Below are 56603 nucleotides of genomic sequence, written 5' to 3' on the forward strand. Positions count from 1 at the left end.
AGCCTATATCAAGAAGGAAACCGATGGCGGCGCGCAAGGCGTGCTGGTGACAGCGGTTTCGCCTATCGCATTCGAACAGGCGCTTGGCATGGTGGCGCGCGGCGGCACGGTGGCGCTGAACGGCTTGCCGCCGGGCGATTTCCCGCTGTCAATCTTCAACATGGTGCTGAACGGCGTCACCGTGCGCGGTTCCATCGTCGGCACCCGGCTTGATTTGCAGGAATCGCTCGATTTTGCTGCCGACGGCAAGGTCAAGGCGACCATCCGCACCGAGAAACTGGAAAATGTTAATTCCATCTTCGATGATATGCGCAAGGGCAACATCGAAGGCCGCGTCGTGATGGATCTGACGCAGTAAAGCGTGCAGGATAGACGTTACATGTTCTGAACGGGCGGACCTGTTTCGCCCGTTCTCATGCGAGGGAGGAGAGAATGTTGCAAGAAAACCCGCAAAAGGGTTCTGCGAGGAATCCTGAAACGAACGCTGGCGACGACGGCAAGGGCCAGGTCAGCGCCACGCCTGCCGCGCTTGATCTCATTGCCGAATTGCAGGCGGAATATGGGCCGATCATGTTCCATCAGTCGGGCGGCTGTTGCGACGGTTCTTCACCGATGTGCTATCCGCAGGGCGAGTTTGTCGTCGGAGACAATGATGTCAAACTGGGCGAAATTGGCGGCGCGCCGGTCTATATCAGCGGCCCGCAATATGAAGTCTGGAAGCACACTGAACTCATCATCGATGTCGTTCCGGGGCGCGGGGGCATGTTTTCGCTCGATAACGGGCGCGAAGTGCGTTTTTTGACGCGATCCCGCATATGTTCCATTCCCTGAAGCGTTTGGCCTTTTCGTTATCCGACGAACAGGTTAGAGCATTTCCAACAAAAGCGTGTAGCGGTTTTGTGTTTGGGACTGCGCAAGAATAGCGAACGCTTCGAGGAGGAAGACGATCCCATATGGCTGCAACAGGCAAAAGAGCGACGATACACGATGTGGCGCGTCTGGCAGGCGTGTCGATCAAGACCGTTTCGCGTGTTTATAACGACGAACCGAATGTGCGCGAGGCAATCCGCGAAAAGGTGCGCGAAGTGGGGCAGGAGCTGCGCTATCGGCCCAATGCGGCGGCGCGCAATCTGGTGGAACGACGTTCGCATCTGATCGGTCTTTTCTTCGAAAACCCCAGTTCCAGCTATGTGACGGAATTGCAGATGGGCGCGCTGGAGCGCCTGCGCGGCACGCGCTATCGCCTGCTGATCTTTCCGGTCGAGAACCGCGCCGATATTCGTGGGGCGCTGATCGAAACCGCCCATGCGTCAGGCCTCGACGGCATCATCGTGACGCCGCCCATGTCGGACGATCCGGAAATTTTGCAGGAGCTTTCAGCCTCGGCCATGCCGTTTGCGCGCGTGGCGGGCGACGTCAATGTGCATCCGACCGATAGTGTTTCCATCGACGACGAAGCAGCAACCGTCGACCTGATGGAGTATCTTCTGAAGCTCGGCCACAGGAAGATTGCCATCATCATTGGCGACCCGACCCACCGCTCTGCTGAATTGCGACTGGCCGGTTATCGCCGGGCGCTGGAAGCGGCTGGGATCGAGCGCAATCCCGATTACGAAGCGCAAGGCGGCTTCAGCTTTGCCAGCGGTCTTGTGGCGGGAAAGAAACTTCTGTCACTCGAAAATCGTCCGACGGCGATCTTCGCCTCCAATGACGATATGGCGGCGGCAGTGGTGCAAATGGCGCATGACCACAAACTGTCGGTTCCGGGCGATCTCACCGTGGTCGGTTTCGATGACAGCTCGATTGCCAGCATGGTGTCACCGCAGATCACCACCGTGCGCCAGCCGATCTTCGAAATGACGCGTGGTGCAGCCGATATGCTGTTGAACCATATCGAGAATGGCCAGACCTCACCGGCCCGAAAGATCGACTACAAGCTGATTATTCGCCAGTCTGCCGGCAAAGCGCCGGCATAAACACCGCGATCAGCTTTGTGACGGGGCCGGGAAGAACCGGTCTCGCGAATAGCTGCTGCCGAAGATCATGTCATATTGCAGCATCTGATAGTCGCGCAGGAGCGGCGCAAAAGGCGGGCGCTGCTGCCAGCCTTCATCGGCGTTTTCGTCGCCATCGAACACGGCATGCGCATCAACAACGCGATACTGGTCGTGCAACTGACGCAGGAAGCCGGTGTAATAGGGATGCTGCATCCCGGCCATTTCGAGTATCTGCATCGGCAGGAAAGCCGGGCTGATCGTGCCGGTGCCGCGTTCCGCGCCGCGCTTGTTCGACCATAGCACCAGCGGTGTTTCATGCTGGAGAAGCATGTCGGCGGCAGGCGCGATGCGGCTTGCGACCCGATCCTGCATGAAACCGGTTTCGGTATAGACCGGGCCGAGCGGTGGCAGATGATCGCCGAAGAACACCAGAATGGTCTCGCGTTCGCGCTTCGACGCCCATTCCATCAGACGGGCGAGGCTTGCATCGGCATCCATTGCGCCTTGCGAATAGGTGCGGATCGACTGGCGCACAGCTTCGCTGGCGTCGGTCTGCACATCGAGCTTGGAATCCGGATAGCGGTTGGCCTCATAGGGGCCATGGCCTTGCAGCGAAACAGCAAAGAAGAAAAACGGATCTTGCTGCTCGTCCGCCTCGCGAATGATCTCGGTGGTCAGCGCATCGTCCGAGGCAAGCGTGCCGCGCTTTTCGAGCGGCGGCATGCTTTCTTCCGACATGAACTTGTCGAAGCCCATGTTTTCATAGACAGGACCGCGGTTCCAGAACCACTGGCGATAGGGATGGATCGCCCGCGTTGCATAGCCCTGTTCCTTGAAGAAGCTTGCGAGCGAAGGCAGCGGACGGCGAATATATTGCTGATAAGGAATGCTGCCCGAAGGCAGGAATGCTTTGGAAAAGCCTGTCAGCGCTTCAAACTCGACATTGGCGGTCATGCCGCCGAATTCCGGCGAGAACACATAGCCGGATTGTTCAGCGCGCACAGTCGGGATCGGATCGGCGCTGAAGGCGACGCCCGGCAGGCGGGTCGGATCCCAGAAAGACTCGCTCATGATCATGATGACGTCGGGCTTGCCGGTATCAAGTGCTGCCGGAATGAGCTGCGCTGGCGGTTCAATCGACGCGATGGTTTCCGGTGAATAACCTTCCGGCGCGAAGACGGTTGCCATTGGCACGTTCAAAATGAAGGCCATGGTGAAACCGTTATGCGCGTAATTTTCCTTCTGGTCCCACATGATGGGCAGAACGCGCAGGCGGTCGCGCGCCAGTGAAAAACTGGAATAGTCGGAAATGAAGGCGAACCAGGCGAGCAGCGGCAGCGCGAAGGCCAGACGAAGCGCGCGACCTTTCCAGGGAATGCGGTCGAAACGACGCCACCAGAAAAGGCTTGCGGCAATCAGCAGCGCAGCGCTGGCAATCAGGAGAAGGGCGATGCCGACAGCGCTCCACGGGCGCTCACGCACCAGAAGCGGCAGTAAATCGACGATCTGGCGCGCATAGAGAAAATCGCTCGGATAGAGCGGATCGCCGAGATAGAGGCTTTTTTCACGCGCCGTCGTGGCGGCGATCAGCGCCAGCGGCCCAACCACGAAAAGCCCGTAATGGATGCGCCCGAAAAGCGCGTCGCTGGCGGTCAGCACCACGACGAAGAAGGCAACCGTTGTCCATGCCGGCTTGTGCGGGGTGCGGAAAAACTCGATGGCTTCGGCAAAAGAACCGCGGAAAATCCACTCGACGGAGAAGACGAGCAGAACGGACAGGACGATGGAAGCAAGCGCAACCCAGACGAAGCGCACTGGCCACGAGACATGCGAAGCGCCGAAAATGGCCGCATCGCTCCAGCGACGTTCGCCCGCGTTTTCCACTACTCCAGACATGTCTTACCCGCTACCATTTCTAAATATGAGAAATTTCGTGTCACATTTCTGTCATGGAAATGTCAAGCCACGGTTGAGCGGCGGGTGATACCGGACGTGATCTGAACGCACAATGAATAGAAAAAGCCCAATAAAAATAGGGCCGGAAGTGATTCCGGCCCTATTCTTTAAGTGCTGACGATATTCGTCGGTTAAATGACGTCTTCGAGACCCTTGGTCAGCTCCAGCGCCTGCCGTTCGAACAGACGGCGGTAGATGCCGCCCGGCTTGCGGATCAGCGCGTCATGGTCGCCTTCCTCGATGATCTGACCCTTGTCGAAGACAAGCAGCCGGTCGAGTGCGCGCACCGTCGAAAGCCGGTGAGCGATGACGAGCGTGGTGCGCCCGACCATCAGGCGTTCCATCGCCTGCTGGATCAGCACTTCCGATTCCGAGTCGAGGCTGGACGTCGCCTCGTCGAGGATCAGAACCGGCGCATTGGCCAGAAACGCCCGGGCAATGGCCACGCGCTGGCGCTCACCACCCGACAGCTTCACGCCGCGTTCACCCACCAGTGTCGCATAGCCCTTCGGCAGCCGGGTGATGAAGTCATGCGCGCTGGCAAGGCGTGCCGCTTCCTCAATCTCGGCCTGTGTCGCGCCGGGGCGGGCATAGGCGATGTTCTCGGCCAGTGTGCGGTGAAACAGGATAGGCTCCTGCTGCACGATGGCAATCTGCGACCGCAGCGACGCCTGGGTGACCTCAGCAATGTTCTGGCCGTCAATGCGGATGGCGCCGTCCGTGACGTCGTAAAGCCGCTGGATCAGCTTCACGAAGGTGGTCTTGCCAGAGCCGGAATGGCCGACAAGGCCAACCCGCTCGCCCGCATCGATCTTAACCGAGAAGTCGCGGTAAAGCGGGTCTTCATGGTTGCCATAATGGAACGTGACGTGATCGAAGGTGATCTCGCCCGCACCGATCTTGATCGCGGTAGCGCCAGACCTGTCGGCAATGCCGTAGGGCTGTGCCTCGATATCGACCAGTTCTTCCATGTCGTTGACCGACCGTTGCAGGTTGCGGATATGCATGCCGACATCGCGCAGATAGCCCTGCAGCATGAAGAAGGCCGTCAGAACGAAGGTGATGTCACCGGCAGTTGCTTGCCCCTGGCTCCAGAGATAGAGCGCAAAGGCAATAATAACGCCGCGCATGACCAAAAGGTTTGCGCCCTGAATGAAGCCGTTCAGCGTGCCGATCAGCCATGTACGCCGGGTGCGGTTCTGCCACTTGGCCACCACCTTGGCGAGCCGCGCATCCTCGCGCGCTTCGGCACCGAATGCCTTCACGACAGCGTTGCACGACATGGCGTCGGCCAGCGAGCCGCCCATGCGCGTGTCCCAGCTATTGGCCAATGTTGCAGCAGGCGCAACAAAGCCAAGCGAAATCACAATCGTGCAGACGATGTAGAGCACAGAGCCGATGGCGACCAGCAGGCCGAGCAAAGGCCAGTACCACGCCAGCAGCAAGACTGAACCGACGAGCATCAGAAGCGAAGGCAATAGCGCGATGATGAGCGTATCGTTCAACAGATCGAGCGCCCACATGCCGCGCGTGACCTTGCGCACAGTCGATCCCGCAAAGGCATTGGCGTGCCAGTCGGTCGAGAAGCGTTGCAGCTTGCGGAAGGCGCTGGCCGCCATGTCGCTCATGATCTTCAGTGTGAAGTCTGTGAGGACATAGAAGGTCAGCTGACGGGCGATTAGTGCCAGCGCGCCCAGTGCCAGCAGCACGACAAGCGCCTGAATGGCGGCATCCCATGCACCATTATTGCCAAGCGAAAGCGCATCGACCAGCCGCCCTGAATAGAGCGGGGTCAAAACATCTGCGGCTGTTGCAAGCAGCATGCCGATTATCATCAGCGCCAGCCGCAAGGGCTGACTTCGCCAATGGCTGAAAGTGTAGCCGAGGACATTGCGGAACGCAGGTCCCCGGAAATCTAAACGAAACCGAGTCATATCCATATTACCAGCCTGTGCTCGCGCGCAGAACTGGCCCTTGATTGAGAAAACAAAACGATCGGCTCCGGGAGGAGCCGCGAAAAGCGGTGGTTTTGGAAAGGTGCTCCGAAGGAGCGATACTTAGCCCGCGAGGCGGGCCGCGGACCTAGCGATTAGAGGCGCCCGCAGAAACACAGGGCACCATTGGGAATGGATAATCGACGCGCATCTCATACCTCCTGCCAGTGTTTCAGATGCGTGCACAATAAATGAGCAAGATTGTTTGCCAAGGCCCTAAATGCAATTTCTGGTTCGCAAGGTGTCGGGTGTGGCAATTTTGCAAGAACGTCGATTTTGGGATTTTAAAAGTAATACTTTTCACATTTTCTGCTAAAAGCCCGTTGCAACCTTGCATTCGCTGGTTCGATGCGCGAATGAAAGTGAGATATATCAGGGCCGCACGGCTGATATCGGGAGAGAGAGTTCATATGACAATTCATCAGAATCTGATCGCTGGCGAGTGGGTTGGCGGTGACGGCACTGCCAACATCAATCCGTCCGACACCAATGATGTGGTGGGCACCTATGCCCGCGCGACGGCTGAAGACACGAAAGCGGCGATTGCAGCTGCCAAGGCCGCTTTCCCAGCCTGGTCACGTTCCGGCATTCTGGAGCGCCATGCGATCCTGCGTAAGGCAGCCGACGAGATTCTGGCGCGCAAGGACGAGCTTGGGCGTCTCCTGTCGCGCGAAGAAGGCAAGACGCTTGCCGAAGGCATCGGCGAAACCATCCGCGCCAGCCAGATTTTCGATTTCTTCGCAGGCGAGTGCCTGCGCCTTGCCGGTGAAACGCTGCCTTCGGCGCGTCCGGGCATCGGTGTCGAGGTCACCCGTGAAGCTGTTGGTGTCGTCGGTATTATCACGCCGTGGAATTTCCCGATCGCCATCCCGACCTGGAAGATTGCGCCCGCGCTCTGCTACGGCAACACCATCGTCTTCAAGCCAGCCGACCTCGTGCCGGGCTGCTCCTGGGCTATTGTCGATATCCTGCACCGCGCTGGACTGCCGAAGGGCGTTCTCAACCTCGTCATGGGCAGAGGTTCGGTCGTCGGCCAGACCATTCTGGACAGCGCCGATGTTCAGGCTGTGACCTTCACCGGCTCGACCGGTACGGGCAAGCGCGTTGCCGCTGCCTCCATCGAGCACAATCGTCGCTTCCAGCTTGAAATGGGCGGCAAGAACCCGGTCGTCGTTCTGGATGATGCCGATCTCAATGTTGCGGTCGAATCCGTGGTCAATTCGGCCTTCTTCTCGACCGGTCAGCGCTGCACCGCGTCCTCGCGTATCATCGTGACGGAAGGCATCCACGACAAGTTCGTTGCCGCTGCCATCGAAAGGCTGAAGGGCGTCGTGGTCGACAATGCGTTGAAGCAGGGCACGCATATCGGTCCGGTCGTTGACGAAAGCCAACTTCAGCAGGACATGGATTATATCGAGCTTGGCCGCAAGGAAGGCGCGAAGCTTGCCTTTGGCGGCGAGCGCCTGAACCGCGAAACGCCGGGCTTCTATCTCCAGCCAGCACTCTTCACTGAAGCCACCAACCAGATGCGCATCAGCCGTGAGGAAATCTTCGGCCCGGTCGCTTCGGTCATCCGCGTCAAGGATTACGAAGAAGCGCTCGCCACTGCCAACGATACGAACTTCGGCCTGTCGTCGGGCATCTGCACGACGAGCCTGAAATACGCCACGCATTTCAAGCGCAATTCGGAAGCGGGCATGGTGATGGTCAATCTGCCGACCGCCGGTGTCGATTTCCACGTGCCGTTCGGCGGGCGCAAGGGTTCGAGCTACGGACCGCGCGAGCAGGGACGCTACGCCGCCGAGTTCTACACGACGGTCAAGACGGCCTATACGCTGGCCTGATAGCAGTCTGAAGGAATGTGAAAACCGGCGGTTTACCCGCCGGTTTTTTTATGCGGCTTTTTTCGGCCAGGCAGCAAGCTTGCGGGCGAAATGCGACACCGTGCCGTGCAGCAGCATGGTGAAGGCCGCCAGCACGAACAGGCAGGCGAACATCAGATCAACCTTGGCGCGTCCATTGGCGAGCAGCATCAGATAGCCGAGGCCCTTCGATGCGCCGACCCATTCGCCCACCACTGCGCCGATGGGCGCATAGACGGCGGCAAGGCTCAGGCCCGATGCCAGTGAGGGAAAGGCAGACGGAATGCGGATACGAAACAGGATCGCCATGCGTCCCGCGCCCAGAATTTCCGCTGCGTCGATCAGGCTGCTATCGGTGCGTCGCATGCCGTCGAAGAAGGTGGAAACGATGGGGAAGAAGATCATCAGCACCGTAACCGCGATCTTCGATGCAGGACCGTAGCCGAGCCACAAGGTTAAAATCGGGGCGAGCGCAAAGATCGGGATCGCCTGACTGAACACCATGGCAGGCATGACAAGCCGCTGCGCCAGCGGCGACATCATCAGGCAGATGGCGGTCGCGATGCCGACCGCACTGCCAAGGACGAGACCGCCCAGAACTTCGCCGATGGTGGCGGCGGCGTTTTCTGCAATCAGCCCGGCATTGGCGATCAGTGCCTGCACCACATCCAGCGGGCCGGGCAGAATGAAGCGCGGCATCTGGCCGATGCTCACCACCGCCTGCCAGATGGCCAGCGCCACCGCCGCCGACAGCAAGCCGTCGGCGATGCGCCTTGTGCGGGAACGATTTGAAATCGTAGCGTCCAACTAAGCCACTTTTCCTGAAACTGCTTTCAACCCCATCGACCAGAACTCGGCCTCGAGTCTGCTTGCGGTGGCGAAAATCTGGCAGAGCCTTGGCCAGCGCGGGCTTTTCTCGAAGTCGTCGCCGATGCGGTCTTTGGCAGCCTGATCAAACAGCTTGCCGACCGTGTGGCACATGTCCTGATATTCGGCCCCCGCATAGGTATCGATCCACTCCTGATAGGGCGTGCCGGGCAGGGCGGTCACGGCGAGATTGAGGCCGATCTCGCCATAGCCATGCGCGCAGGGCACAAGCGCGGTCAGCAGGTCGAGGAAATCGCCCGCCTGTCCGCAATCGAGCACATAGCGCGTATAGGCTAGATTTTCCGGCTCTTCCTTCGTCGCGTAAAGCTCGTCTTCGCTGATCCCCTCGCGGGCGCAGATGCTGACATGCAGCGGCAGTTCCATATGGGCAAGACCGTGCATGATATCGGCGCAGAGCCGGGTTTCCTGCAGCGTATTGGCCTTGACGACACCCAGCGCAAAGGCGCGCGCATAGTGGTGCAGATAGACATAATCCTGACGGAGATAATGCAGGAAGGCAGCTTTCGGCAGGGTGCCATCGCCCAATCCGCGCACGAATTCATGCTCGATATAGGGCTTCCAGTCGCCAGGCGTCGCGGCGCGAAGGCGCGTGAACAGTTCGGATGAATAATGCGGCTGCGGCTGGCTCATGACTTGCTCCCTTCCGCGTTGACGTCGATGGCGAATTTTTCGACCGGCAGGATGGAGGGCACCAGATTGTGCTCTTTGAGATAGGCCTCATAACGCTGCCAGCGACCATAATCGAGGCTTGCGGGTGCGCGTGAGAAGCGCGCGACGGTGTCTTTCCAGGCGCGCTGGTTCAACTCGTCCTTGAGCTCGGTGCTGTAGGATGAAAACAGCTCGTAACCCTTGTCCGGGTGATTGACGATATATTGCGCGGCCTTCTCCGTGGCCGAGAGGAAGCGCGAAATCTTGTTCTTTTCCGCCGCGTCCAGTTTGTCGGAAGCGGCGACATAGACCAGCTCGTCATAAACCGGCACGCCTTCTTCCTCGACGAAGAAGCATTTGCCGGGCACGCCTTCGACGGCCATCTGGTTCAGTTCGACATTGCGGTAAGCGCCCATCACGGCGTCGACCTGCTTCGACATCAGCGATGGCGCCAGCGAGAAATTCACATTGATCAGTTCGACATCCGAGAGTTTGACACCGTGCTGACCGAGGATGGTGCCGAGCAAAGTTTCCTCGGTTCCGGCGACCGAATAGCCGATCTTTTTGCCCTTGAGATCGGCGATGGAATTCACCGATCCGTCGTCGCGGGTCATCAGGCAGTTGAGCGGTGAGTCGATCAGCGTGCCGACGCGGATCAGCGGCAGACCTTCATGCACCTGAAGATGCACCTGCTGCTGATAGGAAATGGCGAGGTCGGCCTGTCCCGCCGCCACCATCTTGGTGGGCGTCGAGGCATCGGCAGGCGCGACGATATCCACGTCCAGCCCGGCATCCTTGAAGTAGCCGAGCTTGTCGGCAACGATGATGGGGCCGTGATCCGGGTTCACATACCAGTCGAGGATGAGCTTCAGCTTGTCGTCAGCGTGAGCCGAAGTGGCAACCGTGAAAGCGAGGCCGAACAGGGCGGCGAAGACGGTCTTTTTCATTTGCGTTGCCTTTCCATGGGGGTCTGCTCCAGAGTGTGGCCTGCATAAGCGCGGGTGGTCTCGATCCATTGGCGCAGGCGGCTTTCGGGGGCGGCATTGAGGGTAATGTCGGTGACGACGGAAACGATATCGGCGCCTGCTTCGAAAACGCCCGGTGCGCGTTCGACGCTCATACCGCCGATCCCGACCAGCGGAATGTCGCCAATCCGCGCCTTCCATTGGCCAAGGCGGGGCAGGCCCTGTTCGTGCCATTTCATCTTTTTCAAAATGGTCGGGTAGATGGGGCCGAGCGCGATATAGTCTGGCTTTACCGACAGCGCGCGGTCCAGTTCCGCCTCGTCATGGCTCGAAACACCCAGTTTCAAACCACCGGCGCGAATGGCATCCAGATCGGCATCGTCGAGGTCTTCTTGTCCGAGATGGATGAAGTCGCAACCTTCCTCCAGCGCGAGCTTCCAATAGTCGTTGACGATCAGCTGGCAGTCATGGGCAAGGCAAATTTCGCGTGCGGCGCGGATTTCGCTGCGCAGCTCCGGCTCGGTCTTGTCCTTTGCGCGCAACTGCACCAGCCTGACGCCGAGCGGCACCATGCGCTCCAGCCATTTTGCGCTGTCGAAGATCGGGTAGAACGGATCGAGGGCCATTACAAAAACGCCTTTCCGAGAAGAGGGGTGGATGGCGCGGCCATGTCGCGCGCTTCAATGGCGTCCGCTTCGAAAGCGAGCCGTCCGGCTTCAACCGCCAGTGCGAAGCCGCGCGCCATGGCGACGGGATCGCCAGCCTTGGCGACAGCGGTGTTGATGAGCACGGCGTCATAGCCCAGTTCCATCGCAGCAGCCGCATGGGACGGCACGCCGATGCCGGCATCGACAACAAGCGGAATATCGGGGAAATGCGCCCGCATGGTCTTCAGCGCATAAGGATTGTTGAGGCCACGGCCTGAGCCGATGGGCGCCCCCCAGGGCATCAGCACCTTGCAACCGGCTTCGATGAGCTTTTCCGCGACGACCAGATCGTCATTCATATAGGGAAAGACCTCGAAACTATCGTCGCAGAGTATGCGCGCTGCTTCGACCAGACCGAACGGGTCGGGCTGCAACGTGTCGTGGTCGCCGATCACTTCCAGCTTGATCCAGTTGGTGCCGAAGATTTCACGCGCCATTTTGGCGGTGGTTACCGCTTCACGCGGCGTGTGGCAGCCTGCCGTATTGGGCAGAACGGCGACGCCCAGCTCGCGGATCAGCGCCCAGAAGTCCTGTCCGGCGCGCGCATCGCCGCTTTCGCGGCGCAGCGACACGGTGACGATATCGCTTTGCGAAGCACGCACCGCATCGGCCAGGATGGCGGGCGATGGATATTGCGCCGTGCCGAGCAGCAGGCGGCTTTCAAATTGTTGGCCGTAGAATTCCAGCATCTCAGCCTCCCTGCATCGGGGCCAGAACTTCGATGCGGTCACCAGCCGACAAGGTCGCGGCTGCGCGCTCGTCGCTGGCCACGAATTCACCGTTCAGCGCGGTTGCAACAACCGCTTCGTCCAGTTCGATCTCGGTCAGCAGCGCCGCCAGATTGGCAGCTGCCGTGGTGATGACTTCACCGTTGAGCACGATCGTCATGCATAGTCCTCCACAAATTCGGGCATAGTTTCGGGCGTGGTCGCGGCCGCAACGGCCATGCGTGCCACGGCTGGCGAAAGCAGGAAGCCGTGACGGTAAAGCCCGTTGACATAGATGGTTTTGCCACGCCGTCTCACGTGGGGAAGGTTGTCTGGAAAGGCGGGGCGCGCATCGACGCCGGTTTCGAGAATTTCAGCCTCGCCGAAGGCCGGATGCAGGGCGTAAGCCGCGCTCAAAAGCTCCAATGTCGAGCGCACGCTGATGCCACTGCGCTGATCGCTTTCGATCATCGTCGCGCCGATCATGTGCACGCCGTCGCCGCGCGGCACGATGTAGAGCGGAATGCGCGGATGCAGGAGGCGCACAGGCCGCGAAAGGTTGATGTCGCGCGAGCGGACAACCAGCATCTCACCCTTGACACCGCGCAGATCGGGCAGCGCATCGCGGGCGCTAAGACCGCGGGCATCGACAGTGATATCCGCGTCAATCTTCGCTTCATGCGCTTCCGTATTGAGGTGAAAGACGACGCCTTTTCTTTGCAGGTTTTCGGCCAGCTCAACCAATGTCTTGCGCGGATCGAGATGGCCTTCACGTGCGAAGAACAGGCCCTGCCGGAAACGCCCGGCCAGATCGGGTTCCAGTGCATCGATGCGGTCATGGTCGATTGTGTCGAAGGCTTCCGTCCGGCGGGCGAAACGGCGCAACTCGCTGGCGTCGCGGTTGTGCGACAGAACCAGCGTGCCTTCGCGCTTGACGCCGGAGACGTGCTTTTCCCACCAGCCAATCGCTTCCTGACCGAGCCGCACCACAGGTTCTTCGGCGCTTTCGCCCTCGCACCATGGCGCCAGCATGCCGCCCGCAAGCCAGGAGCAGCAGTCGGAACCGATCTGCGGGCTGCGGGCAATCACCGTGACGGCATGGCCCTGATCGGTGAACTCGGCGGCGGTGGCTAGACCGGCGACACCCGCTCCGACGATGGTGACGCGCATCAAGCAATCTCCTCCACTCGGGTTTTCCAGAGGTCATGGAAATGGTGCACCGGCCCGTGGCCGTGTCCGATCTTCAATGTGTCGGCAGCGCGGATTGCCCCCTGCAGATAGGTGTGGGCTGCAAGCATGGCCTTTTCGAGCGGCAGGCTCTTGGCAAGCTCTGCCGCAATGGCCGAGGAGAGCGTACAACCTGTGCCATGGGTGTTGCCGGTCAAGATGCGCGGCGCCTCGACACGCAGCGTCGGTTGATCGCGGCGAACGAGCAGGTCGACGCAGATTTCGCCTTCCGCATGGCCGCCTTTCATCAGAACGGTTTTCGCGCCGAGTTCGAGCAATGCGCGGCCTTGTTGTTCGGCGTCTTCATCATCAAGCGCCAGACCACAGCCGAGCAGGCAGGCCGCTTCTGGCCGGTTTGGGGTCAAAAGCGTTGCGAGCGGAACCAGTTTCTGGCGCAAAAGCGCAATGGCGCTTTCGCTCAAAAGCCGGTCGCCGGACTTGGCCACCATCACCGGATCGAGCACGATAGGGCCGGAAAAATGCGCGAGCCCCCGCGCAATGGCCTCGATGGTTTCGGGCACGGACACCATGCCGATCTTCACCGCAGCAACGTCGAGATCGCTGAAAACGGCGTCGATCTGCCCTGCGACAATGGCGGGCGGGATATCGTGCACTGCGCTCACCGTGCAGGTGTTTTGCACGGTCACGGCCGCAATGACGCTCGCGCCATAAACGCCGAGCGCCGAAAATGTCTTGAGGTCGGCCTGAATGCCAGCGCCGCCGCCGCTGTCGGAACCGGCAATTGTCACACAGATGGGCACAGACCGTGTCTGGCCATTGTTGGATTTGGTTCGGGAGAAACTATGTTTCTGGTTCATCGTGTCGTCTCTCATTCCGAACGGAAAGATGAGACGTCTTGAACCTGTAGGGAGCATAAGCTCCGAGTGGGATGAACCCTGTCCGCGACGCGTCAAACTCCGTTCCCTACGCAGGTATTACCCGGATCAGGTTCAATGGGTTAACGCGTGAACGCGCCTCTCAGCCTCTTGCAAGGCACCCCAACGAATTTTGCATCCATAGGCATAGGCCGGAAGTTTTGAGCGGTCAAGCGATCTCAAGCGAGGTCTGACGCTATAAAAAACAAGATCATCAGAAAAAACTAAATGAGTACCTCCTTCATATATGGTTTGTTAAAACCATTGGTCGTATTCTCCCAGCGGGGAAGTGCGTCCTGGTGACGGTCCTCGCCTGTTGGTTCGTGAGCTTGTCTGGTCATGAACTCATGCGGAATATGATGTTCCAGTGAGAGGTTTTGTTGGCTAATTTAGACTGACGACATGTGTCGGCTTGGGGCAAGGGGTATATGATGGCGAAGCGGAAAGCCGGTCCGACAGAGGCGGGAGGCTCCATGGCGAGCACGTCCCAGCAGGATTTCCGTATCCTTTTCACCACCCATCCGACGCCAATGTGGGTCTATGACCCGCAGACCCTCGGCTTCATCATCATGAATGACGCGGCCTATGCGCTTTACGGCTATACGCCTGATGAGCTGCCGGGCATGACTGTTCTCGATATTCGTCCGCAGGCCGAGCGCGAGCGCATGCTGAGCGCTGTCCGTGATCGCAGCGATCTGGAGCGCCCCGAACGCTGGCAGCATCGGCGCGCCACCGGCGAAATCATCGAAGTTCTGACCTACGGACGGGAAGTGCAGTTCGACGGTAAGGACGCCATCCTCGCCATCGTGCAGGATCGGACCGAAATTGCCGAAGCCAACCGGCAGGCGATCCATGCGCAGTCACTGCTCGATAGCCTTGTGAGCAATCTGCCGCTCGGCGTGTTCATCAAGGACATGCAGGACGAGGGGCGTTACGTACTCTACAATCAGGCGGCATCGCAGGCGAGCGGCAAGGCGGTCGAGGCAGTGGTCGGCTTCACCGATGCGCAGCTGATGACGGATCTGGAGCGCCGCCAATATGCGCAGCAGGATCGTCAGGTGATGAGCAAAGGCGAAGCGCTGAGCGTCGAATATAAAACCCATCACGACGACGGAACGCAGCGCATTCTGCGTGTCATCAAGAGTTCCATACCGCCGGTCAACGACGGCACGCCGCGCTATCTGATCGGCTTGATCGAAGACATTACCGAACGGCGCGAAATCGAGGAGCGCATGGCCCATATCGCCATGCATGACAGCCTCACGCGGCTGCCCAACCGCGCCTATTTCTCCCATCATGTCGAGGACTTGCTGAAAAAGGGCGGCGATGCGGAGCCGTTTGCGCTTTTCTATATCGACATCGATCACTTCAAGAGCATCAACGACAATATCGGCCATCAGGCAGGCGACCAGCTCTTGCAGCAGGTGGCCGAGCGGTTGCGCCAGATCACCACGAGCGACCAGTTCATCGCGCGGCTCGGGGGCGATGAGTTCGCCGTCATCTATCGCAGCGGGACCGTTGGCCAGATCGCCATGTTTGCGGATCGGGTGCTTTCGGCATTTCAGGAACCGTTCAAGCTCGGCGACAATTCCGAATTCGTCACATGCAGCATGGGCATCGCGCAGGCGCCGCTGCATGGCGACAATTCTGACGTGCTGATGCGCAATGCCGATCTGGCGCTCCACGCGTCGAAATCGAGCGGCAGGCGCACCTTCCATTTCTACCAGCACGCGTTGCGCCTGGCTGCTGAAAAGCGCCACATCATGACGAGCGAGCTGCGTCAGGCCCTGCTGTCCCAACAGTTCGAACTGCATTACCAGCCGATCTTCAATCTGGAGAGCGGGCGGATTTCCGGCTTTGAAGCGCTGATCCGCTGGCGTCATCCCGAGCGCGGCATGATTTCACCGGCGGAGTTCATTCCGCTCGCGGAAGAGACCGGATTGATCGGCCCTATCGGTGACTGGGTGCTGCTGGCGGCCTGCCGCGAAGCGGTTTCCTGGCCAGAGGATATCAAGGTTTCGGTCAATCTGTCGCCGGTGCAGTTCAGCCAAAGCTCGCTTTTGCGCTCTGTCACTGATGCGCTGGATGCGGCCCGCCTGTCCCCGAACCGGCTGGAACTGGAAATCACTGAATCGGTGTTTCTGTCCAACAGCAAACACAATATCGAATTGCTGTTCGAGCTGCGCCGTCTTGGCGCTCGCATTGCCATGGACGATTTTGGTACGGGCTATTCCTCGCTCAGCTATCTGCGCTCCTTTCCGTTCGACAAGATCAAGATCGACCGCAGCTTCGTCTCCGGTATCGAAGCGGATACGCGCGATCTCGCCATCATCCAGGCGGTGGCAACGCTGGGCGCTGGCTTCAACATTGTCACCACCGCCGAAGGCGTGGAAACGGCGCAGCAGCTTGAACGTCTGAGAACCGAACGTTTCGGCGAGGTGCAAGGCTATCTGACCGGACGCCCGATGCCGGCCAGCGATGTGCAGGCCTTTATCCAGAGCAATAACGGTACCGGCCTCGCCATGCCCCCGGCGCATAACCGGCTGCCGGTCTGATCGGAAAATCCGGAAAAACAATTCCGCATTTCTGCTTTCAAAAAAGCGCTTGACCTTCCAACGGTGGGAAGGACTACTTATATGGCAATTCAGAAATCTAGCCTCTCCGGAGGCGTGAAAAGGGACTGCTAAAGGTCTCGAAGAGGATTGCCATGAACAAGCCCGTCGATCACGAATCCATCAGCTTTCCCGTTCCCGTGGAAGGCATGAGCTGCGCATCCTGTGTTTCCTCGGTCGAAAAGGCTGTGTCGAAGGTTGCAGGCGTCGACAAGGTTTCCGTTAATCTCGCCACCGAACGCGCCGATGTTACCTTCAAGGGCGCGCCGGATCTGCCTGCCGTCATCGATGCTATTCGCAAGGCAGGCTACGATGTTCCATCAGGCAGCGTTGATCTCGCCATTGAAGGCATGAGCTGCGCCTCCTGCGTCAGCAAGGTCGAGAAGGCGCTGAACGCAGTGCCGGGCGTGACGCGCGCCAGCGTCAATCTGGCGACCGAGCGTGCGCATGTGGAACTGGCCGGACAGGTCGAGACCGCCGAACTCGTCAAGGCCGTCGGGAAAGCCGGTTACGAGGCGCGGTCGCTGAATGATCGTAGCGAAGAGGCTCAAGCCGAAACCGGGCAAAAGACCCAAAGCGAAAAGCGCGATGCTGAAGCTGCGGAGCTAAAAAAGAGTGTTCTGCTGGCTGCAGTTTTGACCCTTCCGGTCTTCGTGCTGGAAATGGGATCGCATCTTATTCCTGCCGTCCATATGTTCGTGATGGACCGGGTCGGCATGCAGAACAGCTGGTATCTGCAATTTGTACTGACCACGCTTGTCCTGTTCGGGCCGGGGCTGCGCTTCTTCAAGAAGGGCATCCCGGCTCTGCTGCGCGCAACACCGGATATGAATTCGCTGGTCGTCGTCGGCACGCTTGCAGCATGGGGCTTCTCGCTTGTCGCAACCTTTCTGCCGGGCGTTTTGCCTGCGGGCACGGTCAACGTTTATTTCGAGGCGGCGGCGGTTATCGTCACGCTGATCCTGATCGGGCGCTATCTTGAAGCGCGCGCCAAGGGGCGCACCAGTGCGGCCATCAGCCGTCTGGTAGGCTTGCAGGCCAAGTCGGCCCGCGTGGTGCGCGATGGCGAGCCGGTCGATGTGCCGCTCGAGGACGTGCGCGCAGGCGATATCGTGCAGGTGCGCCCCGGCGAGAAAGTGCCGGTCGATGGCGAAGTGATCGAAGGTTCGTCCTATGTCGATGAATCGATGATCACCGGCGAGCCGGTGCCGGTCGCCAAAGACAAGGGTGCGGAAGTGGTTGGCGGCACCATCAACAAGACGGGCGCTTTCACTTTCCACGCCACCAAGGTTGGCCGCGACATGGTGATCTCGCAGATCATCCGCATGGTGGAGGATGCACAGGCCGACAAGCTGCCCATTCAGGCCAAGGTTGACAAGGTGACAGGCTGGTTCGTGCCCGCCGTCATGGCTGCCGCCGCGCTGACCTTCGTGCTCTGGCTTGCCATTGGCGGCACGGCAATGCTCGGCTATGCGCTGGTCAATGCGATTGCCGTTCTCATCATTGCCTGCCCATGCGCAATGGGGCTGGCAACCCCGACGTCGATCATGGTCGGCACTGGTCGTGCGGCAGAGTTCGGTGTTCTGTTTCGCCGTGGTGATGCGCTGCAAACCTTGCGTGATGCAACGATCATCGCTGTCGACAAGACCGGCACGCTGACCCAGGGCAAGCCTGCTCTGGCGCATTTTGCAACGGTCGACGGTTTCGACAGGCAAGAACTTCTGGCGCTGGTGGCAGCTGTTGAAGCCCGTTCTGAACATCCGATTGCCGACGCCATCGTGACGGCTGCAAAGGAAGAGGGCCTGAAGCTCGCTGACGTCTCGGCTTTCGAAGCAGTGCCGGGTTTCGGTCTGAAGGCGACGGTATCAGGGCATGAAGTCGCCATCGGCGCCGACCGCTATATGGCGACGCTTGGCCATGATGTGGCGGCATTTGCCGAGGATGCGAAGCGTCTGGGTGATGAAGGCCAGTCGCCGCTTTATGCCGCCGTTGACGGCAAGCTTGCGGCCATTGTGACCGTCGCCGACCCGATGAAGGAAACCACGCCTGCGGCCATTGCTGCCCTGCACGAGCAGGGGCTTACCGTGGCGATGATCACCGGCGACAATCGCCGCACCGCGCAGGCCATCGCCAAGCGGCTCGGCATTGATGAAGTGGTGGCGGAAGTGCTGCCGGACGGCAAGGTTGAAGCGCTGAAGCGGCTTTCGGCTGGCGGCAAGCGTATCGCTTTCGTCGGTGATGGCATCAACGACGCTCCGGCGCTTGCGGCGGCAGATGTTGGCATTGCCATTGGCACCGGAACGGATATTGCGATTGAAAGCGCGGATGTGGTGCTGATGTCGGGCGACCTGCGCGGTGTTGCAAACGCCATCGCGATATCGAAAGCGACAATCCGCAATATCAGCGAAAACCTCTTCTGGGCCTTCGCTTATAATGTGGCGCTCATTCCGGTCGCTGCCGGTATTCTCTACCCCTTCACCGGCACTTTGCTGTCGCCGGTTCTGGCGGCGGGCGCGATGGCGCTGTCGAGCATCTTCGTGCTCAGCAATGCGTTGAGGTTGCGCCGGTTCAAAAGCCCTCTTGGTTGATGAGTGCGGTAACGCTCAATTAGAAAAATCGAAAACGGCGGCTCTCTTGGGCCGCCGTTTTTGTTTCCTCTGGTCTTTTTAGATTTCTGCCTAGTTTTATTTGAAGGCAGAGAGTGTTGCTGCGTTTGAAATGCAACGGCACTCCCACCCATCAGGACTTCTCGCATTCGATGTTTTCCGTGCATTCGGGTTCAGGCACGGCGGTCTGCAGTCACACTTGAAGGGGTAATATTTTGCTTATTTCCTTGACCTCTATCGTCCTTGTGCTGGTCGGGCTGGCGCTCGGCTGGGGCGGTTTCCAGCTCGTTACCCTGGGGGGCAGCTGGTACTATATCATTGCGGCTGTCGGCTTTTTGCTGACAGCGGCTCTCCTCTTGAAAAGAAGCGCTGCGGCCCTGTGGCTCTATGCGCTGATCGTGCTCGGCTCGCTGGGCTGGGCCGTTTATGAAGTCGGTTTCGATTGGTGGCAGCTTGGCGCGCGCGGCGGCATTATCGTGCTGCTCGGCCTCTGGCTTCTGACCCCGTGGATCCGCAAGCCGCTGAATGGCGGGCAGGGCGGCGGTGGCCTGCCGCTGACGGTCGCGAGCGTGGTTGCGCTTGCAATCGCCGGCTATTCCATGACGCAGGACCCCTACAATATTGCGGGCAGTCTCCCGACAGACAAGGTTGCGGCGACACCCGATCTGGGCGGCAATGTGCCGGACGGTGAATGGCATCAATATGGCCGCACGCCCTATGGCCAGCGTTATTCGCCGCTGTCACAGATCACGCCGGACAATGTCTCCAAATTGCAGGTTGCCTGGCAGTATCAGACCGGTGACGTGAAGCAGCCGCAGGATGTCGGTGAGACCACCTATCAGGTGACGCCGCTCAAGATCGGCGACTCGCTCTATCTCTGCACGCCGCATAATTGGGCGATTGCGCTCGACGCCGCGACCGGCAAGGAAAAGTGGAAGTTCGATCCCAAAGTCGGCTTCAACACCGACCGCCAGCACCAGACCTGCCGTGGCGTGAGCTACTGGAAGGACGCCAATGCAACGGCAGGCGCGAAATGCGCCGAGCGAGTCTATCTGCCGACCTCGGATGCGCGCCTGATCGCGCTTGATACGGCGACCGGTGAAATCTGCACCGATTTTGCCAATGGCGGCACGCTCGATCTCAGCCATGGCATGAAGTTTAATCCGGCCGGTTATTATTACTCGACCTCGCCTCCGGCTGTGGTCGGCGACAAGATCATTGTCGGCGGTGCCGTCAACGATAACTACTCGACGGAAGAACAGTCGGGCGTCATCCGCGCTTTTGACATCCGTACCGGCCAGCTTATCTGGAACTGGGATTCGGGTAATCCGGATGTCACGACGCCGCTGCCGGAAGGCCAGTTCTACACGACGAATTCGCCTAATAGCTGGTCGGTCTCCAGCGTGGACGAAAAGCTCGGCCTGATCTTCGTGCCGCTTGGCAATCAGGTGCCTGACCAGCTCGGCATGGGACGCAGCGAAAATGTGGAGAAATATTCCTCCTCCATCGTCGCGCTCGATGTGAATACCGGTCAGGTGAAGTGGGTACGCCAGACGGTCCACCACGATCTGTGGGATATGGACGTTCCGGCGCAGCCGGTTCTGCTTGATATCAACGGCACGCCAGCGCTGGTCGGTCCGACCAAGCAGGGCGACCTTTATGTGCTCGACCGTCGCACCGGTGAGCCGATCATTCCGATCAAGGAAATCCCGGCCCCGACCGGCACCATCCCGGAAGATCATTCGTCGCCAACGCAGCCGATCTCCGACCTGACCTTCAGCCCGCCCGCACTGCGCGAAAGCGATATGTGGGGCGTGACGATGTTCGATCAGCTCGCCTGCCGCATCAAGTTCCACCAACTGGCCTATGAAGGCCGTTACACGCCGCCGTCGCTGAAGGGCACCATTGTCTATCCGGGCAATTTCGGCGTCTTCAACTGGGGCAGCGTGGCCGTCGATCCGGTGCGTCAGGTGATGTTCGGCATGCCGACCTATCTGGCCTTCATGTCACGCCTTGTTCCGCGTTCGGAAATTCCGCCGAAGGGACAGGATGAGAAGGGCAGCGAACAGGGCCTGAACCGCAATGATGGTGCGCCTTATGGCGTCTTCATGGGACCGTTCCTCGGCCCGCTCGGCATTCCGTGCCAGACCCCGCCATGGGGCTATGTTGCGGGCGTCGATCTGCGAACCGGCAAGACCGTCTACAAGCATCGCAATGGCACCATTCGCGATATGGCGCCGGTTCCGCTACCGCTGAAAGTTGGCGTGCCGGGCATCGGTGGTCCGATGATCACGGCGGGCGGCGTTGCCTTCCTTGGCGCGGCTGTCGACGATTATCTGCGCGCCTATGACCTGACCAGCGGCAAGGTGCTCTGGGAAGCGCGTCTGCCCGCAGGCGGACAGGCGACGCCGATGTCCTATACGGTTGGCGATCAGCAATTCGTGCTGATGGTTGCCGGTGGGCACGGTTCTATCGGCACCAAGCCGGGCGATTATGTCATCGCCTATACGCTTCCAAAAAGCTAACTCCCAAAAGGAGTCGCAATAAAAACGCCGGGAGAAATCCCGGCGTTTTTTCATCTGAAGATGTGGATCGGTCAAACCTTGCTGTGCAGCAATTCGCCCTTGCGCGCGGCGGGGCGCTTGCGCGGCTCGGCGGCATTTTCCGCAAGCTGGTGAATGATCGGACAGTCGGGGCGGTTGTCGCCATGGCAGTTCTTTGCCAGATGGCGCAGCGTGTCGGCCATTTCCTGAAGCTGGAGCATCTTGGCCTCCAGCTCCTCGACATGGACAAGCGCGACCTTCTTCACATCAGCGGATGCGCGGTTGCGATCACGCCAGAGTGCCAGCAGTTCCTTGATCTGCTCGACCTGAAAACCGAGATCGCGGCTGCGGCGGATAAAGCGCAGGGTCTCGACATCTTTTTGCGTGTAGACGCGATAGCCGGAATCCGTGCGATCGGCAGCCTCGATAAGCTCGATGGTTTCATAATGGCGGATCATCTTCGCCGATATGCCTGATGCTGTGGCTGCCTGCCCGATATTCATTCCGTTCCTCACCCAATGTTGGTTTAACAGGATATAGGAGCGCAATATGGCTATTCAAAGGGGTACGGGCCGGTTCAGGCGTCTCTTCCGGCCTGTTTCATGAGATAATGTTCGAGGGTTTGAAAGCCGTCGAAGATCAGAATGGCCAGCGCCGCGACGACGAGGCCGCCTTGCAGCACGAAAGCGAGGTTGTTGGAGATGAGACCGGCAATGATCACTTCGCCAAGCGTGCTGGCCGCGACCGTCGAACCGATGGTGGCGGTGGCAAGGCCGATCACCGCCGACAGCCTTATTCCGGCAAGGATGACCGGCATGGCAAGCGGCATCTCAACTTTGACCAGACGCTGCATTCCCGTCATGCCCATGCCGCGCGCCGCCTCCACGACCGGCGCGGGAAGGGTAGTCAGGCCGGTCAGTGTGTTTTCGAAAATCGGCAGAAGCCCATAGAGAAACAGCGCTATCAGTGTCGGCTTGTCGCCGAAACCGAAAACCGGCACGGCAAGCGCCAGAACCGCGACGGGCGGAAATGTCTGGCCGATATTCACCAGACTGCGCGAAAGCGGCAAAAACTCCGCACCTTGCCGTCTGGTTACGAAGATCGCCATGGCAACCGCCACCAGTGTCGATATCAGGGTGGCCAGCGCTACAAGCCCCAGATGCTGCAAGGTCAGCGTCATCAGATTGGCGCGGTCATAGATGACGGGTGCGCCATCGCTGACCAGCGGGCGGAAGACGGGTTCGAACAGATGCGGCTGCATCAGAAACAGAACGAGCACCGCCAGAAGCGCCAGCCGTGGAATGATGGAAACGAACAGCCTCATGCCGGGCGTTCCGCTTTCCGCAACAGTCTTTCCAGCGTCACGCGACCAAGCGGCCTGCCGTCGCCATCGAGAACCGGCAATGCATTGCGACCCGACCATAAAAGCTCGGCCAGCGCATCGCGTTGCGAGGCGGAGACGGGCATGGCGTCGCCGCTGGCGTCACCCGGTTGCAGGACCGTTTTGAGATCGGTCAGCGAGAGCAGACGGAACGGGCGCTCACCGGTGCCGACCAGCCTTTCGACAAACTCTGTTGCAGGCCGCGCCAGAATTTCCGCAGGCGGGCCATATTGCAAAAGCTTTCCGTCATCCATGACCGCAATATGGTCGCCGAGCGAAATCGCTTCCTCCATATCATGCGTAACCAGCAGGATCGTGGTGCCGAAACGGCGCTGGATGGCCTTCAGGTCTTCCTGCGCCTTGGCACGGATGACCGGGTCGAGCGCGCCGAAAGGTTCGTCCATCAGCAATATGTTCGGTTCCGCCGCCAGCGCTCGTGCGACACCGACACGCTGCTGCTGCCCGCCCGACAGTTCCTGCGGATAACGGTCGCGATAGTCCGCCGGTTCAAGCTGAAACAGATCAAGCAATTCATCGACGCGGGCATTGATCCGCTGTTTCGTCCAGCCGAGCAGAACCGGCACGGTGGCTATGTTTTCCGCAACTGTGCGATGTGGAAAAAGCCCGTGCTGCTGGATGACGTAACCGATCCGCCGCCGCAAGGCGTGACCCGGCTCGTCCATATTGCTGTGCCCGTCGATGCGGATTTCGCCCTCGGTCGGCTCGACGAGACGGCTGACCATGCGCAGCAAGGTGGTCTTGCCCGAACCGGACGTGCCCACGATGGCCGCAATACTATGCGGCTTGACAGAAAAGCTGACCGCATCCACCGCAGCCCGGCCATTATAGCGCTTGGTAATCCGGTCGAACTCGATCATTGCGCGGTTCCTTTCCCGGCGATTTCAATGGCGGCGTCGAGCAGAACGGCAGCGCCGAAGGCCAGCAGAACTGTTGGCAGCGCGCCGAGCAGCACCAGATCCATGGCCGTCTGTCCGATCCCCTGAAAGACGAAGGTGCCGAAACCGCCGCCGCCGATCAGCGCGGCGATGGTGGTCAGGCCGATGTTCTGCACCATGACGATGCGAATGCCGGTGAGGATCACCGGAAATGCCAGGGGAAACTCGGTCTTGAACAGCCGCTGCAGGCGCGTCATGCCCATGCCGCGCGCGGCATCGCTGACGGGTTCTGGCACCTGCGCCAGTCCCGCCACCGTATTGGCGACGATGGGCAGAAGCGAATAGAGAAACAGCGCGACAAAGGCAGGCGCTGCACCGATACCGCGAATGCCGAGGCTTGCCGCCCATGGCGCGTTGGCGGCAAGCCAGCCGAGCGGTGCAATCAATATGCCGAACAGCGCCATTGACGGTATGGTCTGAACGATGTTGAGGCTGTTCAGCACCAGACCACGCAGCCGCGGCACGCGATGGCAGATAAGCCCGAGCGGAATGCCGATGACCGTTGCCGCGACAAGCGAACCGAGCGCCAGTTCCACATGGCGACGGGCTTCATTCCAGAAACTGTCGGCACGGCTGAGATATTCCTTCATGAAGGAGAGATTGTCCCACAGCCCCGAGGCGAGCAGCGCATAGAGAAGAAGGGCAGCGAGTGTCAGCAAACTCACCCGCACCAGCGGCCGCACTTGCAGGCGCACCAGCGCATCGGCGACCGAAATGCCGCTGGTGAAGAGCAGTAGCCAGAAGCCTGATGCCGGTGAAACGCGCGCGTAATTGTTGCCAGCTGGAGAAAGATGCGTTGCCGCAAGCCCGATCGCGATCAGCATGGCGGCAAGCCCCGCAAGGCTCGCGCCCAGTCGCAACATGCGACCCGTGGCAAACAGGGCGACCAACAGCCAGACGATGACAATGACGAGCAGCAGCGCGGCTTCACCGACCGGCAAAGCATCGAGCAGAAAGCGCGGTTCGCCCTGAACGATGCGGTTGGCGCGGAAGGTGGCAAAGGGCAACAACAGTCCGGCGATGGCCAGAACGGTTATGACGAGACCAAGCCTGTCGACACGGCCGAACAGGCCATGCGAGGCCTTTTCAGCATTCGCCGAATTGGAATGATGGACTGCGATTCTATCCGGCAACGTGTCGCCTTTATCCGCCTATTTCAGAAAGCCGTTCTTCTTCAGGAAGTCCTCGGCGACCGCCTTGGCTGGTTCACCGCCGAGCTGCACACGACCGTTCAGCTCCTGAAGCGTGGTCAGGTCGAGCTTTGCAAAAACCGGGTTCAGCAGTTCTTCGATCTTCGGGTTCTTTTTCAGCACGTCCTCGCGGATGATGGGGGCGGGCTGGTAGACAGGCTGCACATGCTTGTCGTCTTCAAGCACCACAAGACCGGACGGCGCAATGCCGCCATCCGTGCCATAGACCATTGCCGCATTCGCGCCGTTGGTCTGGTTGGCGGCGGCGGCAATGGTCGCCGCGGTATCGCCGCCAGACAGCGTGATGAGCTGATCCTGCTTCAGAGTGAAGCCATAGGCGGTCTGGAAAGCGGGCAGGGCGGCAGCCGAATTCACGAATTCCGACGAGGCGGCCAGAATGACCTTGCCGCCACCAGAAGCGTACTTGCCGAAATCGCTGAGACTGGCGAGCTTGTTCTCGTCGGCCACGTCCTTGCGCAGCGCAATGCCCCAGGTGTTGTTGGCGGGCGAAGGCGACAGCCAGACAATCTTGTTGGCGTCGTAATCGAGCTTCTTTGCCGTCTCAAACGCCTTGGCGGGGTCTTTCCAGAGCGGATCATCCGCCTTGTTGAAGAAGAAGGCCGCATTGCCGGTATATTCCGGGTAAATATCGATCTCACCGGCCACGATTGCCTTGCGCACCACCGGCGTCGCGCCGAGCTGGATGCGGTCGGTCGTCTGAATGCCGTTGGCGTTGAGCATGGCGAGAATGATGTTGCCCAGCACACCGCCTTCCGTATCGATCTTGGATGATACGACAACCTGTGATTGCGCCGGACTGGAAAGTCCCGTCGCGCCGGCAATCAGGGTGACTGCGACGGCTGCGCCCTTCAGAAGACTTCGGTATGACATATTCCTCGTCCCATATTGCTTATTTGTGTTCCTGATAAACTATAGCGCGACCGCAAAAAGGAAACCTTGGGTGGAACCGGCTCCTGACAGCTGTCTGTCAGGAGGACTGGCGGCGCGGCGCGAAACGGCATGAAATCACCGGCGTGGTCAGGTGCAATCGGGGCATTGGTGCGAGCGGTTTGCCTATGTCGCGAAATGGTGCGCATGTCGTATTTATGGCGTCTTTTGACGCAAGCCTGCTGTCGGGTTTTCACAGGACACAATAGAAATATGATCAAAGGCTTCGTATGTGCCGTCAGGGCGCATGCGGTCGCGAAACTGGTGGTTGTTCATGTCCCGCTTTTCTGCAGCTTCTATTATCAAAAACGCGCTTTCCGGTAACAAGAACTGGGACCCGCAATGGCCCAATGCCGAACCCAAGGCCGAATATGACGTCATCATCGTCGGCGCGGGCGGGCACGGTCTGGGCGCGGCCTATTATCTGGCCAAGGAACACGGCATCACCAATGTCGCCGTGATCGAAAAAGGTTGGCTCGGCGGTGGCAATACGGGGCGCAACACCACCATCATTCGCTCCAACTATCTCTATGACGAGAGCGCGCATCTCTATGAACATGCGGTGAAGCTGTGGGAAGGTCTCAGCCAGGACCTCAACTACAATGTCATGTTCTCGCAGCGCGGCGTCATGATGCTGGCGCATACGGTGCATGACGTGCAGAGCTTCAAGCGCCATATCCATGCCAACCGCCTCAATGGCATCGACAATGAATGGCTGTCGAAGGAAGAAGCCAAGGAATATTGCCCGCCGCTCGATATTTCGCCCAATGCCCGCTATCCGGTGGTTGGCGCCACCTTGCAGCGTCGCGGCGGCGTGGCCCGTCACGATGCCGTGGCCTGGGGCTATGCGCGTGGCGCGACCCAGCGCGGCGTGGATATCATCCAGAACTGCCCGGTTCTCTCCATTCGTCGTGACGCTTCGGGCCGCGTGACCGGCGTGGAAACCGCACGCGGCTTCATCAAGGCCAAGAAGGTTGCCGTTTCGACCGCTGGCAACACCTCGGTCGTCATGGATACGGCTGGCGTGCGCATGCCGCTTGAAAGCTTTCCGTTGCAGGCGCTGGTGTCGGAGCCGGTCAAGCCGATCTTCCCCTGTGTGGTCATGTCCAACACCGTCCACGCCTATATCAGCCAGTCCGACAAGGGCGAGCTGGTAATCGGTTCCGGTACGGACCAGTACACCTCCTACAGCCAGCGCGGCGGCCTGCCGCTGATCGAGCATACGCTGGCGGCAATCTGCGAAATCTTCCCGATCTTCACCCGCATGCGCATGTTGCGCAAATGGGGCGGCATCGTCGACGTCACCCCGGATCGCTCGCCGATCATCGGCAAGACGCCGGTTCCGGGTCTCTATGTCAATTGCGGCTGGGGCACTGGCGGTTTCAAGGCAACGCCGGGTTCGGCGCATGTCTTTGCCCACACCATCGCCCGCGACGAACCGCACTGGATCAACGCGCCGTTCACGCTCGACCGTTTCAAGACGGGTCGCCTGATCGACGAAGCGGCAGCTGCCGCTGTTGCGCACTAAAAGCATTTCCAGGAAAAGTGGAAACCGGTTTTCCGTCCGGAAATGCGTTGAAAACAAGAGAAACACCATGCTTTTGATCCGTTGCCCTTATTGCGAAATGGAACGTCCGGAACTTGAATTCGCCTATGCGGGCGAAGCGCATATTGCGCGTCCTGCCGATCCTTCGACCTATTCCGATGATGAATGGCGCGATTTCCTGTTCATCCGCTCCAACCCGCGCGGGACGCATTTTGAACGCTGGCGGCACATCAATGGTTGCGGCCGCTTCTTCAATGCGGTGCGCGACACGGTGAGCGACAAATTCGTCACGACCTACAAGGCCGGTGAAGCACGCCCTGTACTGGCAGAAACGCCCGCTGCGGAGACGAAATAATGACCGACATGCGTTTGAATAATAAAGGCCGCATCAACAAGGCCAAGCCGGTACGTTTTTCCTTCAACGGCAAGACCTATGCCGGCTTTGAGGGTGACACGCTTGCTTCGGCGCTTCTGGCCAATGGCGAGCATCTGGCGGGCCGTTCGTTCAAATATCACCGTCCGCGCGGCATTCTCTCAGCCGGTTCGGAAGAGCCGAATGCGCTGATGGGCGTTTCGCGTGGAGAGGGCCGTTACGAGCCGAACACCCGCGCCACCGTGCTGGAGCTTTATGACGGGCTGAAGGCGGAAAGCCAGAACCACTGGCCATCGCTCAAGCATGATGTCGGCGCGGTCAACGATGCCTTCTACATGTTCTTCTCGGCAGGCTTCTACTACAAGACCTTCATGTGGCCGAAGAGCTTCTGGAACAAGGTCTATGAGCCTTTCATCCGGGGCGCTGCCGGGCTTGGCAAGTCGCCGTCCGAGGCCGATCCCGACAGCTACGCCAGCCGCTATGCCTATTGCGACGTGCTGGTGGTGGGCGCCGGGCCCGCCGGTCTTTCCGCAGCGCTTGAAGCCGCCAAGAGCGGCGCGAAAGTTTTCCTTTGCGACGAGCAGGCGGAAATGGGTGGCTCGCTCCTGTCCGAGCCGGAGCCTGTCATCAATGGCCGCACCAGCTGGGACTGGCTGAACGAAACGCTGGCGACGCTTGGTTCGCTGCCGAATGTCACGCTTTTGCCGCGCACCACGGCGATTGGCTATTATCATCAGAACATGGTCGGCCTTTGCCAGCGCCTGACCGACCATCAGGCAACGCCTGCCGCCAATGCCCCGCGTGAGCGCATGTGGCGTGTGCGCGCCAAGCAGGTCGTGCTGGCGCAAGGCTCAATCGAAAAGCCGCTGGTCTTTGCGGGCAATGACCGTCCGGGTGTGATGCTGGCCGGTGCCGCGCGCACCTATCTCAATCGCTATGGCGTCAAGGTCGGCGAAAAGGCTGTCGTCGTCACCTCCCATGATTCCGCCTGGCTTACGGCCTTCGATCTCGCAGTTGCGGGCGTCAAGGTTCCGGCCATTATCGATGTGCGCGAACACGTCGCCGACAGTCTGGTAAACCGCGCCAAGATGCTCGGCATCGAGACGCTGACCGGCTGGACGGTCAGCGATACGGCGGGCCGTCATCGCGTTGCGTCTGTTCGCGTCAATCCGGTCAGGAACGGTTCGGTCGGTTCAGCGCGCACCATTGCCTGCGATGTCGTGCTGATGTCCGGCGGCTGGAACCCGAGCGTGCATCTGTTCTCGCACACCAAGGGTTCGCTCATTTGGGATGAGGAACGCCAGATCTATCTGCCGGGCGAACGCACGGAAGAAAGCCGCTGTGCTGGTGCCGGTAACGGCAATTTCGATCTTCAGGCCGCCTTGCGTGAAGGTGCCGCCAGCGGTGCTGCGGCGGCAAACGATGCCGGATACAAGGCCAAGGCGCTGGAATATGCGGTCGCGGGCGACTTCGTCTGCGCAGGCGTCAACTGCCGCGAATTGCCGACGGATCGCGATCCCGGCAAGGCAAAGGCCTTTATCGATTTCCAGAATGACGTGACGGCCAAGGATATCCGCCTTGCAGTGCGCGAAGGCTTCCGCTCCATCGAGCATATCAAGCGCTACACCACCAACGGCATGGCGACGGATCAGGGCAAGACCTCGAACATCAACGGTCTTGCGGTCGCATCCGACGCGCTTAGCCGTCCTGCACCGCAGGTCGGTCTGACGACGTTCCGTCCGCCCTATACGCCGACGACCTTCGGCGCTTTCTGCGGCTATAACCGTGGGCCACTGTTCGACGTCACGCGCAAAACGCCGATTGACCCTTGGGCTGAAGAACAGGGTGCAGCTTTTGAGCCGGTGTCGCTGTGGCGTCGCGCATGGTACTTCCCGAAGGCAGGCGAAGACATGCACAAGGCTGTTGCGCGTGAGTGCAAGGCCGTGCGCACCAGCCTTGGCATGTTCGATGCGTCGACGCTCGGCAAAATCGAAGTGGTCGGCCCGGATGCGGCCGAATTCATGAACCGCATGTACACCAACCCATGGACGAAGCTGGGTGTCGGGCGCTGCCGTTACGGTCTGCTGCTCGGTGAAGACGGCTTCATCCGCGATGATGGTGTTGTCGGGAGGCTGTCGCAGGACCGTTTCCATGTCACGACGACGACCGGCGGCGCGCCGCGCGTTCTCAACATGATGGAGGATTATCTCCAGACGGAATGGCCGGATCTGAAAGTGTCGCTGACGTCTACGACCGAACAATGGGCCGTGGTGGCGCTGAATGGACCGAATGCGCGCAAGCTCATCGAGCCGATGGTCGAAGGCGTGGATCTTTCCGACGAAGCCTTTCCGCATATGTCGGTGGCGGAATGCACATTCCTCGGCGTACCGGCGCGTCTGTTCCGCATGAGCTTTACCGGCGAACTCGGCTTCGAAATCAATGTCCCGTCGCGTTACGGCTTGGCTCTGTGGAAGGCGCTTTATGAAGCGGGCCAGAAATATGACGTCACGCCTTATGGCACCGAGACCATGCACGTGCTGCGCGCCGAGAAGGGTTATATCATCGTCGGTCAGGACACGGACGGCACGGTGACGCCGGATGACGCTGCGCTCGGCTGGGCCATTGGCAAGCAGAAGCCGGATTTCGTCGGCAAGCGTTCGCTGGCGCGTCCGGATATGCTGAAGAAGGATCGCAAGCATCTGGTTGGCCTGCTGCCAAAGGACCCGAAACTGGTTCTGGAAGAAGGCGCACAGATCGTCGCCGATCCAAAACAGGCTGTGCCGATGACCATGCTCGGTCACGTCACCTCGTCCTATTGGAGCGAGACGCTGGGCCGCTCCTTTGCCATGGCGCTGATTGCCGGTGGCAAGGATCGCACGGGCGAAACCATCTATATGCCGATGCCGGATGGCACCGCGTATGAGGCGGAAATTACTGGGCTCGTCTTCTATGACCCAGAAGGCAAGAAGCTGAACGGATAAGGATCGCATCATGCTGCAACAGACCAACCCTTTTGCGAGCCGCGCGGTTGCCATTCCGGGACGGCTAGATATTCGCCCCGCCGCCGATGGCGCACGCTTTGTCCTGCGCTTCAATCCGGGAAAACTGGCGCTGGCGGAAAAGGCGCTCGGAGCCAGGATCCCGGCCAAAATTGGCGGACTTGAGAAAACCGGCCAGATCGCCGTTGCCTGCATCGGGCCAGATGAATGGTTTATCTGGGCCGATGACAGCAAGGCTGGCGCCATCATCGCGGCTTTCGCGAGCCTTTACGAGACGGAACCGCATGCGCTGGTTGAAGTGAGCCATCGCGAGACTGGTATCGATATCACGGGTCCGCAGGCCGAATGGCTGCTCAATGCCGCTTCACCGCTCGATCTGGCTTCGATGACCGCACCCGGTGCTGCGCGCACCATCTTCGATCGCGTGCAGATCATCCTGCTGAAATGGGATGCGGACCACTATCGGGTCGAAGTGTGGAACTCGCTGGCCGACCATGTCTGGACGCTGCTCGAAACCGCAAGCCGCGAAGTCGAACTCGACGTCTGATCGCCTAACTTAGCGATCGCTCAATATTCAAAAACGCCGTCCGTTTCGGGCGGCGTTTTTGTTTTTTAGGGTAATTTCGGCCTTGCCTTCTATAAATCCATATGTGAAGACTATATTTACATAAGAAATTCATGAGGAGGGAATTTCCCGATGTCGGAAAATGAACTGCCGCTGAGCGGGCTCGTTGTTGTGGATATGAGCCAGTTTCTGTCGGGGCCTTATTGCTCGCTGCGCCTGATGGACCTCGGAGCGCGGGTTATCAAGATCGAGCGCCCGGACGGCGGAGACCTGTCGCGCAGGCTTTATCTGAGCGATACGGAGATCGGTGGCGATTCAACGATTTTCCATGCGATCAATCGCGGCAAGGACAGCCTGGCGCTGGACCTTAAAAACCCGGACGATGTTGAAGCGCTGAAGAAGCTCATTACCAAGGCTGATGTTCTGATCCAGAATTTCCGTCCCGGCGTTATCGAGCGGCTGGGGCTGGATTATGAATCCGCCAAGGCGATCAATCCGCGCCTCGTCTATGCCTCCATCAGCGGCTATGGCGAAGAGGGTCCATGGGTCAAGCGTCCGGGACAGGATCTGCTGGCACAGGCTCGTTCGGGCCTGATGTGGCTCAATGGTGATGAAGGGCAGGGGCCGGTGCCGTTTGGTCTGGCTGTTGCCGACATGCTGGCGGGCGCTGCCGTGGCGCAGGGCATTCTGGCAGCACTGGTGCGGCGCGGTATTTCCGGCAAAGGCGCACATGTGGAAACCAGCCTTCTTGAAGCGCTGGTCGATTTCCAGTTCGAAGTGCTGACCACCCATCTCAATGACGGACGCCGCTTGCCGAAACGTTCCGATTTCCGCAGCGCGCATGCTTATCTCTCCGCACCTTACGGGGTCTATCAGGCGGCAGATGCCTATCTGGCCATCGCCATGACGCCGATCCCCAAACTGGCGGCGCTGCTGGAAGCGGACACGCTGGCGCCATATGCCGATGATCCGTCGAGCTGGTTCACCAAGCGCGACGAAATCAAGCGCCTGATTGCCGAGCGCATTGCCCAGAAGACGGTGGATGAGTGGCTTGCCATTCTGGAGCCAGCCGACATCTGGTGCGCCCGCGTTCTCAATTGGGAAGAGCTGCTTGCCAGCGATGGCTTCTCGGTTCTCGACATGTTGCAGACCGTCACCCGTGAGGATGATGTCTCCATCACCACCACCCGCTCGCCGCTGCGCATCAACGGACAACGCCACAAGGTAGAGCGCGCAGCACCGCGCATCGGCGAAAACAGCAAGGCAATTCGTGAGGAGTTCGGTCTATGAGTGCGATCAAGCTGAAAGGCATGACCTGGAGCCACCCGCGCGGTTACGATCCGATGGTTGCGGGCGCCAGGCAATGGCTGAGCGACAAGGGCGTCGAGATCGAATGGGAAAAGCGCTCCTTGCAGGATTTCGAAACCTTTCCGGTCGAGGAACTGGCGCGCAATTTCGATATGATCGTCATCGATCATCCGCATGTCGGCCAGATCACCAAGGAAGGCTGCCTGCTGCCGCTCGATGTGCCGGGCCGCGAAGCCGAGCTGAAAGCGCTTGCCGATGGTTCGGTCGGTCAATCCTTCCCGAGCTATAACTGGCAGGGCCATCAATGGGCGTTTCCGCTCGATGCGGCCACGCAGGTTCAGGCGTGGCGTCCGGACCTGATTGAAAAGCCTGCCACCTCGTGGGGTGAGGTGCTGGAACTGGCGCGTGCGGGCAATGTGCTTTTGCCATTGCGCTCGCCGCACTCGCTGATGTGCTTCTATACGCTGGCGGCGAACAACGGTTCAGCTTGCGCGACCGAAGGCGAGTTGATCAGCATCGAAGACGGCGTGAAGGCCTTTGAACAGCTTCGGGAAATCGCCGCGCTGGTGAAGCCGGAATGCTTCGCTATGGATCCGATTGCAGTGTTCGAAGAAATGGCAAAGCCAGATTCCGGCATTGCCTGCACGCCTTTGATCTATGGCTATGTGAACTATGCGATGCCCGGCTTCCGCGACCGTCTGATCCGTTTTGCCGATATTCCGGCAGGCGCGAAAGGTGTTGCAGGGTCGGCTTTGGGCGGCACCGGCATCGCCGTCTCGGCCTTTACGAAGCACCCGCAAGCGGCCATCGACTTCGCCTATTGGATAGCAAGCGGCGCGGTGCAGAAGGGGCTTTATGCAGAATCCAATGGCCAGCCCGGCCATGCGGAAGCATGGGAAGACGAGGGCGTGAATGCGGCCACGTCGGGCTTCTATCGCGATACGCGCGCAACGCTGGAAGGGGCATGGGTACGCCCGCGCCACGATGGCTATATGCCGTTCCAGGAAGCGGCTTCGGAGCGCATCAACAAGGGGCTTCAGGGCAATGAAGCGGCAGAACTGGTGATCGCCGATCTGAACCGGCTGTTCCGCGAAAGCTTCTGACGGCTGGTATTCGCCGGTACCCTGACCTGTTTCCCTCTCCGCCCTCATCCTGAGGAGCCTCCTGAGCTTGCGAAGGAGGCGTCTCGAAGGATCGAGGGATCCAAAGGGGAAATGCGGCGCCTGTCTCCTCACCCTTCGAGACGTCTCCCCGAGCTTCGCTCAGGGAGTCTCCTCAGGATGAGGGGGAAAGCGAGTGGGAAGCTTAAAGGTTCCAGATACGGCGCGCGTTCTCAGACAGAAGGCGCGCCTTTTCGTCATTGCCGCAGCCTTCAAGCAGGGCATGGGTCGTTGCCACCCATGTCGAAAGCCCGCCATCGACGGAGCTTGCCAGCGTGCAGACCGGCCAGTCGCTGCCCCACACCACGCGATCCCAGCCGAAAGCCTCGATGACGTGCTCGACATAGGGGCGGATCGTCTCGGCAGTCCAGCTTTGCGCGTCGGCATAAGCCACCACACCGGAAATCTTAGCCACGACATTGGGCCTGCTGGCAATTTCGGTGATACCCTTCTGCCAGCTTTCCAGCGCGCCCGACTTGATGTCCGGCACACCGCAATGATCGAGCACGAATTGCAGGTCCGGCGCAAGATCGGCAAGCGCGATGGCCTTGTCGATCTGGTGCGGCAAGGTGCAGAGATCGAAAGTCAGGCGCGTATTTTCCATGCGCTTCAGGTTTAGGCGAAACAGCGTGCCTTCGGAAAGCTCGTCTGGCACGACATGCAGAACACGGCGAAAACCTTTGACAAAGGGATCGGCAAGCTGCCGCTCCAGATAGGCGGCAAAGCCGTCTTCCTCGGGGCGGCAGGAGCCGATAGCGCCTTTGATGAAGCCGCCGGAGCGGGCGGAAATGGCGCGCACATTCTCGGTTTCAGCCTGCATGGCTTCAGGCGCGACATCCACTTCCATATGCAGGGCGGCGGCGATGCCGCAGCGTTCCGCCTGCTGCCGGTAGGTGTCGAATAGAAAATCCCGATCAAGCGCTGGCACGCTGCCAAGCCAGGGATAGCTGAGCGCGCTTTTGTCGATCAGGTGCAGATGGGTATCAATCAGCATAGAGATTCCTCCTGTGAGTGATACTTTCAAAAAAGAAGACTGTTTTCAAATAAGAATTTAATCGAGCGTAGAGAGGTCAGCGCCGACAAGCTTCGACAGTTCCTGCACGGTCTTTTGCAACAGCGTAATCGTCTGGGTAATGTCCGGCGCGGAAGACGAATTGACCAGCGTCACATAAGGACAGGTCAGTGCCGCGATGCAGGTGCCGTCAGGGCCGAGAATCGGGGCCGAGAGGTTATAGACGCCCGCAACCTGCGCACTCGGCATCATCTCGTAGCCGCGCTCGCGGATCTGGTCGAGGCGCTCATAGAAACTTGCGTCGAGATCGATGCGCTCGCTTTCCTTGACATATTCGGCGATCATCATCTTGCGCTCTTCCGGGGAGCGGAAGGCAAGCAGCACATGGCCGGAACCAGTGTCGAACAGGCTGATATGTGAGCCGACGCGGATCGAAATGCCCCAGTAATCCGGCGCTTCCTGCTGCGCAATCACCACCACCGAGCCGCGGTCGAACACGGCGAGCTGGTTTGCCTGCTTGGAACGGTCGGCGAGCTCACGCATGAAGGGCGTCGCAAAAGAGGCAAGACGGCGCACCGGCGCGTGCAGTTGGGCAAGGCCAAACAGCTTCAGCGTTAGCGAATAGCGGTCGCCTTCAAGCTTGGTGACATAGCCGCGTTTCACCAGCCGGTCGAGCATGCGGTAGAATTCGTTCGGGCTGCGATCCAGATGCTTGGCGATCTCGGCCTGGGTCAGGCCGCCGTCAACGCCTGCCAGCAATTCGAGGATATCAAGGCCCTTGTCGAGCGCGGGCGCGCGGTAGCGATCATCGGTTTCCAAATGTGTCCCCCCAAGGTGGCCCTTCATGAATTTCGTAATTCATATACAAACATTGTCAGGTGCGAAAGTCGTATATGCGCGATAAAACGCCTTGACCGTTATTGAATACTATGTTTGCATATAAATACAACCTTCACAACCGGGGGTGCGGACAGGGAGTGTCCGTTTTAGGAGGAGAAGAGATGCAGAATTTCAAATCGCGCATTTTGGCAGGCGTGGCGCTGATGGCCGTGGGGACGGCCTCGGCGATTGCAGCCGATCTGCCGGGCAAGTTTGAAGGCGTGACGATCAACGCCAAACTCATTGGCGGCCAGCAGTATGAAGCGCTCTATTCGCGTATCGGCGAATGGGAGAAGGCTACCGGCGCCAAGGTCAACATCCTTTCGAAGAAGAACCACTTCGAGCTGGACAAGGAAATCAAGTCCGACATCGCTTCCGGTTCGATCAACTGGTGCGTCGGTTCCAACCACTCGTCTTTCGCGCCGCAGTATACGACGCTGTACACCGATCTGAACGCGCTCGTGCCGAAGGAAGAAATCGAAGGCTTCGTGCCATCGGTCATCAAGGCTTCGACGCTTGATGGCAAGCTGATCATGTTGCCACGTGCGCAGTTCGACGTTTCGGCGCTTTACTATCAGAAGAGCCTTTTCCAGGACGAAGCCAAGCAGAAGGCTTTCAAGGAAAAATACGGCTACGACCTCGCACCGGCCAAGACCTGGAAGGAAGTGTCGGATCAGGCTGTATTCTTCGCTGACCCGCCGAATTTCTACGGTACGCAGTTTGCGGGCAAGGAAGAAGCCATCAATGGCCGCTTCTATGAAATGCTGGTCGCTGAAGGCGGCGAATATCTCAAGGATGGCAAGCCTGCTTTCAACTCGGAAGCCGGTGTTCGCGCCCTCGACTGGTTCGTCAATCTCTACAAGGCCAAGGCCGTTCCTGCCGGTACGACCAACTATCTGTGGGATGAACTGGGCGCAGGCTTTGCTTCCGGCACCATCGCAATCAATCTGGATTGGCCGGGCTGGGCGACCTACTTCAACGATCCGAAGTCGTCGAAGGTCGCTGGCAATGTCGGCATCGTTCCAGCGCCGACCGGTTCTTCCGGCAAGCGCACCGGCTGGTCGGGTCATCATGGTTTCTCGGTAACGGAAGCCTGCCCGACGAAGGAAGCCGCCGCATCGCTCGTCTGGTTCCTGACCAACGAAGATTCGCAGAAGCAGGAATCGGCCGCCGGCACGCTGCCGACCCGCACCGCTGTTTGGGATTACGTCATCCAGCAGGCCGCTTCCGATCCTTACAAGAAGGAAGTGCTCTCGGTATTCCAGGAAACGGCAAAGACCGCATTCCCGGTTCCGCAGACCCCGTCCTGGATCGAAATCTCCAACGCGGTCTATCCTGAACTTCAGGCTGCGATCCTTGGCGACAAGACCTCCCAGCAGGCCCTTGATGACGCTGCCAAAAAGGCAACGCAGATCCTTGAGGATGCGGGCGAGCTTTGATCAAGTCTTAAGCACATCCCGAAAAGTGCATAGCGGTTTTCGGATGAGATGTGCGCAGAGATAAAAGCATGATCAGGATCATGCTCCAGTAATGTCATGGGCCCGCCCTGAAACCTTTTTGGGGCGGGCCTTTTTTGCCAGTAGCACTGCCAGGTCGGGACCATGTTTTGCAGTTCCGCCGGTTGCCAGTTCCACTGTTTGCCAATCCACTGTTTGGAAGAGCAATGTTCAAGAGACTTTCCCCGCCGGTCCTGCTTCTGCTCCCGGCCTTTATCATCCTCGCAGCGGTGGTTCTGTTTCCTCTCGCGCTGTCGCTTTATTCGAGCTTCACGCCGTTCCGGCTGACGCGTCCCGAGAGCCTGTTCAACTTCATCGGTTTCCGCAACTATCAGCGCATTTTGACCGACTGGGTGTTCTGGGCGGCCTTCATCCGCACGGTGGTCTTCCTCACCATTGCGCTCAATCTGGAAATGCTACTCGGCCTCGGCCTTGCGATGCTCGTCAACAAGGCGACGCGCGGTCAGCGCGTGTTGCGCACGCTGATGATGTTCCCGATGATGTTCTCGCCGGTGCTCGTCGGCTTCCAGTTCAAGTTCATGTTCAATGACAATATCGGTCTGGTCAACAATGCGCTGCAGTCGCTGGGCCTGACCAATACCGCCATTCCATGGCTGATCGACGGCAATCTGGCACTGATCGCCATCCTGCTGGCGGAAGTCTGGATGTCGACCTCTGTCTTCGCGATCCTCATTCTGGGCGGTCTTCTGTCCATGCCGCAGGATCCGGTGGAAGCCGCGCGCGTCGATGGCTGTACGCCGTGGCAGACATTCCGCTATGTCATCTGGCCTTACCTGATGCCTTTCGCCTATATCGCGATGACCATCCGTTCGCTGGATGTGGCGCGCGCCTATGACATTGTGAAGATCATGACCGATGGCGGCCCGGCGCGCCGCACAGAACTGATCTGGACGCTGGTTGGCCGCACGGCCTATGCGGATGCGCAGATGGGCATGGCCAATGCCATGGCCTATGTCGCGATCCTGCTCTCGATCCTCTTCACCGTCTTGTTCTTCCGCAAACTTGCGTCCGCACGCACGCAGATTGGAGCGGAGTGGTAATCATGGCAACAACAACACTCAGCAACAGCCAGCATCGCCTGCTGCGCCGTATCAAGAAAATCGCTTATCTGGTCGGCCTGTTTCTGGCGATGACCGTCATCTGCCTGCCCGGCCTGTGGATCGTGCTGTCCTCGCTGCGTCCGCCGGTCGAAATCATGGCGAAGCCGCCGGTGTGGATTCCGCAGGAAATCACCTTCGAGGCCTATCGCGCCATGTTCTCGGGCGCCGGTGCTGGCGGTATTCCGGTTTGGGATTATTTCCGCAACTCGCTCATCATCTCGGTGACCTCCACCGTGATTGCGCTGATCGTCGGCGTTTCGGGCGGCTATGCCTTCGCGCGCTTCCGATTCTGGGGCAAGTCGGCAACCTTCCTCGGTTTCATGCTGACGCGTTCGGTGCCGGGCATTGCGCTCTCGCTGCCGCTCTTCATGGTGTTTTCCCGCGTTGGCATCATCGACACCCATTTTGGCCTCATCCTGACCTATGTGGCGTTGAATGTGCCATTCACGATCTGGCTGATCGACGGTTTCTTCCGTCAGGTGCCGAAGGATCTTGCGGAAGCCGCTCAGATTGACGGCTGCACGCGCTGGCAGGCTTTCTGGCAGGTGGAGTTTCCGCTGGCCGGTCCCGGCATCGCGACGGCAGGCATCTTTGCCTTCCTCACCTCGTGGAACGAATATGCGCTGGCTTCCCAGCTCACCCGTTCCGTCAATTCCAAGACCCTTCCTGTGGGTCTTCTCGATTACACCGCTGAATTCACCATCGACTGGCGCGGCATGTGCGCGCTGGCGGTCGTGATGATTATTCCGGCGCTGACCCTCACATTCATCGTCCAGAAACACCTTGTTGCTGGTCTGACGTTCGGCGCGGTTAAAGGTTGATATAGCAATGGCTCAGCTTTCCATCAAAAATCTCGTCAAGCGCTACGGCAATGTCGGCGTGGTGCATGGCATCAATCTCGAAATCGCGGACAAGGAGTTCGTGGCGCTGGTCGGTCCTTCCGGCTGCGGCAAGTCCACGACGCTGCGCATGATCGCGGGTCTGGAATCCATCACCGACGGCACGCTGGAAATCGGCGGCAAAGTGGTCAACGATCTGCCGCCGCGTGACCGCAACGTCTCGATGGTGTTCCAGTCCTATGCGCTTTATCCGCATATGTCGGTGCGCGAGAACATGGGTTTCTCGCTGAAGATCGCCAAGCAGCCACAGGCGGAAATCGACCGTCGCGTCAATGAAGCCTCGGCTATTCTCGGTCTGGAAGCGCTGATGGAACGCCGCCCGGCGCAGCTCTCGGGCGGCCAGCGCCAGCGCGTCGCCATGGGCCGCGCCATCGTGCGCAATCCGGAAGTGTTCCTGTTCGACGAACCCCTGTCGAACCTCGACGCCAAGCTGCGCACCCAGATGCGCACCGAAATCAAGAAGCTGCATGCCAAGGTGCAGTCGACTGTCGTTTACGTGACGCACGATCAGGTCGAAGCCATGACACTGGCCGACCGCATCGTCATTATGCGCGATGGCCATATCGAGCAGGCCGGAACCCCTGATGAAGTCTTCAAGCGCCCGGCGACGCAGTTCGTTGCCGGTTTCATCGGCTCCCCGCCGATGAATATGGGCGAAGCGACGGTGACGGGCGATGATCTGGTCTTTGCTAATGGCGACCACCTTCCGTTGCCTGCCCAGTTCCGGGGCAAGGCCAAGGATGGCACCAAGGTGACATTCGGCCTGCGTCCGGATGATATCTTCCCGAAAGGCCACGGCATTTCCACCAGTGACGCCGTGCACGAAAAAGACATGCGTGTTTCGATCACCGAGCCGCTCGGCAATGAAACGCTGGTGTTCGTGGAATTCGCAGGCAAAGAGTGGGTAGCGCGCATGCTGAACCCGCGTCACCTGCAACCGGGCGAAACCATTACCATGCAACTCGATCTGTCGCAGGCGCATCTTTTCGATGCCGCAACCGGCAAGACTTTGGCCCAGAATGGGGCCCAGAACGGGGCAGTCTGACCATGGCACGTATTGAAAAAGTTGAACTGCGCATGGTCGACCTTCCGCCGAAGGTCAAGCGCACCGACGCGATCCAGAGCTTCGTCAGCCAGGAAACGCCGATTGTCACCATCACCGACAGCGACGGTGCGGTCGGTACGGGCTACAGCTATACGATCGGTACTGGCGGTTCGTCCGTCATGCGCCTGTTGAGCGACCATCTCGTGCCGCTGATCATCGGTGAGGATGCCGATTGCATCGAAGCCATCTGGCGCAAGCTGGAATTCGCAACCCATGCCACCACCATCGGCCCGATCACCGCGCTGGCGCTGGCCGCAGTCGATACTGCGTTGTGGGATCTGCGCGCCAAGAAGCAGGGCCTGCCGCTCTGGAAGCTGGCAGGCGGCGCCAAGGAAAGCTGCCCGCTCTACACGACTGAAGGCGGCTGGCTGCATATCGAAAAAGAAGCGCTGGTCGAGGATGCGTTGCAGGCCAAGGCCAAGGGATTCACTGGTTCCAAGGTCAAGATCGGCAAGCCGCACGGTTCTGAAGATTATGCGCGCCTGTCCGCCGTGCGGGCGGCGCTGGGTGACGGCTTCGAAATCATGACCGATTGCAATCAGGGCTTTACGGTGGACGAAGCCATTCGCCGCGCCGAGCGCCTGAAGGAGCTTGATCTGGCATGGATTGAGGAGCCGCTTCCTGCTGACGATCTCGACGGTCATATCCGCCTGACGCGCTCCACCCCGACGCCGATTGCGGTGGGCGAATCCATCTATTCGATTCGCCATTTCCGCGAATATATGCAGAAGGGCGCTTGCTCCATCGTGCAGGTGGATGTGGCGCGTATCGGCGGCATCACGCCTTGGCTGAAAGTTGCCCATGCGGCGGAAACATTCGACATTCCGGTCTGCCCGCACTTCCTGATGGAGCTGCATGTCAGCCTCGTCTGCGCGGTGCAGAACGGTCGCTATGTCGAATATATTCCGCAGCTTGACGACCTCACCACCAAGGGCATGGAAATTCGCGATGGTCGCGCCATTGCACCATCCGAGCCGGGTATTGGCATCGAGTGGGATTGGGACGCAGTACGCGCCCGGTCGATTTCGGAATTCACCCGCGAGATCACGGAGGCGGCATGACGTCTCCCGCAAAACAGCGCATGGGCATGGTGATTGGCCTCAATGCGGAGAAGATCGCAGAATATAAGAAGCTGCACGCTGCCGTGTGGCCGGAAATTCTTGCGCTCATCTCGGAATGCAACATCACCAATTATACGATCTTTCTCAAAGAGCCGGAAAATCTGTTGTTCGGCACATGGGACTATGTTGGCACCGACTTTGACGCCGACATGAAGAAAATGGCCGATAACCCGAAAAATCAGGAGTGGTGGTCCGTCTGCATGCCATGCCAGAAACCACTCGAAACCCGCAAAGAGGGCGAGTGGTGGGCAATGATGGAAGAGGTGTTCCATCATGACTGAGGCATTCGATCCAAAGCAGCTGCGTCAGTGGTGGGCCAAGCCCTCCAAGCCGAAGCCCATTGTGATCTTCGGCGCGGGCAGCATTGTCGGCGACGCGCATCTGCCCGCCTATAAGAAGGGCGGTTTTTCGGTTGCCGGTATTTTTGATCCCAATCTGGACAAGGCTAAAGAGTTAGCCGACCAGTGGGGCATCAAGGCTTTTGCCAGCGCTGAGGAAGCGCTTGCCGTCGAAGGCGCGATCTTCGATCTGGCAACGCCACCGTCGGCCCATGCAGCGATCCTGTCGCAATTGCCGGAAGGTGCAGCTGTTCTGATCCAGAAGCCGATGGGCAGTGACCTTGCCGCAGCAACAGAGATCCTGAAGGTCTGCCGCGCGCGCAGTTTGAAAGCGGCGGTGAATTTCCAGCTGCGTTTCGCGCCGATGATGCTCGCTCTTTACGACGCCGTCGATAAGGGCCTGCTTGGCGAAGTGGTGGATTTCGACGCCTGGCTGGCGCTTGCCACGCCATGGGGTCTGTGGCCTTTCCTGAAAGGTCTGCCGCGTATCGAGATCGCCATGCATTCGATCCACTATCTGGATTTCATCCGCGGCTTGCTTGGCAATCCGCTCGGTGTTCATGCCAAGACCATTGGTCATCCGAACCATGACGTGGCCCAGACCCGCACCGCCGCAATCCTCGATTATGGCGACCGTGTCCGTTGTGCTCTCTCGGTCAATCATGACCATGATTTCGGCCGCAAGTTTCAGGCCTGCGAGTTCCGCATCTGCGGCGCGCAAGGTGCGGCCTATGTGAAACTGGGCGTCAATCTCGACTATCCGCGCGGTGAGCCGGACGAGCTTTGGATCAAGCCCAAGGGCGGTGATGACTGGGTTTCCGTGCCGCTCGAAGGTGCCTGGTTCCCCGACGCGTTCCTCAATCGTATGGCGCAGTTGCAGCGTTTCGCGACAGGCGAAGATGCTGAGCTGGTTGGTTCTGTCGAAGATTCCTGGCACACCATGGCGCTTGTCGAGGCCGCCTATCAGTCGAGCGCTGCGCCCGCCACGCCGCTTGCCGCAAAACCGGAGGTCTGATCATGGCCGAACAGAAAATCTACTACGAAGACTATGAAATGAATCATGTGCGCCTCACCACGGGCCGCACCATCACCGAAACCGATTTCGTGGTTCATGCCGGGCATACGGGCGATTTCTTCCCGCATCATATGGATGCGGAATTTGCCAAGACATTGCCGGGCGGCCAGCGCATTGCGCATGGCACCATGATTTTTGCCATTGGCGTCGGCCTCACGGCGACGCTGATCAACCCGGTTGCTTTTTCCTATGGTTATGATCGTCTGCGGTTTATTCGTCCGGTACATATCGGCGATACGATCCGCACACGGGTTACGATCAGTGCCAAGGAAGACGATCCCAAGCGCGCCACTATGGGACGCGTGACGGAACGCTGCGAAGTGCTTAATCAGCGGGATGAAGTGGTGCTCGCTTGCGATCACATCCTGCTTGTCGAACGGAAGGCTTGAAAATGACGATACGCTTTGATGGAAAAACCGCACTGATAACTGCCGCAGCTCAGGGGATTGGCCGCGCCAGCGCGCTGGCTTTCGCGGAAGCGGGCGCCAAGGTCTTTGCGACCGACATCAACACCGACGCCCTCAAGGAAATCGAAGGCGTCAACGGCATCATCACCCGCAAGCTCAACGTGCTTGACGAGGCTGAGGTGAACACGCTTGTAGCCGAGATTGGCCAGGTGGACATCCTGTTCAATTGTGCAGGCGTCGTCCATGGCGGCTCAATTCTTGAAATGAAGGACGAAGACCTCGACTTCGCTGTCAATCTCAACGTCAAGGCTATGATCCGCACCATCCGCGCCGTGCTGCCGGGTATGCTGGAACGCAAGGACGGTGCCATCGTCAACATGGCTTCCGTCGCGTCGAGCGTGAAGGGCGTGCCAAACCGTTTTGCCTATGGCGTCACCAAGGCTGCCGTTATCGGTCTCACCAAGGCCGTCGCCGCCGATTACGTCGCCAAGGGCATCCGCTGCAACGCGATCTGCCCCGGCACGGTCGAAAGCCCGTCCTTGCAGGACCGTCTGCGTTCGCAGGGCGATTATGAAGAACAGCGCGCGGCGTTCATCGCCCGTCAGCCGATTGGCCGCATCGGTCAGCCGGAAGAAATCGCTGATCTCGCCGTGTATCTCGCCGGTGCGACCTACACGACCGGTCAGGCTTACAACATTGATGGCGGCTGGACGATTTAGTCCTAGCGCCCTCTCTTTCATCCCCCCAAAGGAGTAAACTCATGAAATTTCTTCGTTACGGTGAAGCCGGTCAGGAAAAGCCGGGCATTCTCGATGCCGATGGTGCGATCCGCGATCTCTCCGCGCAGGTAAGCGACCTTTCCGGTGCGGCTCTGGCCCCCGATGCGCTGGCCAAGCTTGGCGCTGTCGACGTCAATTCGCTGCCGAAGGTTGAAGGCAATCCGCGCCTTGGCCCGTGCGTTGCTGGCACCGGCAAGTTCATCTGCATCGGCCTCAACTATGCCGACCACGCCGCAGAATCCGGCATGGCTGTGCCGCCGGAGCCGGTCATCTTCATGAAGGCCACCTCGGCCATCGTCGGCCCGAATGACGATGTTCTCATTCCGCGCGGCTCGGAAAAGACCGACTGGGAAGTTGAACTCGGCATCGTCATCGGCAAGACCGCGAAATACGTTTCGGAAGATGATGCGCTGGACTACGTTGCCGGCTACTGCACGCTGCATGACGTTTCCGAACGCGCTTTCCAGATCGAGCGCTCTGGTCAGTGGACCAAGGGCAAGTCCTGCGACACGTTCGGCCCGACCGGCCCCTGGCTGGTGACGAAGGACGAAGTCGCCGACCCGCAGAACCTGAAAATGTGGCTCACCCTCAATGGTGAAACCATGCAGGACGGCTCGACCAAGACCATGGTCTACGGCGTTCGCTACCTCGTTTCCTATCTCTCGCAGTTCATGTCCCTGCAGCCGGGCGACATCATCTCTACCGGTACGCCTCCCGGCGTCGGCATGGGCATGAAGCCGCCTCGCTATCTCAAGGCTGGCGATGTCGTCGAACTCGGCATTGAAGGCCTTGGCACGCAGAAGCAGAACGTGCGCGCTGACATCTAGGTGTTTGTTTATGCATGATCCCAAGACCGCCCCCATGTTTTGGGATCATGCCCTGATCACGGATATATCATGACGAAAATCACTGACCTACGCGTTTTCGACCTGCGTTTCCCGACTTCGCAAAGTCTGGACGGCTCGGATGCCATGAACCCGGACCCGGATTATTCGGCGGCCTATGTCATCCTCGATACGGATGATGCGTCGCTGAAGGGCCACGGCCTCACCTTCACCATCGGACGCGGCAACGACATTTGCTGTCAGGCGATTCTCGCCATGCGCCATCTGGTCGTGGGTTCTTCGATGGATGATTTCCTCGCGGCCCCCGGCAAGTTCTGGCGCTACCTGACCGGCGATAGCCAGCTGCGCTGGATCGGCCCGGACAAGGGCGCGATGCACCTCGCCACCGGCGCTGTCGTCAACGCCTTCTGGGACCTGGCTGCAAAGCAGGCCGGCAAGCCGGTATGGCGGCTTGTGGCCGACATGTCGCCGGAAGAAATCGCCGACATTGTCGATTATCGCTATCTGACCGATGCGCTGACGCGTGACGAAGCCCTCGCGATCCTCCGCAAGGCGGAAGCTGGCAAGGCGGAACGTATCGCCACGCTCGAAGCGGAAGGCTATGCCTGCTACACGACGTCGGCTGGCTGGCTCGGCTATGACGACGACAAGCTGCGCCGTCTTTGCCAGGAAGCCATCGATGAAGGTTTCGACCACGTCAAGATGAAGGTCGGCCGTGATCTCGAAGACGATATCCGTCGCCTGACCATTGCGCGCGAAGTGATCGGTCCCGACCGTTATCTGATGATCGACGCCAATCAGGTCTGGGAAGTCGATCAGGCCATCGAATGGGTCAACAAGCTGGCCTTCTCGAAGCCGTTCTTCATTGAAGAACCGACCAGCCCGGACGATGTTGCAGGCCATCGCAAGATTCGCGAAGCCATTGGCGACGTGAAGGTTGCGACTGGCGAAATGTGCCAGAACCGCATCATGTTCAAGCAGTTCATCGCGGAAGGCGCCATCGACATCGTTCAGATCGACAGCTGCCGCATGGGCGGACTGAACGAAGTTCTGGCCGTGCTGCTGATGGCTGCGAAGTTCGGCAAGCCGGTCTGGCCGCATGCGGGCGGCGTTGGCCTGTGCGAATATGTGCAGCATCTGTCGATGATCGACTATGTGGCCGTTTCGGGCACCAAGGAAGGCCGTGTGATCGAATATGTCGATCATCTGCATGAGCACTTCATCGATCCATGCGTGATCAAGGACGCAGCCTATATGCCGCCGTCGCTGCCGGGCTTCTCGATCGAGATGAAGCCGCAGTCGATTGCGGAATACACATTCAAGGGCTGAACCGGCATCCGCCCTGTGTAGAATACGAAACGCCGCGCTGAGAAGCGCGGCGTTTTTATTTCGCTATCCTAGAGAAAACGGATCATCAACGCGCCAGTGAGCAGCAATACGGCTCCCACGACGCGTCCAGCGGTGATCTCTCGCACCGCAACGCCCATGAAGCCGATGCGGTCGGCGAGCAATCCGGCCATCAGCTGACCGGCCACGGCAAGGCCCATAACGGCTGCCGCGCCAATACGCGGTGTCAGCAGAATTGATGCGGTGACATAAATGCAGCCGAGCGCACCGCCTGCAACAAACAGCCAGCCTGCCGGAACATTGAATGCGGGAAGGTTGCCGGTCGCCTTTGCCGTGATGGTCGAGACGATGGCAAGAATGACTGCGCCAGCAAGAAACGAAATAGCGGCGGCGGTCGGTGGGGAACCAAGTCCACGCGCAAGTGCTGCGTTGATCGGTGCCTGAATGGCAATGCAGGCACCCGAAAGAATGCCGAACAAAGTCCACAGCATAGAATATCCTCTCCTGGGTTTCCCGTTTTACCGTCGGCTAGCCGCCAATGTTTCATCAGTGGTCCCCGACCATCCGATGAAATAAGCAACGGGTAAGAATGCGCTAAAATGCTATCGCATAAAGCGGTGACAATTTACGATCACTTTTCAGGGAAAATTTGCCAAATCAAAGAGATGAATGGTGCTGCGAGAGAGGATTGAACTCTCGACCTCTCCATTACCAATGGAGTGCTCTACCACTGAGCTACCGCAGCATTCTCTTGAGTGCGGCGGACTTCTGACACATCATTACGCAAATCGCAAGCGACCAAATGCATTTCTTTTCACATAATGTGGAAATCTGCATATAGCTGCGCATCAAGCCGCTTTTCTGGCGCTTTTTCTCGTAGTAAACACGGCTTATGAGTGAAAAACCGATCAATCAGGAACGACAAAACCAGCTGGACCGTCAAAAGAAGCGGCTGGCCGATCAGCTGCGCGCGAATCTGATGCGCCGCAAGGAACAGTCGCGTTCGCGACGCTCCGGAGAGGCAGATGAGCGCAATGACGGCATTTCCACTGCTGGCAAAGAAACCGAATAGGCCTTTCTTGAAGAGAGACGTCGGCTAAGGTAAAAGCGCATCTCTGTTCTCGGTTGCCATTGTCGTTCGAAAGCGATTCGCGTTTGAACGTAATTCCGCCGCAAGACTCGTCATTTTGTCAGTATCGCCGCCGCGCCGTTCAGGCAGCAGCAACAGCACATCCCGAAAAGGGTGAACCGGTTTTCGGGCAAGATGTGCTTAAAAACAAACAGTTGGAATGCTGATCCGATTATCCCGATCGAAACGCGTTCCAACGGCTTCAAATCGATTTCCGGGGGCAAGCCCCGGCCCAGAAGGGGAAACAGCATGGATCGCATCAAAATCGTCGGCGGTAATAAGCTGAATGGAATCATTCCGATCTCGGGCGCAAAAAATGCCGCTTTGCCCTTGATGATCGCTTCTCTCCTGACCGACGATACGCTGACGCTCGAAAATGTGCCGCATCTGGCCGATGTCGAGCAGCTGATCCGCATCCTTAGCAATCATGGCGTCGATTATTCGGTCAATGGCCGCCGCGAGCATCAGAACGGCGCTTATTCCCGCACCATCCATTTCACCGCCCGCAACATCGTCGATACCACTGCGCCTTATGAGCTGGTCTCGAAAATGCGCGCAAGCTTCTGGGTGATTGGCCCGCTTCTGGCGCGCATGGGTGAAGCAACCGTGTCGCTGCCGGGCGGTTGCGCCATTGGTACGCGCCCGGTCGATCTGCTGCTCGATTGCCTTCAGGCGCTGGGTGCCGAAATCGACATCGAAAACGGCTATGCCAAGGCGCGTGCGCCGAAGGGTGGGCTTGTCGGTGGCCGCTATCGCTTCCCGAAAGTTTCGGTCGGCGCAACGCATGTCATGCTGATGGCCGCTGTTCTCGCCAAGGGCGAAACGATCATCGAAAACCCGGCGCGTGAGCCGGAAGTCGTCAATCTTGCCGACTGCCTCAATGCAATGGGCGCGAAGATCACGGGCGCTGGCACCGGCACGATCCACGTGCAGGGCGTGACCAGCCTTTCCGGCGCGCGCGTCCGCGTCATTCCTGACCGCATCGAAACCGGCACCTACGCAATGGCTGTCGCCATGACCGGTGGTGACGTGCTGCTCGAAGGCGCGCAGGAAAGCCTGCTCTCGTCGGCGCTTGATACGCTGCGTCAGGCCGGTGCGGAAATCACCGAGACCAATAGCGGCCTGCGCGTTGTGCGCAACGGCCATGGTATCCATCCGGTCGATGTTACCACCGACCCGTTCCCGGGCTTCCCGACCGACCTTCAGGCGCAGTTCATGGGCCTGATGACCAAGGCCAAGGGTACATCGCACATCACCGAGACGATCTTCGAAAACCGTTTCATGCATGTGCAGGAACTGGCGCGTCTTGGAGCGAAGATTTCGCTGTCCGGCCAGACCGCGACCGTCGAAGGCGTGGAACGCCTCAAGGGCGCTCAGGTCATGGCAACCGATCTGCGCGCATCGGTCTCGCTGGTTATTGCCGGGCTTGCCGCCGAAGGCGAAACCGTCGTCAACCGCGTCTATCATCTTGATCGCGGGTTTGAGCGTCTCGAAGAAAAGCTTTCGCGTTGCGGCGCGAATGTCGAACGCATCAGCGGATAATCGGCAAGGGCCGGAACTTAGAGCGCATCCCGAAAAGTGTGAAACGGTTTTCGGATAAGATGCGCGTTAGGGCAAAGGATTAGAGCGCCGATCCGATGCAATCGGATCGAAACGCGATCTAATCCAGGTTCCGGCTTTTTCATTCTGGCACGCTGATTGATCACAGGCTTGAAAAGCCTGTCGATTTTTTTCTGCCGACATGCAAAGTTATTGGGCAAAGTTGTCTCAAACTATTGAGCAAAGTTGCTTCGTGAACCACCCGTGTCGCCAATCTGGATGCGATGTGGGGCGGTTGTTTTGAACATGACAGGAAGTCGGTGCGGACCATGGATATGTTGAAGCTTGTGGCGTTGGATGAAGAGGATTTGCAGGTCCTGTCCGCCCATCTTCAGGACGCGGTTCTCAAAGTCTCTGACCTCCAATATATCGCCAAGGAACAACGCTTCGTTCTGACGGCGAACCGCTTCGTCTGGGAAGAAGCGCGTCCGAAATTCCTGCGCAAGCCGCAATATCAGCGTCGCCGCGCCGCTTTGCATTTCAACCGCGTCACCGCCGCCAAGGCCACCGGCATCGACCGGCTGAAACAGGACGATGTCCTGTCGCTGTTGACCATCGGTTTTGTCCCCGGCGAGGCGCCTGCGGGCACAATAGAACTGACATTCTCGGCAAATGCCGCTATCCGTCTTTCGGTGGAATGCATCGAAGCGCAGCTGACGGATCTGGGTGCGGCCTGGGAAACGGAATCGCTCCCGCGTCACGGCGTATGAGATGAATCTTCCATGCATCGCGTCTGCTGTCACGCGGACGGTTGCTCTTATCTGGACTATTTAAAGGAATACAAGCGTGGTCACGACGCTCAGACAAACCGATCCGAACTTCGAACAGCAATTCGCAGCCTTCCTGTCCGGCAAGCGCGAAGTTTCGGCCGATGTAGACCGCGCAGCCCGCGAAATTGTTGAGCGCGTGCGCCGCGAAGGTGATGCGGCGCTGATCGACTACTCGCGCCGTTTTGACCGCATCGATCTGGAAAAGACTGGCATTGCCGTTACGGAAGCTGAAATCGACGCAGCTTTCGAGGTTGCACCGGCATCCACCGTCGAGGCGCTGAAACTGGCGCATGAGCGTATTGAAAGCCACCATGCGCGGCAATTGCCCAAGGATGACCGTTATACTGATGCGCTCGGCGTTGAGCTTGGTTCGCGCTGGACGGCAATCGAGGCGGTCGGCCTTTATGTGCCGGGCGGCACGGCCAGCTATCCAAGCTCGGTCCTGATGAACGCCGTGCCTGCCAAGGTGGCGGGTGTCGAGCGCATTGTCATGGTCGTTCCGGCACCCGATGGCATTCTCAATCCTCTGGTTTTGGTTGCGGCGCGTCTGGCAGGCGTTTCGGAAATCTATCGTGTCGGCGGCGCACAGGCTGTTGCGGCGCTTGCCTATGGCACGGAAAGCATCAAGCCGGTCGCCAAGATTGTTGGCCCCGGCAATGCCTATGTCGCGGCGGCCAAGCGCATTGTGTTCGGTATCGTCGGTATCGATATGATCGCCGGTCCGTCGGAAGTTCTGGTGATTGCCGACAAGGACAACAATCCGGACTGGATTGCTGCTGATCTGCTGGCGCAGGCAGAGCATGACACTGCCGCGCAATCCATTCTCATGACCAATGACGAAGCGCTGGCCAAGGATGTGGAAGCGGCAGTCGAGCGCCAGCTGCTGACGCTGCCCCGCGCTCAGACCGCTACCGCGAGCTGGCGCGATTTCGGCGCGGTCATTCTGGTCGATGATTTCGAGGCGGCGATTCCGCTCGCCAACCGTATTGCTGCCGAACATCTGGAAATCGCCGTTGCTGATCCGGAAGCGCTGCTGCCGAAAATCCGCAATGCCGGTTCCATCTTCATCGGCGCGCACACGCCGGAAGTGATCGGCGATTATGTCGGCGGCTGCAATCACGTGCTGCCGACGGCGCGCTCGGCCCGGTTCTCGTCGGGCCTGAACGTGCTTGATTACATGAAGCGCACCTCGCTTCTGAAGCTCGGTCCGGACCAGTTGCGGGTTCTCGGCCCTGCGGCTATTGAAATCGCGCGTGCCGAAGGTCTCGACGCACACGCCAAATCTGTCGCCATTCGGCTCAATCTATGAGGCATCATGACCGCTGGCGTTCCCAATGCCCGTCTTGTTGATGTCGAACTCGATGAATCCATCGGGCGGTCGACGCCTGACGTCGAGCATGAACGCGCGGTCGCGATTTTCGATCTGATCGAAGAGAACTCCTTTCACCCGATTGGCGACGAGACCGGCGGTCCCTACAGGCTGAAACTCTCGCTGATGGAAACGCGGCTCATCTTTGCCATCAGCCGTGAAAGCGGAGACGATGTGGCGACGCATATATTGTCGCTCACCCCGCTGCGCCGCGTGGTGCGCGATTATTTCCTGGTTTGCGAAAGCTATTATCAGGCGATCCGCTCGGCCACGCCAAGCAAGATCGAAGCCATCGATATGGGGCGGCGCGGGCTGCATAATGAAGGGTCGCAAACCTTGCAGGCGCGGCTGAAGGGCAAGATCGACGTCGATTTCGACACGGCGCGGCGACTGTTCACGCTTGTCTGCGTGCTGCATTGGCGAGGTTGAGCCTGCATGGTCGCTGTTGATGTCGTGAACGCGCAGGATGATGGAGAGGGCGATGTGGGCCCGAAACAGAAACTGCCGTCATCCCTGCTTTTCGTCTGCGGCAAGAACGCGATCCGCTCGCCAATGGCCGAACTTCTTGCAAGAAAGCTGCTACCACCCAATATATATGTGGCTTCCGCAGGTGTGAAACGGGGCGAACGCGATCCGTTCGTGGATGCCGTGCTTTCGGAAGAGGGGCTTTCGCTCGACGACCGCCAACCGCGGGGCATTGAAGAACTGGCCGACGGCTATTTCGACCTCATCGTGACGCTGACACCGCTTGCCCACCATACGGTGCTGGAGCGCATGCGCGGTTTCTCCGTGGATGTGGAATATTGGCCGACGCCGGACCCCACGCTGGTCACCGGCAGCCGCGAGCAGATCATGAATGCTTATCGCGATGTGCGGGATCGGTTGAAGACGCAGATTTTGCAGCGTTTCAGCCCGAAGTAAGTTCACGGAATTCCGTTGTTCACAAATGCCGCCTAATCATATAGGTTCCGGCCAAATTTAGGATCAGAGTCCATTTTCGGACGCTTTTTATCGAAGAAAGAAACAGGTATCGCATGGCGAAAGAAGAAGTCCTCGAATTTCCGGGTGTTGTTACGGAACTGCTGCCGAATGCAATGTTCCGCGTGAAGCTCGAAAACGAACATGAAATCATCGCTCATACGGCTGGCCGTATGCGCAAGAACCGCATCCGCGTTCTGGCCGGTGACAAGGTTCTGGTCGAAATGACCCCTTATGATCTGACCAAGGGTCGCATCACCTACCGCTTCAAGTAAGCTTATCACGCACGGGCAGCCGTTTCGGGGGTGTTCTTGACGACAGTTGCGCAACACAAGCTGGTTCTGGCTTCCGGGTCTCCTCGCAGGATTGAACTGCTGGGGCAGGCCGGTATCGAGCCGGATCATATCCAGCCTGCCGACATAGACGAGACGCCGCAGCGTAGCGAGCATCCGCGCTCGCTGGCGCGCCGTCTGTCGCGTGAAAAGGCGGAAGCGGCGCTGGCGCAGCTGAAGAGCGACGCCAATTTCGCCAAGTCCTTCCTGCTCGCGGCCGATACGGTCGTCGCGGTTGGGCGGCGTATTCTGCCCAAGGCGGAAACCGCCGATGAGGCGCGTGAATGCTTACGTCTTTTGTCTGGCCGCACCCATAAGGTCTTCACGGGCGTCTGCCTCATTTTGCCGAACGGCAATCTGCGCCAGACCCTGGTGGAAACGCGCCTGCGCTTCGAGCGCCTGTCGCGCCAGCAGATTGACGCCTACCTCTCTTCGGGGGAATGGCGCGGCAAGGCTGGCGGCTACGCCATACAGGGCCTTGCAGGCAGCTTTGTCGTCAAACTGGTTGGCTCCTACAGCAATGTGGTCGGCCTGCCGCTCCAGGAAACTGTAAGCCTGCTGGCTGACGGTGATTATCCGGTCTATGCCAACTGGAGCACCGGAAAAGTTTAAGGTTTAAGCCATGAACGGCAAGAAGGACATATCCGCAGCAGTAGGCGCCCGCGTGACGCCGCTGCGCCCGACACGCCCTTGCCCGGAATGCGGCAAGCCTTCGGTGCGTGACAGCTATCCTTTCTGTTCGCCGCGCTGCAAAAGCATCGATCTCAATCGCTGGCTTTCGGGAAGCTATGTCATCCCCGGCAAGCCTCTGGGCGAAGAGGACGAGGGCGAGAATTAGGCTTTTTGACGCTTTTTCTCTTGTGAAATCAATTCATTAGAGAAACTGTGAGAAAAGCGCATAAAAAATGCGATACGGTGCTGGACAGCGCGAAATTTAATGCTATAACCCACCCACTTCCGGCGGACACCAACACCGCCACACGGCAAGACCAAGTGCTTGCTACAGGATGCCCGGATAGCTCAGTTGGTAGAGCAGCGGATTGAAAATCCGCGTGTCGGTGGTTCGAATCCGCCTCCGGGCACCACTTCTTCTCCAGGAAAAAATGCTGCATGACTGGCGCTGATGTTTGCGCAATACGCTTGCTCGTTCCGCTTTTCGCATCGGTCGCTTCGATGCTCCCTTGCGCGGATTGCTTGCAGTTCGTTATGTGAGAACAGCGCGCATCCAATGGAACTGTCGTTCGAAGAACGAAGCGGCTTTCAAACAGGATGTGCTTGAAAGGGAAGATATGGGCGTTTGCTCGCGCCGTTCGGGCGGGGCGCGTTTCGGGGCCTCAGGAGGGAGTTTTCATGCGTTGGCTGTTCGGTGCCGTTTTATTCCTGATGCCCTCTCTGGCCCACGCTGAGGCCGATCAGGACCGTATCTCTTATGTCTGTGACCATGACAATGTCATCGATGTTTTCACGTCGCCTGATGATCCTGACCATATTCGATTGAGCGCCTTTAGCCGCGACCGTCTTCTTGAAAAGGTACCATCCACTTCCGGCAGCAAGTTTGCAGGCGAGGGCTATGAAATCGCGTATGAGACGTTGACGAAAATCGCGATCACCTCTCAAGGCGTTACATATCAGTGCGTTATGGATTCGGTGGAGTAGGCGACCACAGCCATGTCGCTGCATTCAGCAGCGCATCGAAAGCAACGAGCCGAAGCTATTTCAGCAGCCTGATTTTGAGTGGAGGTGTTCCGATCTGAAGTCGGATAAGCAAAACAGCGAAGCCGATCTGTCGATCAGTCTATCTTGAAATCTTCGCTAAATGCTTGAAAAGAAATGGCGCACCCGAAAGGATTCGAACCTCTGACCCCCAGATTCGTAGTCTGGTGCTCTATCCAGCTGAGCTACGGGTGCTTGCCTTTGTGCCGCTCGCTGCGGCGATGGGCGGTTGATAATCGGACCCATTACTAAATGCAAGCGTCTTCTGAGAAAAAAATGCCGTTATGTGAATATTTCTTGTCAAAGCCCGGTTTTCCGGGCTTCTCCACCGTTGTTTTCCCTGGGGTTTTTCCCCAGTCAGGCGGTTTCCTCCCGCCGCGTCTGTTCTCTTTCACGCTGCGCAGGCAAATCAGGCAGGCGAATCTCGAAATGCGCGCCGATTGGGCGGTCTTCCCGAAGCTCGATACTGCCTCCATGGGCGCGGATAAGCTCCTGCGCGATTGCGAGGCCCAGTCCGGTGCCGTCGCTGCGTGTTGAACCCTTGAATGCCGTGAAGAGGTTATCGCGCGCCTTTTGCGGCAGGCCCGGGCCCGTATCCTCGACGCCGATGACGGCTGTGGTGCCGATTCGTCCGGATGAGAGCGTCAGGCGCTTTACAGCCGCAGCGCCGCCGGTATCGTCGCGCTCCATCGCCTGCACGGAATTGCGGCACAAATTGCTGAGCACGCGGAACAGCTGCTCCGAATCGACGTTCAGTTCGAAGTCGTCCGGAATGCGATTGTCGAACTCGATGCCGCTTTCGCTTTCCAGATTGAGGCTTTCCTGCACATCTGTGACGATGGCGTGCAGGTTGACACGGCGCGGCCTTGGCGGCGCTTCCTGCGAGCGGCCATAGGCAATCACGCTCTCCGAATAGCTGATCGCACGGCTGAGCGTGCGGATGAGCTTGGGCGCGAAACGCTTCACCATCGGGTCCTTGGCGTCCGCCAGATGGTCGGACATCAATTGCGCGGAGGCCAGAATGTTGCGCATATCGTGATTGATCTTCGACACGGCAAGCCCGAGATCGGCAAGATGCTTCTGTTCCTTCAGCGTGCGCTGCAAATCGCTCTGGATGTGGGAAATCTGCCGCTGGGCGATGCCGAACTCGTCCTTGCGGTTTTCCGGCACCAGAATGAGCGCCGGATTGTCCGGCGTCGTTGCAAAGTCGATCATGTTGCGATGCATGATGCGCACGGGGCGCAGCAGCATTTCATGAATGATGAGATAGATCAGGCTGGCGGCAATTACGGATATAATTAGCGAGATCACGGCGACGTTGCGGGCATAAAGCAGCATGGCGCGCCGCATGGGCGCATCGGACGTGACGATTTCAATCACCCGGCCAGGCGCGCTTGTCGGCGACACTGAACCATAGATGCGCAGCGTTCGGTCCCCGCCGGAGAAAAGTGTGCTGAAAGCGTCCCATATAGATGCGGCTTCGCTGACATTATCGAGGTCGATGACCTGATCGATCTTGCCCGGAATTTCCGACATGGCGAGCAGGCGAGAAGCGCCGGCTTCACGCAGCGCAATCGCCTTGGTGCCGGTGACGAGCAGAACCTTGTCCTGAATGGCGCGCGGAACGTCCATATTCGCGCTCGCTGCCAGCACTTCGCTTACCGCGCCCACCGTATCGAGGCGCGATGTCAGCCAGCGCAGGCGCATATTGGCGATGGACGGTACGAAAATCAGAACTTCTGCCACGAGAACGGCGAGCACGATAAGCAGAAGCAGTTTGCTGGAAAGACGGTTCTGCCAGCGCAGGCGCGTGAATTGCGCAGGCGATGTGCGATCTTCCGCGCTTCCGTCCTGCACAGTGGCCTCCATCGGAACGTCGCCCGGATCTATGGTCTTTTCAACAACCGCCATAACCTGATTCCAAATAGACGGCGTCTGGGGCTGTTGGCCGATACAGCGCGTCCGATATGCCCCGATATGCCCCGATATGCCCAATATGCCTGTGAGTCTCGAGACTGCAATAAATATAGCTTCCTATATATGGTGGCGGAGCAGATTTCCAACAGGCATTATTGTATCGATTGAATTGAGCTGGCGACAGATTGCTGGCAAGGATTACGGAAATTTAATTCGACCTTCTCGGGAGGCGATGCAAAAAAGCAATATGGGGAAGTGTTAGCTATTTCTCCATCGAATCTCTGTCATGGGCAGGCGGTAACCATTGTGTCGAATGGTTGCCGCAAATGGTCAGACATTCGACGTGTCGAGCAAAAAAG

At 59.1% G+C, this 56603-nt stretch carries 53 protein-coding genes, 3 tRNA genes and 1 riboswitch (1 of these 57 cut by a window edge); of the genes, 35 read left to right on the forward strand and 21 right to left on the reverse strand.

The features are described from left to right. From adhP to ACTJKP_RS02400, 3 genes are all read left to right on the forward strand, one after another. Positions 1-358: the end of an alcohol dehydrogenase AdhP gene (adhP, locus tag ACTJKP_RS02390; protein WP_078339602.1), read on the forward strand. 677 nt of this gene lie to the left of the window's left edge; 358 of the gene's 1035 nt are visible here — the last part of the coding sequence; its start codon lies beyond the left edge, outside the window; its stop codon occupies positions 356-358. 74 nt (positions 359-432) lie between these two features. Further along, the gene (locus tag ACTJKP_RS02395) at positions 433-831 is read left to right on the forward strand and encodes a DUF779 domain-containing protein (RefSeq protein ID WP_078339601.1); all 399 of its coding nucleotides are present in this window, start codon (positions 433-435) and stop codon (positions 829-831) included. A 122-nt stretch (positions 832-953) separates the two neighbouring features. Next, on the forward strand, positions 954-1976 hold the full coding sequence (locus ACTJKP_RS02400; RefSeq protein WP_151588673.1) for a LacI family DNA-binding transcriptional regulator: 1023 nt from the start codon (positions 954-956) through the stop codon (positions 1974-1976). 9 nt (positions 1977-1985) lie between these two features. On the opposite strand, the gene ACTJKP_RS02405 is transcribed toward ACTJKP_RS02400, so the two are convergent. Together ACTJKP_RS02405 and ACTJKP_RS02410 are read right to left on the reverse strand one after the other, a co-directional pair. Continuing rightward, complete coding sequence (locus ACTJKP_RS02405) at positions 1986-3893, reverse strand: LTA synthase family protein (protein WP_440629552.1); 1908 nt, start codon at positions 3891-3893, stop codon at positions 1986-1988. A 191-nt stretch (positions 3894-4084) separates the two neighbouring features. Then, on the reverse strand, positions 4085-5887 hold the full coding sequence (locus tag ACTJKP_RS02410) for an ABC transporter ATP-binding protein (protein WP_440629553.1): 1803 nt from the start codon (positions 5885-5887) through the stop codon (positions 4085-4087). A gap of 470 nt (positions 5888-6357) precedes the next feature. On the opposite strand from ACTJKP_RS02410, the gene ACTJKP_RS02415 reads away from it, so the two are divergent. Further along, a complete protein-coding gene (locus tag ACTJKP_RS02415; RefSeq protein ID WP_138785937.1) occupies positions 6358-7791 on the forward strand; it encodes an aldehyde dehydrogenase family protein in 1434 nt (477 codons plus the stop codon). Between the two features lie 48 nt (positions 7792-7839). On the opposite strand, the gene ACTJKP_RS02420 is transcribed toward ACTJKP_RS02415, so the two are convergent. The 8 genes from ACTJKP_RS02420 to thiD are packed head-to-tail and all read right to left on the reverse strand — an operon-like array spanning position 7840 to position 13769. Further along, complete coding sequence (locus ACTJKP_RS02420; protein WP_440629554.1) at positions 7840-8616, reverse strand: ABC transporter permease; 777 nt, start codon at positions 8614-8616, stop codon at positions 7840-7842. Continuing rightward, the gene (gene tenA, locus ACTJKP_RS02425; RefSeq protein WP_078337831.1) at positions 8617-9327 is read right to left on the reverse strand and encodes a thiaminase II; all 711 of its coding nucleotides are present in this window, start codon (positions 9325-9327) and stop codon (positions 8617-8619) included. Then, positions 9324-10292, reverse strand: a complete 969-nt coding sequence (locus ACTJKP_RS02430) for an ABC transporter substrate-binding protein (RefSeq protein WP_440629555.1) — start codon at positions 10290-10292, stop codon at positions 9324-9326. Before ACTJKP_RS02430 ends, tenA begins: the two co-directional genes overlap by 4 nt. Beyond that, positions 10289-10936, reverse strand: coding sequence for a thiamine phosphate synthase (locus ACTJKP_RS02435; protein WP_440629556.1), 648 nt, complete (start codon positions 10934-10936; stop codon positions 10289-10291). Before ACTJKP_RS02435 ends, ACTJKP_RS02430 begins: the two co-directional genes overlap by 4 nt. After that, a complete protein-coding gene (locus ACTJKP_RS02440; protein WP_440629557.1) occupies positions 10936-11706 on the reverse strand; it encodes a thiazole synthase in 771 nt (256 codons plus the stop codon). Before ACTJKP_RS02440 ends, ACTJKP_RS02435 begins: the two co-directional genes overlap by 1 nt. Before the next feature lies 1 nt (position 11707). Further along, the gene (gene thiS / locus ACTJKP_RS02445; protein WP_061344887.1) at positions 11708-11905 is read right to left on the reverse strand and encodes a sulfur carrier protein ThiS; all 198 of its coding nucleotides are present in this window, start codon (positions 11903-11905) and stop codon (positions 11708-11710) included. Next, on the reverse strand, positions 11902-12894 hold the full coding sequence (thiO, locus tag ACTJKP_RS02450; protein ID WP_440629558.1) for a glycine oxidase ThiO: 993 nt from the start codon (positions 12892-12894) through the stop codon (positions 11902-11904). The genes thiS and thiO overlap by 4 nt, the downstream gene beginning before the upstream one ends. After that, positions 12894-13769 (reverse strand): bifunctional hydroxymethylpyrimidine kinase/phosphomethylpyrimidine kinase, encoded by an 876-nt coding sequence (thiD, locus tag ACTJKP_RS02455; RefSeq protein ID WP_440629559.1) that lies wholly within the window; start codon positions 13767-13769, stop codon positions 12894-12896. The genes thiO and thiD overlap by 1 nt, the downstream gene beginning before the upstream one ends. Positions 13770-13855: 86 nt before the next feature. Continuing rightward, positions 13856-13962, reverse strand: a riboswitch (TPP riboswitch). 295 nt (positions 13963-14257) lie between these two features. On the opposite strand from thiD, the gene ACTJKP_RS02460 reads away from it, so the two are divergent. The 3 genes from ACTJKP_RS02460 to ACTJKP_RS02470 all read left to right on the forward strand — a co-directional run bounded on the left by ACTJKP_RS02460 (position 14258) and on the right by ACTJKP_RS02470 (position 21569). Beyond that, positions 14258-16381 (forward strand): putative bifunctional diguanylate cyclase/phosphodiesterase, encoded by a 2124-nt coding sequence (locus ACTJKP_RS02460; RefSeq protein WP_440629560.1) that lies wholly within the window; start codon positions 14258-14260, stop codon positions 16379-16381. 152 nt (positions 16382-16533) lie between these two features. Beyond that, entirely contained in the window at positions 16534-19026 is a 2493-nt protein-coding gene (locus tag ACTJKP_RS02465) for a heavy metal translocating P-type ATPase (protein ID WP_440629561.1), read from the forward strand. Positions 19027-19259: 233 nt separating this feature from the next. Next, a complete protein-coding gene (locus tag ACTJKP_RS02470; protein WP_440629562.1) occupies positions 19260-21569 on the forward strand; it encodes a glucose/quinate/shikimate family membrane-bound PQQ-dependent dehydrogenase in 2310 nt (769 codons plus the stop codon). Positions 21570-21640: 71 nt separating this feature from the next. Here the strand turns inward: ACTJKP_RS02470 and cueR are convergent, their stop codons facing one another. The 5 genes from cueR to osmF all read right to left on the reverse strand — a co-directional run bounded on the left by cueR (position 21641) and on the right by osmF (position 26005). Beyond that, positions 21641-22090, reverse strand: a complete 450-nt coding sequence (gene cueR / locus ACTJKP_RS02475) for a Cu(I)-responsive transcriptional regulator (protein ID WP_113533713.1) — start codon at positions 22088-22090, stop codon at positions 21641-21643. Between the two features lie 74 nt (positions 22091-22164). Beyond that, on the reverse strand, positions 22165-22911 hold the full coding sequence (locus ACTJKP_RS02480; RefSeq protein WP_440629563.1) for an ABC transporter permease: 747 nt from the start codon (positions 22909-22911) through the stop codon (positions 22165-22167). After that, positions 22908-23846: an ABC transporter ATP-binding protein gene (locus ACTJKP_RS02485; RefSeq protein ID WP_440629564.1), complete on the reverse strand. Its 939-nt coding sequence runs from the start codon at positions 23844-23846 to the stop codon at positions 22908-22910. The genes ACTJKP_RS02480 and ACTJKP_RS02485 overlap by 4 nt, the downstream gene beginning before the upstream one ends. Beyond that, positions 23843-25045, reverse strand: a complete 1203-nt coding sequence (locus tag ACTJKP_RS02490) for an ABC transporter permease (protein WP_440629632.1) — start codon at positions 25043-25045, stop codon at positions 23843-23845. The genes ACTJKP_RS02485 and ACTJKP_RS02490 overlap by 4 nt, the downstream gene beginning before the upstream one ends. Positions 25046-25075: 30 nt before the next feature. Further along, positions 25076-26005: a glycine betaine ABC transporter substrate-binding protein OsmF gene (osmF, locus tag ACTJKP_RS02495; protein WP_440629565.1), complete on the reverse strand. Its 930-nt coding sequence runs from the start codon at positions 26003-26005 to the stop codon at positions 25076-25078. A 331-nt stretch (positions 26006-26336) separates the two neighbouring features. Between osmF and ACTJKP_RS02500 the strand changes: the two genes are divergently transcribed. The 6 genes from ACTJKP_RS02500 (at position 26337) to ACTJKP_RS02525 (ending at position 33956) form a co-directional block, all read left to right on the forward strand. Beyond that, positions 26337-27590: a sarcosine oxidase subunit beta family protein gene (locus ACTJKP_RS02500; protein WP_109368235.1), complete on the forward strand. Its 1254-nt coding sequence runs from the start codon at positions 26337-26339 to the stop codon at positions 27588-27590. A gap of 67 nt (positions 27591-27657) precedes the next feature. Continuing rightward, complete coding sequence (locus ACTJKP_RS02505) at positions 27658-27963, forward strand: sarcosine oxidase subunit delta (RefSeq protein WP_113533710.1); 306 nt, start codon at positions 27658-27660, stop codon at positions 27961-27963. Continuing rightward, positions 27963-30962: a sarcosine oxidase subunit alpha gene (locus ACTJKP_RS02510; RefSeq protein ID WP_440629566.1), complete on the forward strand. Its 3000-nt coding sequence runs from the start codon at positions 27963-27965 to the stop codon at positions 30960-30962. The genes ACTJKP_RS02505 and ACTJKP_RS02510 overlap by 1 nt, the downstream gene beginning before the upstream one ends. A 10-nt stretch (positions 30963-30972) precedes the next feature. Beyond that, entirely contained in the window at positions 30973-31527 is a 555-nt protein-coding gene (locus ACTJKP_RS02515; protein ID WP_440629567.1) for a sarcosine oxidase subunit gamma, read from the forward strand. A gap of 150 nt (positions 31528-31677) precedes the next feature. Then, positions 31678-32835, forward strand: a complete 1158-nt coding sequence (locus tag ACTJKP_RS02520) for a CaiB/BaiF CoA transferase family protein (protein WP_151588689.1) — start codon at positions 31678-31680, stop codon at positions 32833-32835. Then, positions 32832-33956, forward strand: a complete 1125-nt coding sequence (locus tag ACTJKP_RS02525; RefSeq protein ID WP_440629568.1) for an ABC transporter substrate-binding protein — start codon at positions 32832-32834, stop codon at positions 33954-33956. Before ACTJKP_RS02520 ends, ACTJKP_RS02525 begins: the two co-directional genes overlap by 4 nt. Before the next feature lie 202 nt (positions 33957-34158). Here the strand turns inward: ACTJKP_RS02525 and ACTJKP_RS02530 are convergent, their stop codons facing one another. Next, positions 34159-35007, reverse strand: coding sequence for an amidohydrolase family protein (locus ACTJKP_RS02530; RefSeq protein WP_440629569.1), 849 nt, complete (start codon positions 35005-35007; stop codon positions 34159-34161). 57 nt (positions 35008-35064) lie between these two features. Continuing rightward, on the reverse strand, positions 35065-35871 hold the full coding sequence (locus ACTJKP_RS02535; protein WP_440629570.1) for an IclR family transcriptional regulator: 807 nt from the start codon (positions 35869-35871) through the stop codon (positions 35065-35067). Between the two features lie 155 nt (positions 35872-36026). On the opposite strand from ACTJKP_RS02535, the gene ACTJKP_RS02540 reads away from it, so the two are divergent. From ACTJKP_RS02540 to ACTJKP_RS02590, 11 genes are all read left to right on the forward strand, one after another. Then, on the forward strand, positions 36027-37343 hold the full coding sequence (locus tag ACTJKP_RS02540) for an ABC transporter substrate-binding protein (protein WP_440629571.1): 1317 nt from the start codon (positions 36027-36029) through the stop codon (positions 37341-37343). 224 nt (positions 37344-37567) lie between these two features. Then, positions 37568-38461 carry a carbohydrate ABC transporter permease gene (locus ACTJKP_RS02545; RefSeq protein ID WP_078337853.1) on the forward strand — a complete coding sequence of 298 codons (894 nt, stop codon included), beginning with the start codon at positions 37568-37570 and terminating at the stop codon, positions 38459-38461. 2 nt (positions 38462-38463) lie between these two features. After that, positions 38464-39342: a carbohydrate ABC transporter permease gene (locus ACTJKP_RS02550; protein ID WP_151652203.1), complete on the forward strand. Its 879-nt coding sequence runs from the start codon at positions 38464-38466 to the stop codon at positions 39340-39342. A gap of 7 nt (positions 39343-39349) precedes the next feature. Next, the gene (locus ACTJKP_RS02555) at positions 39350-40465 is read left to right on the forward strand and encodes an ABC transporter ATP-binding protein (protein WP_440629572.1); all 1116 of its coding nucleotides are present in this window, start codon (positions 39350-39352) and stop codon (positions 40463-40465) included. 2 nt (positions 40466-40467) lie between these two features. After that, entirely contained in the window at positions 40468-41586 is a 1119-nt protein-coding gene (locus ACTJKP_RS02560) for a mandelate racemase/muconate lactonizing enzyme family protein (protein WP_078337856.1), read from the forward strand. Continuing rightward, positions 41583-41927, forward strand: a complete 345-nt coding sequence (locus ACTJKP_RS02565) for an L-rhamnose mutarotase (protein ID WP_078337857.1) — start codon at positions 41583-41585, stop codon at positions 41925-41927. Before ACTJKP_RS02560 ends, ACTJKP_RS02565 begins: the two co-directional genes overlap by 4 nt. Then, complete coding sequence (locus ACTJKP_RS02570) at positions 41920-42999, forward strand: Gfo/Idh/MocA family protein (protein WP_440629573.1); 1080 nt, start codon at positions 41920-41922, stop codon at positions 42997-42999. The genes ACTJKP_RS02565 and ACTJKP_RS02570 overlap by 8 nt, the downstream gene beginning before the upstream one ends. 2 nt (positions 43000-43001) lie before the next feature. After that, entirely contained in the window at positions 43002-43448 is a 447-nt protein-coding gene (locus tag ACTJKP_RS02575; protein ID WP_078337859.1) for a MaoC/PaaZ C-terminal domain-containing protein, read from the forward strand. A gap of 2 nt (positions 43449-43450) precedes the next feature. Continuing rightward, entirely contained in the window at positions 43451-44185 is a 735-nt protein-coding gene (locus tag ACTJKP_RS02580) for an SDR family oxidoreductase (protein WP_440629574.1), read from the forward strand. Positions 44186-44226: 41 nt separating this feature from the next. Beyond that, positions 44227-45072, forward strand: a complete 846-nt coding sequence (locus ACTJKP_RS02585; protein ID WP_440629575.1) for a fumarylacetoacetate hydrolase family protein — start codon at positions 44227-44229, stop codon at positions 45070-45072. A 69-nt stretch (positions 45073-45141) separates the two neighbouring features. Then, complete coding sequence (locus tag ACTJKP_RS02590) at positions 45142-46419, forward strand: L-fuconate dehydratase (RefSeq protein ID WP_440629576.1); 1278 nt, start codon at positions 45142-45144, stop codon at positions 46417-46419. Positions 46420-46487: 68 nt separating this feature from the next. Here ACTJKP_RS02590 and ACTJKP_RS02595 read toward each other — a convergent pair whose 3' ends face one another. Both ACTJKP_RS02595 and ACTJKP_RS02600 read right to left on the reverse strand, forming a co-directional pair. Further along, positions 46488-46928 carry a DMT family transporter gene (locus ACTJKP_RS02595; RefSeq protein WP_078337863.1) on the reverse strand — a complete coding sequence of 147 codons (441 nt, stop codon included), beginning with the start codon at positions 46926-46928 and terminating at the stop codon, positions 46488-46490. A gap of 179 nt (positions 46929-47107) precedes the next feature. Continuing rightward, positions 47108-47182: transfer RNA gene (locus ACTJKP_RS02600), tRNA-Thr, on the reverse strand. Between the two features lie 147 nt (positions 47183-47329). On the opposite strand from ACTJKP_RS02600, the gene ACTJKP_RS02605 reads away from it, so the two are divergent. The 11 genes from ACTJKP_RS02605 (at position 47330) to ACTJKP_RS02655 (ending at position 54270) form a co-directional block, all read left to right on the forward strand. After that, a complete protein-coding gene (locus tag ACTJKP_RS02605) occupies positions 47330-47509 on the forward strand; it encodes a hypothetical protein (protein WP_078337864.1) in 180 nt (59 codons plus the stop codon). Between the two features lie 306 nt (positions 47510-47815). After that, on the forward strand, positions 47816-49108 hold the full coding sequence (gene murA, locus ACTJKP_RS02610; protein WP_078337866.1) for a UDP-N-acetylglucosamine 1-carboxyvinyltransferase: 1293 nt from the start codon (positions 47816-47818) through the stop codon (positions 49106-49108). Positions 49109-49434: 326 nt separating this feature from the next. After that, positions 49435-49875 carry a DUF2948 family protein gene (locus ACTJKP_RS02615; protein ID WP_440629577.1) on the forward strand — a complete coding sequence of 147 codons (441 nt, stop codon included), beginning with the start codon at positions 49435-49437 and terminating at the stop codon, positions 49873-49875. A 76-nt stretch (positions 49876-49951) separates the two neighbouring features. After that, positions 49952-51244, forward strand: coding sequence for a histidinol dehydrogenase (gene hisD, locus ACTJKP_RS02620; RefSeq protein ID WP_078337868.1), 1293 nt, complete (start codon positions 49952-49954; stop codon positions 51242-51244). A gap of 6 nt (positions 51245-51250) precedes the next feature. After that, positions 51251-51733: a UPF0262 family protein gene (locus ACTJKP_RS02625; protein WP_440629578.1), complete on the forward strand. Its 483-nt coding sequence runs from the start codon at positions 51251-51253 to the stop codon at positions 51731-51733. Positions 51734-51739: 6 nt separating this feature from the next. Continuing rightward, positions 51740-52225, forward strand: coding sequence for an arsenate-mycothiol transferase ArsC (locus tag ACTJKP_RS02630; protein WP_280991526.1), 486 nt, complete (start codon positions 51740-51742; stop codon positions 52223-52225). A 113-nt stretch (positions 52226-52338) separates the two neighbouring features. Next, positions 52339-52557, forward strand: a complete 219-nt coding sequence (gene infA, locus ACTJKP_RS02635; RefSeq protein WP_002965531.1) for a translation initiation factor IF-1 — start codon at positions 52339-52341, stop codon at positions 52555-52557. 36 nt (positions 52558-52593) lie between these two features. After that, positions 52594-53226 (forward strand): Maf-like protein, encoded by a 633-nt coding sequence (locus ACTJKP_RS02640; protein ID WP_440629579.1) that lies wholly within the window; start codon positions 52594-52596, stop codon positions 53224-53226. 10 nt (positions 53227-53236) lie between these two features. Then, on the forward strand, positions 53237-53452 hold the full coding sequence (gene yacG, locus ACTJKP_RS02645) for a DNA gyrase inhibitor YacG (RefSeq protein ID WP_440629580.1): 216 nt from the start codon (positions 53237-53239) through the stop codon (positions 53450-53452). A gap of 171 nt (positions 53453-53623) precedes the next feature. Continuing rightward, positions 53624-53699, forward strand: a tRNA-Phe gene (locus ACTJKP_RS02650). 265 nt (positions 53700-53964) lie between these two features. Next, complete coding sequence (locus tag ACTJKP_RS02655) at positions 53965-54270, forward strand: hypothetical protein (protein ID WP_440629581.1); 306 nt, start codon at positions 53965-53967, stop codon at positions 54268-54270. 175 nt (positions 54271-54445) lie between these two features. Here the strand turns inward: ACTJKP_RS02655 and ACTJKP_RS02660 are convergent. Then, positions 54446-54522 (reverse strand) — tRNA-Arg (locus ACTJKP_RS02660). Positions 54523-54684: 162 nt separating this feature from the next. Continuing rightward, positions 54685-56238 (reverse strand): sensor histidine kinase, encoded by a 1554-nt coding sequence (locus ACTJKP_RS02665; RefSeq protein ID WP_440629582.1) that lies wholly within the window; start codon positions 56236-56238, stop codon positions 54685-54687. Positions 56239-56603: the final 365 nt, after the last annotated feature.

Origin of the sequence: Brucella sp. 22210 (genome assembly GCF_052045675.1) — a bacterium.
Lineage (GTDB): Bacteria > Pseudomonadota > Alphaproteobacteria > Rhizobiales > Rhizobiaceae > Brucella.

Bases quoted from the DNA above. Each gene is read 5' to 3' on its own strand.
- ACTJKP_RS02395 (WP_078339601.1), top strand. From the start codon at position 433: ATGTTGCAAGAAAACCCGCAAAAGGGTTCTGCGAGGAATCCTGAAACG.
- ACTJKP_RS02400 (WP_151588673.1), top strand. From the start codon at position 954: ATGGCTGCAACAGGCAAAAGAGCGACGATACACGATGTGGCGCGTCTG.
- ACTJKP_RS02405 (WP_440629552.1), bottom strand. From the start codon at position 3,893: ATGTCTGGAGTAGTGGAAAACGCGGGCGAACGTCGCTGGAGCGATGCG.
- ACTJKP_RS02410 (WP_440629553.1), bottom strand. From the start codon at position 5,887: ATGACTCGGTTTCGTTTAGATTTCCGGGGACCTGCGTTCCGCAATGTC.
- ACTJKP_RS02415 (WP_138785937.1), top strand. From the start codon at position 6,358: ATGACAATTCATCAGAATCTGATCGCTGGCGAGTGGGTTGGCGGTGAC.
- tenA (WP_078337831.1), bottom strand. From the start codon at position 9,327: ATGAGCCAGCCGCAGCCGCATTATTCATCCGAACTGTTCACGCGCCTT.
- ACTJKP_RS02430 (WP_440629555.1), bottom strand. From the start codon at position 10,292: ATGAAAAAGACCGTCTTCGCCGCCCTGTTCGGCCTCGCTTTCACGGTT.
- ACTJKP_RS02435 (WP_440629556.1), bottom strand. From the start codon at position 10,936: ATGGCCCTCGATCCGTTCTACCCGATCTTCGACAGCGCAAAATGGCTG.
- ACTJKP_RS02440 (WP_440629557.1), bottom strand. From the start codon at position 11,706: ATGCTGGAATTCTACGGCCAACAATTTGAAAGCCGCCTGCTGCTCGGC.
- thiS (WP_061344887.1), bottom strand. From the start codon at position 11,905: ATGACGATCGTGCTCAACGGTGAAGTCATCACCACGGCAGCTGCCAAT.
- thiO (WP_440629558.1), bottom strand. From the start codon at position 12,894: ATGCGCGTCACCATCGTCGGAGCGGGTGTCGCCGGTCTAGCCACCGCC.
- thiD (WP_440629559.1), bottom strand. From the start codon at position 13,769: ATGAACCAGAAACATAGTTTCTCCCGAACCAAATCCAACAATGGCCAG.
- ACTJKP_RS02460 (WP_440629560.1), top strand. From the start codon at position 14,258: ATGGCGAAGCGGAAAGCCGGTCCGACAGAGGCGGGAGGCTCCATGGCG.
- ACTJKP_RS02465 (WP_440629561.1), top strand. From the start codon at position 16,534: ATGAACAAGCCCGTCGATCACGAATCCATCAGCTTTCCCGTTCCCGTG.
- cueR (WP_113533713.1), bottom strand. From the start codon at position 22,090: ATGAATATCGGGCAGGCAGCCACAGCATCAGGCATATCGGCGAAGATG.
- ACTJKP_RS02480 (WP_440629563.1), bottom strand. From the start codon at position 22,911: ATGAGGCTGTTCGTTTCCATCATTCCACGGCTGGCGCTTCTGGCGGTG.
- ACTJKP_RS02485 (WP_440629564.1), bottom strand. From the start codon at position 23,846: ATGATCGAGTTCGACCGGATTACCAAGCGCTATAATGGCCGGGCTGCG.
- osmF (WP_440629565.1), bottom strand. From the start codon at position 26,005: ATGTCATACCGAAGTCTTCTGAAGGGCGCAGCCGTCGCAGTCACCCTG.
- ACTJKP_RS02500 (WP_109368235.1), top strand. From the start codon at position 26,337: ATGTCCCGCTTTTCTGCAGCTTCTATTATCAAAAACGCGCTTTCCGGT.
- ACTJKP_RS02505 (WP_113533710.1), top strand. From the start codon at position 27,658: ATGCTTTTGATCCGTTGCCCTTATTGCGAAATGGAACGTCCGGAACTT.
- ACTJKP_RS02510 (WP_440629566.1), top strand. From the start codon at position 27,963: ATGACCGACATGCGTTTGAATAATAAAGGCCGCATCAACAAGGCCAAG.
- ACTJKP_RS02515 (WP_440629567.1), top strand. From the start codon at position 30,973: ATGCTGCAACAGACCAACCCTTTTGCGAGCCGCGCGGTTGCCATTCCG.
- ACTJKP_RS02520 (WP_151588689.1), top strand. From the start codon at position 31,678: ATGTCGGAAAATGAACTGCCGCTGAGCGGGCTCGTTGTTGTGGATATG.
- ACTJKP_RS02525 (WP_440629568.1), top strand. From the start codon at position 32,832: ATGAGTGCGATCAAGCTGAAAGGCATGACCTGGAGCCACCCGCGCGGT.
- ACTJKP_RS02530 (WP_440629569.1), bottom strand. From the start codon at position 35,007: ATGCTGATTGATACCCATCTGCACCTGATCGACAAAAGCGCGCTCAGC.
- ACTJKP_RS02535 (WP_440629570.1), bottom strand. From the start codon at position 35,871: ATGAAGGGCCACCTTGGGGGGACACATTTGGAAACCGATGATCGCTAC.
- ACTJKP_RS02540 (WP_440629571.1), top strand. From the start codon at position 36,027: ATGCAGAATTTCAAATCGCGCATTTTGGCAGGCGTGGCGCTGATGGCC.
- ACTJKP_RS02545 (WP_078337853.1), top strand. From the start codon at position 37,568: ATGTTCAAGAGACTTTCCCCGCCGGTCCTGCTTCTGCTCCCGGCCTTT.
- ACTJKP_RS02550 (WP_151652203.1), top strand. From the start codon at position 38,464: ATGGCAACAACAACACTCAGCAACAGCCAGCATCGCCTGCTGCGCCGT.
- ACTJKP_RS02555 (WP_440629572.1), top strand. From the start codon at position 39,350: ATGGCTCAGCTTTCCATCAAAAATCTCGTCAAGCGCTACGGCAATGTC.
- ACTJKP_RS02560 (WP_078337856.1), top strand. From the start codon at position 40,468: ATGGCACGTATTGAAAAAGTTGAACTGCGCATGGTCGACCTTCCGCCG.
- ACTJKP_RS02565 (WP_078337857.1), top strand. From the start codon at position 41,583: ATGACGTCTCCCGCAAAACAGCGCATGGGCATGGTGATTGGCCTCAAT.
- ACTJKP_RS02570 (WP_440629573.1), top strand. From the start codon at position 41,920: ATGACTGAGGCATTCGATCCAAAGCAGCTGCGTCAGTGGTGGGCCAAG.
- ACTJKP_RS02575 (WP_078337859.1), top strand. From the start codon at position 43,002: ATGGCCGAACAGAAAATCTACTACGAAGACTATGAAATGAATCATGTG.
- ACTJKP_RS02580 (WP_440629574.1), top strand. From the start codon at position 43,451: ATGACGATACGCTTTGATGGAAAAACCGCACTGATAACTGCCGCAGCT.
- ACTJKP_RS02585 (WP_440629575.1), top strand. From the start codon at position 44,227: ATGAAATTTCTTCGTTACGGTGAAGCCGGTCAGGAAAAGCCGGGCATT.
- ACTJKP_RS02590 (WP_440629576.1), top strand. From the start codon at position 45,142: ATGACGAAAATCACTGACCTACGCGTTTTCGACCTGCGTTTCCCGACT.
- ACTJKP_RS02595 (WP_078337863.1), bottom strand. From the start codon at position 46,928: ATGCTGTGGACTTTGTTCGGCATTCTTTCGGGTGCCTGCATTGCCATT.
- ACTJKP_RS02605 (WP_078337864.1), top strand. From the start codon at position 47,330: ATGAGTGAAAAACCGATCAATCAGGAACGACAAAACCAGCTGGACCGT.
- murA (WP_078337866.1), top strand. From the start codon at position 47,816: ATGGATCGCATCAAAATCGTCGGCGGTAATAAGCTGAATGGAATCATT.
- ACTJKP_RS02615 (WP_440629577.1), top strand. From the start codon at position 49,435: ATGGATATGTTGAAGCTTGTGGCGTTGGATGAAGAGGATTTGCAGGTC.
- ACTJKP_RS02625 (WP_440629578.1), top strand. From the start codon at position 51,251: ATGACCGCTGGCGTTCCCAATGCCCGTCTTGTTGATGTCGAACTCGAT.
- ACTJKP_RS02630 (WP_280991526.1), top strand. From the start codon at position 51,740: ATGGTCGCTGTTGATGTCGTGAACGCGCAGGATGATGGAGAGGGCGAT.
- infA (WP_002965531.1), top strand. From the start codon at position 52,339: ATGGCGAAAGAAGAAGTCCTCGAATTTCCGGGTGTTGTTACGGAACTG.
- yacG (WP_440629580.1), top strand. From the start codon at position 53,237: ATGAACGGCAAGAAGGACATATCCGCAGCAGTAGGCGCCCGCGTGACG.
- ACTJKP_RS02655 (WP_440629581.1), top strand. From the start codon at position 53,965: ATGCGTTGGCTGTTCGGTGCCGTTTTATTCCTGATGCCCTCTCTGGCC.
- ACTJKP_RS02665 (WP_440629582.1), bottom strand. From the start codon at position 56,238: ATGGCGGTTGTTGAAAAGACCATAGATCCGGGCGACGTTCCGATGGAG.